We start from the raw sequence: 55,886 nt of genomic DNA on the forward strand, positions 1-55,886 counted from the left end.
AGAAGGTGTATCCGCTGGAGAGCAGATGCCGGGCAAGAGAGCCGTCGCGGGCGATGTCGATCCCCGCTACCAGAATGCGCGAGGGCGAGGAGGAGAACATCGGGTTGACCGTGCCCGAGCGTACGGCCAGCTCCCACGCCAGTAGCAGTCCGAGGATGACCGCAGCGCCGGTGCCATAGTCGAGAAACCAGCGCCACACACGTCGTCCAGGCGGCAGGCGGATGGCAGGCGTGGCGCTCATAGCCGGCCCCTCCCGCGGGCAGTTTCCTGGATGAGTTCCCAGATCCGCGTCTCCAGGCGGGTGAAGGCGGGAAGTGCCTTCACATTGGCCGGGCGCGGCCGGGGCAGCTCGACGACGATCTCGGCGAGGATGCGGGCCGGCCTGTCGGAGAAGACGAGGATGCGGTCGGACAGCAGAATGGCCTCGTCGATCTGGTGGGTGACCATCAGCACCGTCTTGCGCGTTGTCTCCCAGATGCCGAGCAACTCCTTCTGCATGGTCTCGCGGGTGATGGCGTCCAGCGCGCCGAAGGGCTCGTCGAGCAGCAGGATGTCGGGATCGCAGACCAGTGCGCGGGCGAGGTTGACGCGCTGCTGCATGCCGCCCGACAGCGCCGCCGGGTAGAAATGCTCCACGCCGCCGAGCTGCACGAGATCGATATAGGCCGCCGCCCGCCGATGTGCTTCGCGCTTCGGTATGCCCTGCAGCTCCAGCCCGTAGATCACGTTGCCGAGCACGGTACGCCAGGGCAGCAGCGAGGGGCGCTGGAACACCACCGCGCGGTCCGGCCCAGGTCGGGTGATCGGCACGCCACCTGCCACCAGCGTGCCGCCGCTGATCGCGGTGAGGCCGGCGACTGCGTTGAGGAAGCTCGACTTGCCGCAGCCACTGAGGCCGACGATGGAGACGAACTCGCCTTTGGCGACCGTCAGGTCGATCTGCGAGACCGCCGGCGTCACCTCGCCGGTGCTGGAGTTGGTATAGGCGATGGAGACGCCGGTGGCAGCGAGCGCCCCATTGCTGCGCGACGCGCCGGCCGGTGCCGGCTCGCCGCCCTGCCGCTGGAACGGCAAGGCGTGCGACGTACCGGCGACGGGCGGCCGATACAACCCGCTCGCTCCGGCCGTAGCCGCGGCGGGAACCGCGAAGTCGAGGCGGGCTTTCAGCGATCGGAACATGAAGGAACTCCTGTCTCGCGCTCAGGCCACCCGCGCGCGATCCTGTCCATGCGTCCAGCGCGGCAGGCCTGCCGCCTGCGTGCCGGCGATGCGGCCGCTGATCACGATCTCGCTGAGATTTCCGCCCAGCAGATAGAGGTGGGCGAAGAAGGAGCCGAGCTCGCCGGCGGCGAACAGGCGCGGGATCGGCTCGCCATAGGGGTCGACCACACGCTGATGCTCGTCATGTTCGGGGCCGCCCTGGGTATTGGTGAGCAGCGGCCAGACCGGCACGACGTAGAAGGGCGGCGTCCCGATGGGGAACAGCGTGCCGGCCGGTCGTCTATGGTCGTCGTCGGAGCCGGAGCGGACGATCTCGTCCCAGCGCGCCAGCGTCGCCTTGAGCACGGCAGGCTCCCAGCCTTGCGCGGCAGCGAGCTCCTCCACCGTGTCGTAGCGTTTGATCCAGCCGCGCGCGACCTCGGCGGAATTGTCCTCGCTCCACACATAGCGATGCTCGGGATGCGAGGTGAGCGGATTGGCGATCCGCCCCAGCTTGCGCCCTTCCTCATCGAAGACGAGATAGGCGGGAATGCGGGTATAGCCGGGCACATCGGCATCGTAGAGGCCGAGCGGGCGGGCGGCGGTGTCCTGCGTCGCGGGGTGCAACTCGTTCATGAACCGCTTGCCGAACGTGTCGAGGATGATCCACGAAATGGGGCGGTTCGGATTGCGGGCCCCTCCGGGTGCGATGCGGAAGGCGGTGTCGTAGTCGTCGAATTTGAAGCCGTAGGAACCGTGGAAATGCCACATGTGCCAGAGGGCGGCGCCGACCTTCTGCGCCATGAGAATGCCGTCGCCGGTATTGCCGGGATTGCCCATGGCATAGACCGGCAGCGCCTCGAAATACTCCCGCTTCAGCTTCTCGTTGAACTCGAAGCCCCCGGAGGCCAGCACCACCGCGCGATTGGCGCGCACCGCCACCTTGCGGCCCTCGATTTCCGCCCATACGCCGATTACCTCGCCGTCGGCGGTGATCAGCGAGCGCACCGGCGCGCCAGTGTGGACCGGGATGTTGCGCGCGAGCACATTGTCGAGCAGCACCTTGAAGAAGCGCTGCCCGGCGAGGTTCTTGCCGGTATAGGTCCAGTCATAGCCGGCGAAGCCGGAAATATCGGTGACGGTGAGCGAATAGAGCGTGTCGGCGCCCGGGAAGGGATAGATGCCCTCATGCGTGTCGGCGCGCTCGCCGATCTCGGCGCCGTTGACCTGCGCGAGGCCGCGCAGATAGTCCGGCAGCTCGACAAGCCCCTGGGCGAAGGCGTCGATCAGGCGGTCTGACACCCGGCCGCCCTGTGTCTCGGTCAGATAGGAGACGGCCTTGCCGTGATCGCGCGCCGCCTTGATGCCGCCGCCGGCGAGGATGGTGATGCCGCCGACATGCGGCATCTTCTCCAGAACCAGCACCGAGCTGCCGGCGTCATGCGCGTTGATGGCCGAAACCAGGCCGGCCCCGCCGGCGCCGACGACGACCACGTCGGCATCGAGCGCCCATTCGATGTTGCGGGTCATGCTCAGCTCGCCGGACGGGTGAAGCGGGGATCGACGATCTTGTCTATGTCGGGTGTGTAGTCCTTGGAGATGTCACCGACCTGCTGGACGATCTTGATGGCGTTCAAGAGCCCTTCGGTATCGACGGCCTGTGTTTCGTCCCAGCCGGGGATCTGCTCGTCATAGATCTTGTTGAGCAGCTTTTCGTCGAGATTGAGCAGTTTCTTCGAATAGGAAACCAGCTCGGCGCGGTTGTCCTTGGCGTATTGGATCGCCTCCCGGCTCGCTTCGAAGAATTTGCGGATCGTCTCCGGGCTCGCGGCGATGAATTTGTCGGATGCGAAGACGTAGCTGTGCTGGTAGCGGCCGTAGTAATCCGCCGCCTTGGCGAGGATGTGCCCATCGCCATCGTTCACCAGCTTGGTGATGTTGGGCTCCTGCAGCACCGCCGCAGCAATCTGGCCAGACTTGAAGGCGACGTAGCCATTGCCGCCGCTGCCATAGGCGATTTCCTGCACATCGGCGGCTTCGAGCTTCTTAGCCGTGAGGATGAAGCGCAGCGCCTGCGACTGGCCGCCACCCACCGAGGAGACGCCGATCTGCTTGCCCTTCAGGTCCTCGACGCTCTTGACCTCGTTCTGGCCGACCAGGACGAATTCCTGTCCCTTCACCGCCGGAGAACCGACTACCTTGATCGGGATGCCGCGGCTGATGCCGACGAGGATCGGCGTGCCGAGTGTGCCGATATCGAGCTGGCCGCTGGCAGCGGCGGCGATCACCTCCGGCCCGCCTTTCTGGAACACGATCGGCTGCAGGTCGATGCCGTGCTTCTTGTAGATGCCCTTCTCGGCGCCGAGGAAGAAATAGACCGTCGAGGCCGAGGGGCTGAGGATGCCGAAGCGTACGGGAACCGTCGTGGCTTCCTGCGCGTGACCGGTGGCCGCCGACAGGCTCGCGCCTAGGGCGGCTGCCAGCAGGACGATGGCGGCCGATGTCAGCGCGTGGCGCCGCAGCCGCGAGCGGAGGGAGGCACCGGAAAGGCCAGGGAAGGGGGACATGGAGGTGATCTCGCTGTGTTTCCGGCGATCCGGGTCAGATGTATTTGCGGAGCGACAGGTCGTGCAGCTTGGTGCGGACCTTGTCGTCGGGGTCGGGCTTGCGCTGGAAGCGCAGCAGGACGCCGGGGTCGTCGTCACTGCCGCCCGGCCGGGCGCGGTTCCAGCCCAGCGCGCGCTGGTAGCTGCCGAGAAGGCCCGAACGGACGATCTCGTCCTTGTCGACGGGATCGGGGACGCCACGGGGCGACACATAAAGCGCGTCGACCGGGCAATGCAGTTCGCAGGACATGCAGGTATGGCAATCTTCCTGCCTGGCGATCGCTGGAATACCGCTCTCCGTCGCCTCGAACACATTGGTCGGGCAGATGGCGATGCAGCGATCGCACTTGATGCAGAGTTCGTCGACGACGAGTTCGATCATGATGCCAGCGCCCGCTGTTCGGTATGAAGGGACGGTGACGCCGGTTGCCGTTCGACCCAGATGCGGTCGAGGCCCCCGGAGATGAGGTGATGGGTCTGCGAGGGGTCGAGATCGGGGAAGTCGCTGCGCCGGTGCAGGCCACGGGTTTCGGTGCGCTCCAGCGCACTCAGATTGATCCAGCGCGCTGTCGCCAGCATCGCCGCCGTTTCTCGGGCGCGCAGGAGGTCCCGCGGCGTTGGCCCACCATCTCCGGCCGACGGGGGCGCAAGGCCGTCGCGCACGGCGTTCCACTCGCTCCCGAACCGCTTCAGCGAGGCTTCGAGATAAGGGCCGAACCGCCAGTAATTGCGGTCGAAAGGCAACATCTCCGCCTGGATGCCGGCGAGCAACTCCTGCGGAATCAGCGCCGGATCGGCCGTGTGGCGGGGCCGCAGGCCGGCCTCGCCAAGCGGTTCTGTCCGTCGCCCGGCGACATTGCCGATCCGGCGCGCGAAGGTGACCGCGGATCGTCCTGCCCATGAGCCGGAGGCGAAGGCCCAGGCGGCGGCAGGGCCGCCACCGGGAGGGCCTGCACCCGTGACCTTCTCGCGGGTGGCGAGGTCGCCGGCAACGAAGAGGCCGGGCACGTCGCTCGACAGGTCGTCGTCGATGAGAACGCCGCCGGCGGCGCGAATGGTACCCTCGCTGCGGAAGTCGATGCGGAACTTCTGGGTGAACGGATCGATGCCGAGTCGTTCCAGATGCAGGATGATGTGTGCGTGCGTCTTGCGCACCATCGCCCGCGTGTCTTCGTCCTTCGCCTTGTCGAGAATGGCCCAGGCGGCGCCGGTCTGGAGGATCGCGTCGACCGTCTGGCGCCCGCGGGTGATCGGCTTGCCGTTGTTGTCGTAGAGCGAGCCGTAATCGAGATGGGCGCCCCGGCTCAGCACGCCGTCGAAGGCGGTCGGCGCATACTGGCTGGAGAATTCCATGCCGGAGAAACGTACCCCGGCTTCGGCCGCCATGAGATAGCCGTCACCGGTATTGCCCTTCACGCCCGCGACGTCGGAGAGGAACGAGGTGCCGCCGGTCGCCAGCACCACCGCGCCGGCATCGACGCGCCACGCCTCGCCCGACTGACGGTTGATGCCCTGCGCGCCGGCCACCGTGCCATTGCTGGCCAGCAACTCGAGCGCCGGGCTGTGATCGAGGATGCGTACCTGCAGCTTTTGCAGCCGCCGGCGCAGGAAGATCAACACGTCCGGCCCGCGCAGGCGGCCGCGATATTCCTTGCCTTCCTCGTTGCGTGGCCATTTGTAGCCCCAGCGGGCCATGGCCTCGAGATTGGCGTAGCTCTGGTCGAAGGTACGCTCGATCCAAAGCTTGTCCGCGAGATCGAAGGCGAGAGGCAGGCGCGCTTCGACGGTGCCCTCGCGGTGAACGGGATCGTCCGGCTTGATGTAGTAGATGCCGGTATTGGCGCTGCTGAAAGGCCCGGAGGTACCGACATAGCCCTTCTCGGCGATCACCACCCGCGCGCCGGCTTCGGCGGCGCTGATCGCCGCCCACATGCCGGCCGGCCCTCCACCGATGACCAGCACGTCTGCGTCGAGGCGAATCTGCGAAGTTGCCATAGCCGCGCTCTAAATTTATATAAATACGATAGATAATATAATTTATTGGCGTCAACTCCTTCATTGGTAAAATGTCAGGATACAGATTGGACCCTCGAAAACCCTTGGCACGGCACGGCCGGGCCATCGTGCCGGGCCGCGCGCCGCGTCTCAGGCCTTCCCTCCGGTTCGGTCTCGGCGCGCCATGCGGGACCGAGCTGCGGGAACCTCCCAAACGGGGAGTGATCGCAGCTCGTCAGTACCTGCCGTCGGAACGATGGGCTGCCATTGTGCTAGCTCTCGATAAGGAAGGCGGTATCCACCGGCACCTGCAGCGCGGTAACGAGGGCGTTGGTCTGCGCCGCCATGCCGATGATCGCGGTCAGATGGTGATGCTGCGCGTCGGTCATGCCCTTCGCCCGCGCGGCGGCGGTGTGCGAGTGAATGCAATAGGAGCAGCCATTGGCGGTCGAGACGGCGATGTAGATCAGCTCGCGGGTCAGAGGATCGAGGGGGCCATCTGCCAGCATCACCGCCTTGAGGCTGTCCCATGTCCGCGCCAGCGCCGCCGGATCGTTGGCGAGCGCCCGCCAGAAATTGTTGATGAAGTCGGACCTGCGCGTCGCGCGGATATCGTCAAACACCGCCTTCACGGCGGGATGCCCTTCCACCTCGGCGTCGCTCCATAGCCGAACCGTCGTCATGCCTTCGCCTCCTCTTTCCTCGCGCCGCGCGCTTCCCGCCTGGCGCCTTCCCTTGTACCGCCGCGATCCGCGGGCTGCCGGCCCGACATGGTTGCGGCGTGCGTGTCTCACCATGCCGAGCCTATGAACGGAACCTACCCATGCCTGACCCAGGGCGGACAACGCCGGCCACATCCAGCCGGCCCTTCATTCTCTACGCCGCCGGACAGGCCGTCTCCTCCACCGGCAGCTGGATGCAGCGCATGGCGATCGGCTGGCTGGCCTGGGAACTGACCCAGTCGGTCGCCTGGATCGGTGCCATCGCGCTCACCGAGCTGGTGGCGGCGCTATGGGTGGCGCCGCTTGCCGGCGTCATTACCGACCGCAGCAACCCCTACCGGCTGAATCTCCTTTTCCAGTGCTGCGGCATGGTGGTGACGCTGACGTTGTTCGCCGTCACCGTGACCGGGGCGATGACCATCGAGCTACTCTGGCTGCTGGCGCTGGCGGATGCCAGCTGGCAGGGGCTGAGCCAGCCGGCCCGAGCCGTCGCCATCGGGTTCCTAGCCGACCGTCGACACATGGCGCGGGCCGTGGCGGCCAATTCCATCGCCTTCAACATTGCGCGTGCTGCTGGTCCGGCGCTCGGGGGCTTCGTCATCGTCCATGCCGGAACGGCGGTAGTGTTCCTCGTCGACGGCGCCAGCTTCGCGGTGCTGATCCTCGTTCTCGCTCGCCTGCGCGCCGCTCTCGACCGCCCCGGCGCCGCCAGTGGTCGCAGTGTGCTGCAGGATTTCGTCGGCGGTTATCGCTATATCGCCCGCACCCCGGCGGTCGCCACGGTCTTCCTGCTTGCCATGGCGTTCTCGGTGCTCGGCCGGCCCTTCACCGAGCTGTTCCCTGCCATCGCCGGCGACATGCTGGGCGGTGGGCCGGGCGTGCTTTCGACGCTGATGAGCCTGCAGGGCGTCGGCGCCCTCGTCGGTGGCAGCTGGATGCTGCGTCGGCGCTCCACCGACCGACTGGTAACCGTGACCTATCTCGCCGGCATCGGCATGGCCGGCGCGCTCGTCGCCTTCTGCCTCGTCGGGGATCGGACGGCGGCATTCGTCCTGGTCGCCCTGGCCGGCCTCTGCCATGTGATGTGCAATATCGGCATGCAGTCGCTGGCGCAGCTGTTCTCCGACTCCATGTTCCGTGGCCGTACCATGGCGCTCTACGGCTTGATTTTCCGTACCGGTCCAGCCGCCAGCGCCGCGCTCATTGGCATCGCCGCCGGCTGGCTCGGCCTGCCGCTGCTGATCGGCATCGCCGCGGCGCTGTGCGCGGCCAGCCTCGTGGCTATCGGTCTCGTCCGGCGCCATGCCTTCGCCGACGGACCGGCCGAGGCCGGGCAGAAGGCATGACGGGGGTGAAGGGCCGCGTCTGGCGAGGGCGGCCGGCTCAGGCGGCGTGCCGGTGGAGGTGAAGCAGATCGAGGATGTCCTGCTTCACTTCCACGAAGGCGCGCTCCGTCCGTTGGCGTGGCCGTGCACCGGCAATGTCGAAGATCTGCCGCACCCGCCCGGGGCGCGGGTCCATGACCACCACGCGGTTGGAGAGGAACACCGCTTCCTCGACATCGTGCGTCACCATCACCATGGCGATGCCTTCGTGCTCCCACAGGCGCAGCAATTCCTCCTGGAGATAGCCGCGCGTGAGCGAATCGAGAGCGCCGAGCGGCTCGTCGAGCAGCAGCAGGCGCGGGCGCGGCGCCAGCGCCCGGGCGATGGCGGCGCGCTGCGACATGCCGCCGGAAAGCTGGTGCGGCAAGGCTTTCTCGAAGCCGGAGAGGCCGACGAGGCGGATCAGTTCGGCGACGCGGGTGCGCTTTTCCTCCGCGGCGCCGGCCACGCTGTTGAGGCTGAGCAGCACATTGGCCTCCACGCTCAACCAGGGCAGCAGGCGATGATCCTGGAAGACGATGCCGCGGGTAAGGCTGGGCTTCGTCACCTTCTGGCCATCCACCGCCACGGTGCCGCTGTCGGGCACGTCGAGCCCGGCGATGAGGCGCAGAAGGGTCGACTTGCCGCAGCCGCTTGGTCCGACGAGGCTGATGAACTCGCCCGGCCGCACGGCAAGCGAGACATCCGCCAGCGCCTGCACCGTGCCGCCATCGACGGCGAAGGTCTTCGACACGTTGCGGATGTCGATGTCGCTGCGATGCGAGGCAGCGACCGGAGCGGCATGCGGGGCGTCTAGTGTCTGGACCATGGCAGGGCCCTCCGTGAAAGCAGCACAACGGCGCGGTCGAGCGCCAGCCCGACCACTGCCAGCGAGACGACGCCGACGATCACCCGGTCCATCCGGGCAAATTCGCGGGCGGCGGCGAGATAGGCGCCGAGCCCGTCGCCCATGCCGTTGATGTAGCCGGTGCCGATCAGGTACTCGGCGCCGAAGGTGCCGAGCCAGGCGATGTTGAGCGACAGTTCCAGGCCGGCGAGCAATGCCGGGGTGGCTGCCGGCAGCACGATACGGCGCAGCGTGGTGAGCCGGTCGAGCTCCAGCACGCGGCCGATCTCGCGATAGGGAACGGGCACGTTGCGGCAGCCGGCTTCCGCCGCCAGCGCCATGGGGAAGAAGGCGCCGAGTGCGATCAGCGTGATCTTCATCAATTCGCCGTTGCCGAACCAGGCGCTGAGCAGCGGAATCCAGGCGAAGAGCGCAATCTGCCGGGCGCTGTTGATCGTCGGGTCGCCGATGCGCCGGGCGATGCCGGAGAGGCCGAGCAACGTGCCGACGAGGAACCCGGCGGAAATGCCGATGGCCGAACCGATCAGTGCCCGCAGCAGTGTCGCGGCCAGGGCGAAGGGCACCGCGCCCGAGGCAAAATCCTCGATGGCGGTGTGCAGCACGATCTGCGGCGGGCTGAACAGCTCGGGGTTGACGAGACCGGCGGCGCTGACCGCCGCCCATATCGCGATCAACGCGATCGGCAGCAAGGCCCCGCGCCAGAGGCGGCCGAGACGGGTGAGGGCCGGACGCACAGGAGAAGACGTTTGGGCGGGGGACGACGTGGGGGCGGCGGTGCTCATCGCCTCACCGTGCGCTATGGAACGACCAGCGAGTGGTCCGGTTCTGCAGCTTCAGCAGCCCATGGTCGAGCGCCCAGCCCACGAGGCCGATGACGATCATCGTGGCGAAGACCACGTCGAGCTGGAACGACTTACGCCCCCACATCATGAGGTAGCCAATGCCGGCCGCCGAGGCGAGCATTTCGACGAGGATGAGCGCTTTCCATCCTTTGGATAGCGAGAGGCGGAAGCCGGTGGCGATGGCCGGCAGCACCGCCGGCAGCACGATATGGCGTAGCCGGGCGCGACGATCGAGCTCCAGTGCCCGTGCGACGTCGTCATATTTTGCCGGCATCGAGCGGATGGCTTCGAACACCCCGACCATCAGCGGCAGGAAGGCGGTCTTGGCGATCAGGACGATCTTCAGCGTCTCTCCGATGCCCAGCATCAGCATGAAGAAGGGCAGCCAGCCAAGCGAGGGTACCAGGAAGAAGGCGCGTACGGTCGGGGCGGCATAGGTTTCCAGTGTCCGCGACAGGCCGAACGCGACACCGACGACCAGTCCGGCAAGGCCGCCAAGCAGTACGCCGGTCATCACCCGCGCGAGACTGACCGCGAGTTCGTGTGCGAGCTGGCCGGACGCGGCGAGCTCCAGACCGGTCTGCCAGACAAGGCTTGGCGCCGGCAGGATCTGCGGCGCCAGCCATTCCTGGTGGACCGCTACCGACCAGATAAGCACCAGCACCGCCGGCAACGACAAGCCGAGCAGGACGGTGACGGCGAAGCTGCCGCCGCGCCGCCAGGCACGCGAGACGGCGCGCGGGGCATCCCAGCTGGTGATGTCGGGCGCCAGGTCACCCGGCACCAAACCCTGGGAACGCTGGATTCCGATATCGGACATGGCTGCTCTCCTCACGGTGGCGGGGTGAAATCAAAGAAAGGCGCGCAATTCGAAGGTGGGGTCGTTCTCGGCGCCGGCCGCCTTGCCCCGCTTCCAGCCGAGGGCGCGGGCATAGCTGCCAAACAGCCCGCGCGCGGTGATTTCCGCTTCGGCGATGCCGGTCGGCGCTTCGGCATTCGGATGGACGAACAGTGCGTCGGCGGGACAGTAGATCTCGCAGAGAAAGCACGTCTGGCAGTCCTGTTGCCGGGCGATCACCGGCACCTTGCCCGGCCCACCGTCGAACACATTGGCCGGGCAGGCCTTCACGCAGATGTCGCAGGCGATGCAGCGCGCCGCGGATACGACCTCGATCATGACCGCGCCACCTGCAGCGGCGCGGCATGGATCGCGCGATCGAGAGCCACGCCGATTTCGTCGAGGCCGAAGGTGCGGACGCGATGGGCGAAGTTCGGATCGGACTCCGGAGCGTCGCTGCGTCGGTGAAGGCCACGGCTTTCATTGCGAAACACGGCGCCGGCGAGCGCCCAGCGCGAGGAGGCGAGCAGTGCACCGGCTTCGCGGGTGCGAATGGCGGCGGCGCCTTCGCCCGCAAGGTAGGCCCGGGCGTCGCGCCAAAGCCCGTCCAGCCGGCTCAGGCTGCATCGTAGCTTCGGGCCGGTGCGGAAAAAGTTGCGGTCGATGGAAAGCATCTCCTCGCGCACGGCCGCGACGACATCGATACTCGCTTCCGCTTCGGGACGGGCACTGTGAGCGACCAGCCCGATGCCGCCGAGCCGACGAAGCTTTCCCGCCACGTCTCGCCTCGAACTCAACGCTGTGCGGGCCGCCGCCGCACCCGCCCAGCGGCCGGAGGCGATGGCCCAGGACGCGTTGGGACCGCCGCCGCCGGAGACCGCGCCGGCGATATCCTCACGGCTTGCGGCATCGCCGGCGGCGTAGAGGCCGGGAATGCCGGTCCAGCCGCCCTCGTCGACAAGGCGGATCCCGCCAACGCCGCGCACCGTGCCTTCACCGCGCAACGTGATCTCGAAGCGCTGCGTGAACGGATTGAGGCCGATGCGGTCAAACGGCAGGAAACAGTTCGGCTGGCCGCGCCGCAGCCAGTCCTGAATCTCCGGCCCTGCCTTGTCGAGGCTGGCAAAGACGGGGCCGCGCAGCAGCCCTTTCGCCACCGCGACGTGCCGGTCGCCGGCGCTCATGTCGAGCGGTTCGCCATCGACATCGAAGAAGCTCGCCCAGCGATAGGGAAGGCCCTTGTTGAGCGAGGTGCCGGCGGGCGCGACGCCATACTGGCCGCAGAATTCCATGCCGGAGAGGCTGGCACCCGCCTCGGCGGCCATGAGATAGCCGTCGCCCGTCAGACCGGTGGCGCCGAGCATACGTTCGCCGAAGGCGCAGCCCCCGGTCGCCAGCACCACCGCGCCGGCCGTCACCTGCCAGGGACGGTGCTGCTGCCGATCCCAACCCGCAGCGCCGACGATGGCGTCATCCGCGCCGAGTAGCTCCAGCGCCGGATGATGGTCCAGCACGGTGACGCCTCGCTTCAGGGCGAGGCGGCGCATGTGGCGCATGTAGTCGGGGCCGCGCAGATTGGCGATGTAGAGTTCGCCATCGGACTGGCGCGGAAAGGGATAGCCGTCGTTCCCAAGCGTGCGCAGCGCCTCATGGGCGGTATCGAGCATGCGCAGCATGACATGCGGATCGGCGAGCCCGAACGCGCGGGCGGCGCGCCGCTCCACCTGGGCGGCGCGGGCCTCGCCCGGTGGCACGCACCACGTGCCGGTGTTCGATGGTGCCGTGGCGCCGCTGGTGCCGAAATAGCCCTTGTCGGCCAATACCACTCGACGGCCATTCTCGGCCGCCGTCACCGCCGCCCATGCGCCCGCGGGGCCACCACCGAGGACGAGGACATCGGCTTCTAGGTTGAGCGGCGCGGTCCGGTCAGCCGACTTCCGGCGAAGTGAGGTCTGCGGCATGTGGCGACTGTTCCAGTAGCGGGGAAGGCGCGTCCGGCCCTTGAGCCGAACGCGCCTTGCTTCTCTGTTTCGGCGATCAGCTCTGCGGCTCGCCCTTGGCGTTGCGCGCCGTCCAGGCCTTCTCAACGCCGAGTTCCTTGATGGCGGCGTTCAGATAGGTCGGGTCGATCCACTGGTTGACGTCGAACGACGTCTTGATGAGCTTGTTCTCCAGGGCGAAGGTCACGCCGTTGGTGATGTTGGTCTTGTAGAAGTCGTCCAGCAGCGGGCTCAGCCGGTCGGCGAGCTTGTCGCCCGCGAAGTCGTTGGCGAGTGCCTCGCGCGGCACGCCGGTCAGCGCCCAGATGTCGAGCACGGCGTCGCGGTTCTTCTCGTCGGAAGCGAAGGCGGCGGCTTCGACGAAGGCCTTCACCACTCGCTTGGTGGTTTCGGGATATTTGCTGGCGAAGGCCTCGGTGACGATGAAGGAGCCGAACAGGCTGCCGGGCGCCGGGCTGCCCTTGGTGGAGTACACGGTCTTCACCGTGCCCTTCTCGACCAGCGGCAGCAGATTGTTGCCGCCGAGCACGGCATCGACGTCGCCGGTGGTGACTGCGGCGACCTGATCAGCCGACTGCAGGTCGAAGATGGTGACGTCCTTTTCTGTCAGGCCGCCTTGCGCGAGGACGCGATTGAGCGCCAGCTCGTTGATGGTGCCGCGCGAGACGGCGATCTTCTTACCCTTCAGATCGGCGATCTTCTCGACGCCGCGGTCGGGACGGGCGACGAGATAGGAGGGGTTGGTGCCGTAGGACGCCAGCACCTTGGTCTTCAGTCCGGCGCCACGGCCGACGATGTTCGGCAGGCCGCCATAATTGGCGAAATCGGCCTGTCCGTTCGCCAGCGCCTCGTTGATGGCGGGACCGGTGCCGCGCGGAAACTGCCACTCGATCTTCACGCCGTCCTTGGCGAATTCCTTTTCGAGATATTCCTTGGCGCGCACCACGCCGATGACCGCCGAGCCATAGGGCTTGCCCGCCGCATTCCCCTGGCCGGCGAGGCGAATGACATCGGGCGGCGTTTCCGCGCGTGCCGGTATGGCAACGAAGGCGGCGAGCGCAGCGGCGGCGATCAGAAGGCGGCGGCCGAATGTCCGGGAGATGGGGTGCGACATGGCAAGATTCCGATGAGATGGAAGCCCGGCGCGTAGCGGCACGAACGCGTCTACGGACCAGATGGGCATCCCATCGTGCCGCGAAATCGATGAATGTCAATAAATTCTATAAATTAAATATACCATAGGACCGAGCGTGACTCCCGAGCGTGTCGCCGGCGGCATTCGCCCGCTGTCTCTCTGGTCGGGGCCAAGCGCCACGATGGCGAGCTACCGGTGTCGTGCGGCCGTTCGGCCCCGAGCTGGCGATGTGTCGTGCATCCGCTTCCACACGCGGCGAAATTGGCGGCTGGAGGCGAACCCCGCCCTTTCGGCGATGCTTTCCATGTCGAGCCGCGAGCCGATGATCAATTCGCGGGCCAGGGCGATTCTCACGCGATTCACGTAATCGGTGACGCTCATACCCGCATGTTCGTTGAACAGTCGCGACAGGTTGCGGGGGCTCGCTCCGGCGCTTCGTGCGATCTCCTCCACCGACCAGTTTCGAGTGGGATCGGAGGTGATGCCGTCTTGCGCGCGATGAATGGCCGGATGGATGTGGTTGCGACCTTCGAGCCACGGCGACAGTTGCGGATCGGCGCCGCCGCGCCGGAGATAGACGACGAGGTAGCGGGCGACGGCAAGAGCCGTCGCGGGTCCAGCTTCCTGTGCGATGACATGCAGCATGAGGTCGATGCCGGCGGTGATCCCGGCGCTGGTCAGCCGGTTACCATCCTCGACGAAGAGACGATTCTCGCATATGCGGGCTAACGGCGCGAGGCGCCTGAGCTCGGGTAGCGCGCCGTGATGGGTGGTGCAGTCATGGCCGTCGAGCAGACCGGCGCGTGCGGCCAGCAAGGCGCCGGAACAGATGGTGATGAGCCGGACGGATTTGCCGACGGAGCGCGCCAGCCACGTCGTGATCGCCTCCTCCAACTCACGGTCTTCCAACCGAGGCGGGTGGCTTTCGCCAAGCGGCAGGTCGACGGCTCCGGCGACAATGACCAGCGCATCGTCCGGAAGGCCGTCGGGCAGGGGAACGATGCCCGACAGGCCAAGCCCTATGGAGCTGCCGATAGCGGCCGCTGGTCCGATATAGGTGACGTCGAAGCGCACATCCGCCTGTTGCAGATTGGCCTTGCGGAGCGCTTCCATCGGACCGGCAATGTCTAGGAGCAGCGCGCGCGGAGGCACGACCACGAAAACCGGGATCGCTCTCGACGCCGGCTCGCTGGTCATGCCGCGTTTCGCTCGGCCGTGGAGGCGAGGGCTTCCTCCACCGTGGCAATGCGGGCAAAGCGCCCGGCCAGGACCAGTTCGGTTCGCGCGCGAATCTCGGCGGCGCTCCATTCGCGCCCCGTGGTATCGGTCATCGGGAAGGTCAGTGTGGCCTCGCCCACATAGTCGACGCCGTAGCCGAGATCAGAAGCGTGACGGGTCGTGGTCTCGCAGCATTGTTCGGTACGGATGCCGGAGACGATGATCCGGCGAATGCCGTTCCTGGTCAGCCACACGTCGAGACCGGAGCCGATCAGCGCGCTGTGGCGCCGCTTCCGGAAGATGGCGTCGGCGTCGAGGCGCAGCGGTGCGAGGGCGGTCAGTAAACCAGATGCCTCGGAAAATGGGCCGGTTTCTTCGACATGGAAGATCTGCACCACCGGGATCCCCACGGCTGTCGCGCCATCGATGAGCGTCTGCTGGCGTTCGATGTAGGTCGGCAGGCCATCCTCGCGGAAATAGGGGCGGTGGCGAAACGATTCCTGCGCGTCGATCACGAGCAAAGCGGTCTGATCGGACATTCCTGTTGTCTCCATCATCGATCACATGGAGGCATAATGGCTTGGTTTTCATTATTGAAAACGGCGCTTTCGGACAATCGCCGGACAGTTCGCGCCATACCGATACTGCACCCGGGCAGGGGTTGGAGTAGCCGCGCCATCGGTGGGCTGCTGCCGGGCCGGGAGCATCGTTTCCGCTGCGGAGTTCGCGTCGAAGGAGTTGTGGTCCAGGGCAATGAAGATGATACCCAATATCCGCCGAGGGAGGCGGGCCGCCTCAGATATTGTACATCAGATCGGGGTGCCGGATCTGGCCATACGACACCATTTCTTCCAGGGTCATCGCGTCGAGGACATCGGACATCGCGTCACGAACTTTCGACATGACGAGACGAACCTCGCAGCGTTCGAGATTCTGACAGTCCTGGTAGGCTTCATAGGAGCTTTTGCTTGCGCAATTCAATGGCGCGAGCGGGCCGGCGAGCGTGCCTATGATGAAGCCGACACGGATCTGCTGGGGTGTCTGAGCGAGTGAATAGCCACTGCCCGGCCCCTTCTTGGCGCGCAGCAACCCGGCGTTGCGAAGCTCGAGAAGAATGGTGTCGAGAAACTTCTTCGGAATGTTCTCGGCCGTCGCGATTTCATTGCCCAGTGCCGTCTTGCCGGGCTCCGAGGTCTCCGGCCTCAGCCTGTCGCGTGGCATCGTGTTCCAGCAATATGCCTTGCTGCCTTGGCGCACCGCGCTGGCCAATATCGAGTTTTCGCTGGAAGCGGCCGGAGGGCTGTCCCGCCGCGAGCGGCGCGGCAAGGCGCAGGCGGCGCTGGAACTGGTCGGCCTCAAGGGGTTCGAGGACCGGTTCCCGCACGAATTGTCGGGCGGCATGAAGCAGCGCGTGGCGATCGCCCGCAGCCTCGTCTACGAGCCGGACATCCTCCTGATGGACGAGCCCTTCGGCGCGCTCGACGCCCAGACGCGCGAACTGCTGCAGCAGGAACTGCTGTCGCTCTGGCAGCGCACCCGGACCACCGTCGTCTTCATCACCCATTCCATCGATGAGGCGGTCTATCTCGGCCAGCGGGTGGCGGTGATGACCTCGCGGCCGGGGCGCATCAAGGCGATGGTCGATGTCGACCTGCCGCGCGCCGATCTCGACGCCGACATCCGCTCGCATCCCGACTTCGCCCGCTACCGGCACGAGATCTGGGATCTCATGCGCAGCGAGATCGCCCGCGCCCGCGCGCCCGTGGCCCCGACATTCTGGTCCGACCCGACGCCTCCGCGCGAGCGTCCGCAGACCGCCTCCTCCAACTGAAAGCACCAACGATGCGCTTCACCCAAAGCCGCCGCCTCTTCCTCGCGGCGAGCGCCACGGCACTGCTCACGGCGTCGGCCGCCCTCTCCATCGCGCCGGCCAGAGCGGCGGACGGGCTCGAAACCAAGGTGATCCGCTATCAGTCGTCGACGGGCGCGGACATCAGCCCGCTGGAGCTCGCCGATGCGCTCGGCTATCTCGCGCCGATCACGCTGGAGCGGGTCGGCGACGTGCAGGGCGGGCCGGCCAATCTGCAGGCAGCGGCCACCGGCCAGGTCGACATCGCCTCGGCGTTCAACGGCGCGGTGCTCAACATCGTCGCCGCCGGCGCGCCGCTGACCTCGGTGGTGAGCTGGCGCGGCACCAACGAGCTGACCTCGCCCGGCCTCTACGCGCTCGACGACGGCAAGATCAACAATGCCCGCGACCTGATCGGCAAGAAGATCGGCGTGAACACGCTCGGCGCCAACCAGGAGGCGGTGAGCAGCATCTATCTCGCCAAGGGCGGCCTCTCCCCGGAGGAAGCCAAGGAGCGCCAGCACGGAGGCCTGCATGGAGACGTCGAGGGCGGACATGATCTCATCGCACAGAAGGAGCCGTGGCCGGGCGGCGAGGGCGCAGGCGAGCGCAACCCTCTGGCGCTCGCCGCCGCTGATCTGTGCCGGATAGCGCCACGCCGGGGCCGTAGTGGTGAGTACGCCGGCTCCCGTGTGGCGCCCTGCGACCGCGTCCATGACAAGTCGAGCCCCAACATGCCGCGGGATGCCCATAGACCAAGACGGTATGTTGCCCCACGCTATCCCCGAGATCAGCTATCCCCTCGAAAAGCCGCTCTGAAACCAGCTACGGAGTGCCGCAATGTCAGGGCGCTGCTCCAGTCCTGTGGCGCATGCGAAATGATAGGCATCGCCGGCAAGCGTCTGCGAGAACGGCGCTTCCAGTAGCCTCGCGCCGAGAGCATCGGCGACCAGGACCCGACTGACGAGGACAACGCCGTGGCCGGCAATGGCTGCCTGCACCGCCAGCATGCTATCGGGAAACCGGGGCCCAGCAGCTGTATCTATTCCTGTTAGCCCGGCTTTGGCGCACCAGCGTGACCAATCCGGTTTCGGTTTCGGGCGGCTTCGTCCATCGATGTGGATCAACGTGGCATCCAGCAGATCATCCGGAGACGATAGGCCGAGACCGGGGCGGCAGACGGGTATCAGTTCATCGACGCAAAGTTGCACGCTGACGACGCCGGGGAATGGACCGCGTCCATAACGTATGGCGGTTTCGATGCCGCCGGGCACAAGTTGCTCCACGGCATTCGATGTATGAAGCCGGATATCGACAGCCGGCAGCGCCTGACGAAGCATTCCCATCCGCGGCACCAGCCAGTGGCTCAGGAATGCGACCGTGGAGGTCAAGGTGACAGTGGACGGCGCCGTGTCCGCTCGCAATGTGGTGACGGCCTTCTGGATTTCCCCGAACCCCGCGGCTGTCGCCTCGTACAGGATTTTGCCGGAAGGGGTCAGCGTCACCGCTCTGGGCGTCCGGTCCAGGACTCGAAAACCCAAATGGTCCTCAAGTTGTCTGATCTGATGACTGATGGCCGTCGGCGTGACCAGAAGCTCTTCGGCCGCAGCCTTGAAACTCGCCCGGCGGGCGACAGCCTCGAATGCGCGCAGCGAAGATAGCGGCGGCAGGTGCGAGAGGGCCATGATGAACTCAATTCACCTTCAAGGTGAGATGTTTGATTTTTTCTCCGAGACATGAAGCGATTATGGTGTCCGGACGTCAAGACATCATGAGATTTTCTCATTTTAGGAAGTCAGGCAACAATGGTTGAGCTGGTCGCCGGCATCATCGACGTCTTTGCGGAATCGCCATTGACGGGCAACTCGCTTGCCGTGGTGCAAGGCGCCGATGTTCTGACTGACAAGCAGATGCAGCAGATCGCCGGTGAGTTCAATCAGGCCGAGACGACGTTCATCCTTTCCAGCACCCTCGCAGACCGGAAATTGCGTTCGTTCACGGCAAGCGGAGCGGAAGTCTTCGGTGCCGGTCACAATGCGCTTGGGGCGTGGCTCTGGCTCGGTGAACGTGGCGATCTCGGTCCGCTCGCGAACGCTCAGACATTTTCCCAGGAGATCGGCTCGGATGTCCTTCCCATCGAGCTCGTGTCGATCAATGGCCGCGTCCATGGTCGGATGCGCCAGGGACCATTGCGATTGTTGGAGCCGTTAGAAAATTTGGGGCCGTTGGCGACTGCACTTGGCCTCGATGACGGCGATATACTGCTTGGGCCGAAACCGCGTCCTGCGGACACGGGCGCCGCACATCTTTTGGTGCGAGTTCGTGATGCCGGGACGGTCGACAAGGCAACTCCCGACGCAGCGAAGTTGCTCGCAGTTCTGAGCCAAACGCCCGCGGAAGGTTGTTATATCTACGCTTTCGACCCCGATGCGCCCGAGACCGCTTACGCCCGTTTCTTCAATCCAACGGTGGGCCTTTGGGAGGACGCGGCGACCGGGACAGCAGCCGGTCCGCTTGCAGGCTATCTCGGAGCAGTCGGACTTCTGAGCGATGACCGTATCGAGATTGAGCAAGGCACAAAATTGGGACGCCGCAGTATTCTCCGAGTCCGCCTCACGCCCGAACCGGAAATCTTCGGAGCGGGTGTCGTTGTCTTGAACGGAATTATTCGACTTTAGTTTTAGATGCAGAGTGGAAGTCTTCATAAGGCACATTTGTGAAAGCAGGCCGACCACGAGCAGCAGGGCGAACATCTGCCGGATGCGTGCAACGTGCCTCTGGAAGAAGCCAAGCCGCCGCACCGGCCCGCCCGCCGAAGATCATGCCTGCCATGGACAGGACCGTGCCGAGCGCGAATGCACCAACCATGTCTGCTCTCTGGCGAGACGCCAAGGTCCGGTACGGGAGCTCAGGAAGCAAGGCGGCCTTATCGTGCCGTCCCCGTCGTCAAGAGGCGCGTCCTCTTCCTCAAAGGCGGAGCCTAGGTAGATGACGGACCGCGCCCGGCGAAGGGAGTGGACGCGCAGGTCGCGGGGCCGAGCGTGCGAGGTCAGCCCCTGCGCGGCACAGGTGGCGGGTCGGCAAAGAGCGTCTTGGCCATGAAGGCGACGAAGGCCGCGATCTTGGGCGAGGTATGGCGGCTCGCCGGCCAGAGGATGTGGAAGGCGCCGACATCGGCGATGTACGCGTCGAGCACGCTGACCAGCGTTCCCCGCTCCAGCTGCCGGCGCACGGCGAACAGCGGTAGGCAGGCGAGGCCGAAGCCTTCCTCAGCCAGGTAGATTTGCGGTTCCAGCGTGCTGGCAACGCTGGTGACGGGCAGTTCGATCGCGAGTTCGCCTCCGTCCCGCCGCAACGGCCAACGCTCCAGCTTTCCTGTCGAGGGGAAACGGTGATGGTGGCAAGCGTGCTGCGCCAGATCCTCCGGGTTGAGCGGCGTACCCCTGGCGGCGAGATAGTCCGGAGACGCGACGATACGGTGCGAGAAAGTGCCGAGCTTGCGCATCATCAGGCGGGAATCCTGCGCCTCGCCTGTGCGGATCACGGCATCGAAGCCCTCGTCGATCACGTCGACCAGCCTGTCGGTGAAGTCGAGATCGAGCTCGATCTCGGGGTATGCACGCATGAAGGCCATCACCGCCGGCATCATCAGCATGCCGATCAAGGGCAGGCTCACCCGCAGCTTGCCGCGCGGCACCTCATGTGTCTGCGAAAGTTCCAGCTCGGCGGCCTCGATCTCGCAGACGATCTTGCGACAGCGGTCGCGGAACAGGCTGCCCTCGGGGGTCAGCGTGATCGAGCGGGTCGAGCGGTGAAACAGCCTGACACCGAGCCGTTCCTCCAGCCGCGCCACTGCCTTGCCGATCGCCGAAGCCGAAACACCGAGCTGGCGCCCGGCCGCCACGAAGCTGCGCGTCTCGGCAGCCTGCAGGAAGGCACTGAGCCCCGCCATCTTGTCGATCATCGTCATGCCTCCGATTGCGGATCATTAAGTCCTTAAAGAACGGAACTCCAGAGTATTTCTCCGCCGCGCACGAGCGCCTAGCGTTCGTCTCGTTCGAACCGAGGGTTGGCGGGAAACATGACGACCGAGACGATTGCTTGCACTGATACGGCACCCGGCTCGCACGCCGCCGCAACGTTGCCGATTTCGGGCCTGCTGGCGCTGGCGACGGCGGCCTTCATCACCATACTGACCGAGGCGCTCCCGGCCGGACTCCTGCCGCAGATGAGCGCTGGTCTCGATGTATCGCCCGCGCTCGTCGGCCAGCTCGTCACCGCCTATGCGGTCGGCTCGCTCCTGGCGGCGATCCCACTGACGGCCGCGACGCAAGGCTTACGTCGGCGCCCGCTGCTGCTCTGCGCGATCGCGGGCTTCGCCGTAGCGAATACGGTGACGGCGCTGTCGACGGACTACACGCTGACGCTCGTCGCCCGCTTCATCGCTGGTGTCTCGGCTGGGCTGCTCTGGGCCCTGGTCGCGGGCTATGCCGCACGCATGGCGCCGGAGCATCTCAAGGGCCGTGCTATTGCGATCGCCATGGTGGGCACACCGCTGGCGCTGTCCCTCGGCATTCCAGCCGGAACCTTCATCGGCGCCGTGCTGGGTTGGCGAATGACCTTCCTCGGCATGAGCTTCATGACGCTGTTGCTGATCGGATGGGTGCTTTGGCAGGTGCCGGGTTTCGCCGGTCAACCCGCCGAACGGCGGGCCGGGTTTCGTCAGGTCTTCCGGCTGCCGGGCGTGCGACCTATCCTCCTGGTGACGCTGCTCTTCGTGCTGGCGCACAACATCCTCTACACCTACATCGCGCCGTTCCTCGCCTCCGCGGGCCTGACGCAGCGCGTCGATCTCGTCCTCTTCGCCTTCGGCGCAGCCGCGCTCGGCAGTATCGCGCTGACCGGCCTGCTGATCGACCGGCATCTGCGCAGGCTGGTTCTCGCGAGCGCGGCCCTGTTCCTTGGCGCCAGTCTCTCGCTCGGTCTCTGGAGTGCCGAGCCGGGCCCGGCTCTCATCGCCGTCGCGGTCTGGGGCCTCGCTTTCGGCGGCGCCGCGACCCTGTTCCAGACGGCGCTCGCCGAGGCCGCTGGCGACGCCGCCGATCTGGCGCAATCGATGCTGGTCACCGCCTGGAACATGGCCATTGCCGGTGGCGGGCTGATCGGGGGGGTGCTGCTCGACACACTCGGCGTCGCGGCTTTCCCGTGGGTGCTGATCGCGCTGCTGGTCCCGGTGTTCCTCATCGCCCACGCGGAGCGACGCCACGGCTTTCCGTCGGCCTGATCGATCCGCCGTTCCATCGACCATCATGAAGGAAACACCCATGCACGCGCTCACGCCGAGCCCTGTCTCCAGCCCCACCTCCGTGCACGCGATGGAAGCGCGTCTCGACGCGGCCATCGCGCAGGCGATCGCCCGCAAGCGCATCGTCGGTACCGTCGTGCTGGTCGCTCGCGATGGCGATGTCATCTATCGACGCGCCCTGGGCATGGCGGACCGCGAGATGAACCGACCGATGCGGGAGGATGCCTTGTTCCGGCTGGCCTCGGTCTCGAAGCTCTTCGTGTCGGTCGCAGCCATGGCGCTCCTGGCGCAAGGGCGGCTTTCGCTCGACGAACCGATCACGACATGGCTGCCCACTTTCCGCCCTACGTTGCCGGGCGGCGAGCTCACGACAATCACGCCCCGGCATCTGCTGTCTCACACCGCCGGTCTGGGCTATGGCTTCCTGGAGTCGGAGGACGGCCCTTATCATCGCGCCGGCGTCTCCGACGGCATGGACAGGGTTGGTATCTCGCTCGACGAGAACCTCCGCCGCCTGGCTTCCGTCCCGCTGCTGTTCGCGCCCGGCACGGCCTGGACCTATTCGTTGTCGATCGATGTGCTCGGCGCGGTCGTGGCTTCGGCGTTCGGCGCGCCGTTGCCGGATGCTGTTCGTGCGCTGATCACCCGGCCACTCGGTCTCGGCGATACGGGCTTCAGTGTTTGTGACTCTGCAAGGCTCGCGGCGGCCTATGTCGATGATCAGCCAGAACCGCGCCGCATGCGCGAGCCCGATCGCATCCCGATGCTGGAAGGACTTGCCGATATCATCATGGACCCGGCAAGGGCCTTCGACGCGGATGCCTTCCCGTCCGGCGGCGCCGGCATGATCGGTACGGTCGAAGATACCCTGCGCCTGCTGGAGACGCTGCGCAGCGGAGGCGGCTCGCTGTTGCCGCCGGATTTGGTCGCGGAAATGGCACACGTCCAGACCGGCAGCCTTCCCATCGTCGGCTGGCCAGGCTGGGGTTACGGCCTCGGATTTTCGATCCTGAAGGATGCAGCCGAGGCTGACACCCCGGAAACTCCTGGCACTTGGCGATGGGGCGGTGCCTATGGCCATTCCTGGTTCGTCGATCCCACAGCGAAACTCAGCGTCGTCGCGTTCACCAATACGGCACTCGAGGGCATGTCCGGCGGCGGGCGCTTTCCGCAGGAGATCTGCCGGGCAGTCTATGGCCCATGATGTTCTTAACCCGCCGGCCGCCACCTAAGGTGTGCGGACAAATCGCTGTCGCAGTCGGCCGCCCTCGGTCCAGAGTGTCGGCTTTCGGGCGGACGCCCAGCGTCCGTTCTTGGCGCGAAGCTGAACGTCCAGCACAAGCTAAACAGTAGCCGTCTTGTCGCGACGTAGCCGGACGGTCAGCATCAACAGTCCTGCAATCAGAAACGAGGCGGCGAGCGCTGTGGCGGTCGTGATGAACTGGCCGCCGCTCATATCCAGCAGGATCCCGCCCAGGCGTGGGCCCAAAAAGCCGCCGAGATTGCCCACAGCGTTGATGAGACCTGCTGCGGCGCCCGCTGCCGCCACAGGCACCGCCCGCGACGCCGCCGCCCAGAATGGCCCTTCGTAGGATAGCGCACCGCCCATAGCTACGCAGATGAAGAAGACCGAAAGAATGACGAAAGACTGTCCGATCATGACTGAGGCAACGAGGCTGAAGGCGGCCAGAACGAGCGACATTAGCACATGACGCTGGTAGCGCCGATTGCGGTCAACCCACCAGCCATTCGCCCACATGAACACGATTGCCGTGCAGTAAGGCAGCGCGGCGATCAGTCCCACCGCGCCAAAACCCGCTTCCGTAAGGGTCTTCAGCAAGGACGGCAGCCACATGTTCAGGCCGTAAAATCCCACCTGAATAAAAAATGACACCGCAACCAGCAGCAACACGGAAGGCTCACTGAAGATGCGACGGAACGACGAGGCTTCCGGCTCGCCGACAGCATCTGCGGCTAGCGATTTCTCGATGAAGTCGCGTTCGGCGGGCGAGCACCACGACGCGTCGCGAGGTCTGTCGGCGACCATCAGCCACCAGACGGGCGTGGCGATGAGGAAGGGCAGCGCGCCTTCCACGAGCAGCATCGTGCGCCAATTGCTGTGCTCCACGATGAAGCCGGACAGCGGCTGGGTGATGATCGAGGCGATCGCCAGGTTCGTCATCCAGAAGCTGTAAGCCCGCGCCCGTTCGGACATTGGAAACCAGTTGTTGATGAGAACCAGCGTGGCCGGCCAGACGCCGCCCTCAGCTACGCCCAGGACGAAGCGGGCAAGGACTAGTTCGTCGAAGCTGCTGGCAAGGCCACACCAGATCGCGGCGCATCCCCAGAGCAGGATCATGATGCCCACAGCCTTTTTGGGGCTCCAATGTGTGGCGAGCAGGCCGCCAGGAATCTGGAACAGCGTGTAGCCGATGAAGAAGATGCCAGCCGCGAAGCCTTGGTCCGCTTTGCTTACGGCGAATTCCTGGCCGATACCGGCGAATGCGTAGCTGATGTTCGTTCGGTCCATGAACGAGATGATGTAAACCACCATCGCCGCCGGGATGAGCCGCTTCCAGCGCATTCCACCGACCGTCGCTCTCGTCGCCGCGTCCATGCCGTCCCCCCGGACTTTCATTCGACCATCAACAGGTGTTTTGTTGGTATCTGCAAGACGCAGCCTGCGCAGGAAATGCTACGCCAGCTTATTTACTCTGTGACGGGGCTCAATCTGCGTCACAGACGGCTCTCGATCCCAGCAGCGTGCTGGCCCGCATCAGCGCCGGCGCCGAGAACCCTTCCGTGAAACGCTTATAGATCGGTGCCAGCAGCGGGCGCACCTCCGGCTCCCGGCCCTGTCTAAGCCAACGCTCTGAAAGGCCCACCGCCGCGCATAACTCCCAGTACAGCGCCTGCTCCTGCCGCGAGAGATCGATCGCGCGCAGGAAGACCTGCTCCGCGGCTGGGTCGTCGGGATGGCGCAGAGCGAGGAGCCGGCCATAGATGCATTGCAACTCGGGAACATACTCCAAATAGTCGGTCTGCTCCGCGCAACTCACCGCCGCTTCGACTTCTGCGAGACCTTCCTCTGTATGGCCCGCAGCGGTCAGCGCCTCGCCGAAATAGCCGCGAAACGGCATCAGGAAGGACTGATAGCCGGTGGCCTCAAGCTGGGCCAGGCCTGAGCGCAGCGCCACGACACCGGCGGCGGGCTCGCCCCGCATGGCGAGGGCACGCCCCTTCGCACACAGCGCCACGGCGCGGAAGGTTGAGAGCGCGTAGCGGTCCGCCTGCTCCTGAATGGTCGCGATATGACGTTCAGCCCGATCGAGCGCACCGATCTCGGGAAATAGCAGGCAGGCCGGTCGAGCCAGCGCCAGGCACAGCGCGACCGGCTGCCCGACAAGCCGGGCCTCTTCCATCGACCGCTCGGCCGCTCGTATCGCCGCATCGATGAGGCCGCGTGCAAGCAGGCAGGACGACAGATGCCCGTGGGCGGACGCGATCTCGTTGATACCCAGCGATGGTACCTTGCTACGCCGTGGCGCCAGCGAATGATCGTGGATGGCGCGCTCGAGCAGGCGCGAGGATTCGGCATATTCCGCCAGATAAAGCAGAGACATGCCGACCATGAGGTCTGCCGTGCGCGCTGGCGCCGGGTCGGTTTCGCTGCGTGCTAGGTCAGCATAGCGTCGGCTGAGTTGCAATGCCTTATGCAGGTCCAGTGAGCGCAGATTGATCTGCCAGAGGCTGTGCACCGCGCGTTTCTGGTACTCGACATCCCCGGTAACCTCCGCAAGAGCAAGCGCCTGCGCCAGATTGGTGTAGGTTGCGGGCGTCATGCCCTCGGTGAACATGAGGGACTGGCCGAGAGCACAGCGCAGGACCATTTCCTGTTCGGCAGTCACCGCGCTATTGAGATTGGCCACGGCCCTGGCGGTCCAGTCGCTGCACTCGCCCAGCAGCGGCGCGGCCAGCCAGAAGGCGACGGCGGCGGCGGTAAGGGCGACGCCGAGGGTCGTGTCGCCCGAGGTGGAGAACGCCCAGGACAGCGCCGCACGCAGATTGTCGATCTCGCGGGCGTAACGGGGCAGTTCCTCGGCGCTGATATCCGGATCGGAATTGAAGGTGGCGAAGAAGTCACGGAAGTACTCCGCCTGCCGGCGCGCTGTAGCGTGTCCGTCGCCGCTGCTGGCGAGCTTGTCCATCGCGTAGGCACGCACGGTCTCAAGCAGACGCCAGCGCTCGTCCGCCGTGCTGCGATCAAAGGTGACGATCGACTTTTCGACGAGGCTCGACAGGCAGTCCGCGACCTCGGTCGGGGAATGATCGCACATCACCGCGCACGCCGCCTCGAACGTGAAACCGCCGGGAAAGACCGCCAGCCGATGCAGCAGCCGACGTTCGACCTCCGGCAGCAGAGCGTAGCTCCAGTCGAAAACCGCGCGCAGCGTCCGATGGCGTGGCAATGCCGTGCGGCGTCCGGTGGTGAGCAGCGCGAAGCGGTTTTCCAGCCCGTCGGCGACGCGGGAGAGCCCTAAGGAGGTGGAACGGGCTGCGGCGAACTCGATCGCCAGCGGCAGCCCGTCGAGGCGACGGCAAATGCCGGCTATGGAGCGCAAATTCTGCCCGTCGCGCAGGCCGGCCACATGCGGCGCCTCGGCCAGCCCGAGGAACATCTGCACGGCGCTATTGCTCAGTATCTCGTCCGGCAGCGCGGATTCCTGCTGGGGAACATCGAGAGGCGGCACACGATAGACGTATTCGCCGTTGATCCTCAGGGTCTCGCGGCTGGTCGCGACGATGACGGCGTTCGGCGCCAACCGGACGACGGCTTCTGCCAGCTGCGCCGCCGAGCCGATAAGATGCTCGCAATTGTCCAGCACGAGGAGAAGGCGGTCGTGGCCGATGGCGCGTGCCACACCTTCCGCCGACATCGGGCGGCCATTGGCCTTAAGGCCGATGGCCTCGCCCACGGCGACCGGCACCAGGTTCGGATCGGCCAGCGAGGCCAGCTCCACGAGCCAGACGCCGGCGTCAAATCGGACGAGAAGGCTGCGCGCCAGTTCCACGGCCAGCGCGGTCTTGCCGATGCCGCCCGGCCCGGTGAGGGTGACGATCCTATAGGCGGAGCACGCCTCCTGCAGGAATGCGAAGGAGGCCGCCCGCCCCACAAGGTCGTTCGCGGCGGCGGGCAGATTTGTCGAAGCCATGCTGCGCGGCAGGGAAGGCGGGGGCGGCGGCGCGCTGGTCGTGTGCACGCTCCATTCGCCGACCAGCCGGAAGCCGCGCCCGGAGATTGTCTTCAGCATGGCCCGGTACGAACCGAGCGCCTTGCGGATCGCTGATATGTGGACGTCGATGGCAGTTTCGCCGACGGTCGCGCCGGACCAGACGATGTCGAGCAGTTCGCCCCGCGTGACGACTTCGTTGGCGGCTTGGACCAGCACCGCGAGGATATCGAAGGCCCGGCCGCCGATCGGCACGGCCCCGCGGCGAACGCGCACCTGTCGCAGCAGCAAATCGATTTCGCATTCCTCGGAACGGTAGATCGGCTGGCGGTCCGCCGATGTCAGATCGGAGGGCGGCTGCCGAGGGCGCGCCGGATCGGCGTTGATCGCCGCGGACAACAGAACCCAGTCGCCGAGCAGCCGATAGCCTTTGCCCGATATGGTTCTCAACAAGGCCCGGTTCACGCCGAGCGCCTTGCGGATCGCGGAAATCTGCACCTGAAGGGCCGTGTCGCCGACCACGACCTTGGGCCACACGCGCGACATCAGCTCCGATTTCGCGACCGTGGCTCCCGAGGCTTCGATCAATATCTGCGAGATTTCGAACGCGCGACGGCTTATGGCGAGCACCGATCCGTTCACCCGCAACTCGCGGTGCCGGACGTCCATTTCCAGCCGATCTGGCGGGTTTTCGAACGACAGCAGGTTGGCGCCGATCTGTCGTTCGGCACCCATGCGCAGTTCCTCCCTCCGTGGCTCTCGCGACATCACAAAGCGCTGTCGCTACGTCGCGCGACGGCTTTGAACTTAAGCAATTTCAGGATTGTTAAGGTGGGCCCATATCGGCGTCAATTGCCGTGCCCCGCCGAAAGCCCACCTGCCAAAGGTTGCGGGCCAATCGCACGGTCGGCCATGCCAAAAGCAATCTTAAAGATCTTTATGGTCGGGCCTAAGGACAGCTGATGCCCTGGTGACTACAGTCTGGTCAAAGGTGTTCAAGGTTGAATGGGGCGGTGATCCGGGCGCACAAAGTGTCGACTGTGAGCATATCTATCCAACGTTGAAGATAACATCTGCACGGGACACGTAAAGCAGCACGACTCTCCTTTCGTGCCCAACACGCTTTCAAAAATCCGATGGGCGCGCCTCCGCTCTAATAATCCCGAACTATTGACCGGACACGCGCGATGGCCGCGGCCCCTGGAGAGCCATTGATGAAACACGCGATACTGGGAGTGTTCCTCGCCATGACTGCCGCCTTCCCCGCCCCGGCTCAGAACCGCGGCGACGCCAAGCCGGTCTCCATCGTCCTCGTGCACGGTGCCTTCGTCGACGCTTCGGGCTGGAAGTCGGTCTACGACATCCTCGCGAACGATGGTTATGAGGTTCTGGTGGTCCAGAACCCGACGGTTACGCTCGAAGGCGATGTCGAGGCCACCCGGCAGGTCATTGCACGGGCGACGAAGCCGGTGGTGCTGGTCGGCCATTCCTATGGCGGCGCCGTCATCAGCGAGGCCGGTAGCGACCCGAAGGTCCGCACGCTCGCCTATATCGCCGCCTTCGCGCCGGAGGTCGGGGAATCGGTGTTCGATCTCGCCACACGTCCAACCCCCGGCGAGGCCGGAGCGCCGTTACTGCCGCCAAGCGACGGCTTCATTCTGGTGGATCCTGCGAAGTTCCCGACCGCATTCGCGCAGGATGTCGATATTTCGATCACTGGCTTCATGTCAGTGGCTCAGGTCCCGTGGGGACTGGGTGCGATCGAGCCCAAGCTCACCCGCGCAGCCTGGAAGGACAAGCCTGTCCACTACATGCTCACGACGCAGGATCACATGGTTCCGCCGACCATCCAGCGCTTTATGGCGACACGGGCCAAGGCAAAGCTGGTCGAGTTGCAAAGCAGCCATGCCGCGATGCTGTCGCACCCGAAGGAAGTCGCCTCCTTCATCGAAAAAGCCGCTGTCGAAAACTAGCCGGGGCTGGGGAAGGTAACGATGATCAGGATGGTCCTCGCTCTAGCGCCGCTAGTGCTCAGCCTAATGGGCGCCCCCGATGCCTTCGCGCAGCAGAGCCCGGTTTCGGTGGCCGGGTGGCCGATGCCCGTCGTGCACTATCGGTACGAAACGATCGACGGGGTGAAGGTCTTCTATCGCGAGGCCGGCCCCGCCGATGGTCCAGTGGTGCTTCTGTTGCACGGCTTTCCGACGTCGTCGCATATGTTCCGCAATCTGATCCCGCTGCTAGCCGACAAGTATCGCGTCATCGCGCCGGACTATCCCGGATACGGCCAGAGCGACGCCCCCGAACATACGCGCTTCGATTATTCCTTCGCTCATTTCGCCGAGATGATCGATACGCTCGTGCAGCGCCTGGGTGCGCAGCGCTATGCCCTGTACCTCATGGATTACGGCGCGCCGGTCGGCTATCGCCTCGCCCTCAGGCATCCCGAGCGCGTAAGTGCTCTGATCGTCCAGAACGGCAACGCCTATGAGGAGGGGCTTCGGGAGTTCTGGAACCCGATCAAGGCGTACTGGGCCGAGAACACGCCGGCGAAGCGCCAGGCGCTGTCAGGTCTGCTGACGCTGGAGACCACCAAGTTCCAATACACCGACGGCATGGGCGATGTCTCCCGCATCAGCCCGGACAACTGGGTGCACGACCAGGCGCTGCTCGACCGGCCGGGCAACAGCGAGATCCAGTTGGACCTGTTCTACGACTACCGCACCAACGTGCCGCTCTACCCGCAATTCCAGGAATTCTTCCGGCAGCGCAAGCCGCCGACGATCATCGTCTGGGGCAAGAACGACAAGATCTTCCCGGCCGAGGGCTCCCATCCCTATCTGCGCGACCTGCCGGACGCCGAATTCCATCTGCTCGACAGCGGCCATTTCGCGCTCGAGGACAGGCTGGCGGAAATGGCCCCGCTCATCCGCGACTTTCTAGACCGCAAGGCGGGATCGCCGTGACCCACGCGCCCTGCGAGTGCCGGCACCCGCAGGGCGAGGCACGCAGGAACGGCCCGCAGCGATCATTCCCGGAGCGACGTCGATGAAGCCGAATTACGCGCCCCATTCCGCCGCACTCTATGCGGATACGCCGACGCCAATGCTGCCGAAGACCGAGATGACGCTCGACCTGCGGCGCGCGGCGCTGGTGGTGATCGATCCGCAGGTCGACGTCATGAGCCCCAGTGGGCGGGCCTGGGGCGCGGTCGGCGAGAGCGTCACCGAAAACAATCTGGTGCCGAACCTCGTCGCGCTTTTCACCGCCGCCAAGAAGGCGGGAATAACCGTCGCGGTCTCGCCGCACTATTATTACTGCTGGGACCATGGCTGGCGCTGGCAGGCGCCGCTCGAGAAGTTCCAGCACGACACCGGTGCGTTCGATCGCAAGGGGCCCTACACCGTTGAGGGCTTCCGCGGCTCCGGCGCGGACTTCATGGAGGAATTCAAGCCCTTCATCGAGGACGGCAAGACCATCATCTGCTCGCCGCACAAACTCTACGGGCCGCAGGCGAACGACCTGAAGCTGCAACTCGGCAAGCAGGGCATTGGCCAGGTCATCCTCGCCGGGATGCTCGCCAATATGTGCGTCGAATCCCACATGCGCGACCTGCTCGAAGCGGGCTTCGAGGTTGCCGTCGTGCGTGATGCCGTGGCCGCGCCGAAGCTTCCCGATGGCGACGGCTACCTCGCCGCGCTCATCAATTTCCGCTTCATGGCCAACGGCATCTGGACCACGGACGAGACGGTCGAAAAGCTGCTCACGGATCGGCAGGGGTAGGCAGGGCATGCCGCGTTCCTTCACCACTCTGGTCCTGTCGGATGCGAAGCGGATGCTTGCCGCGGGCGAGGCCCGGGCGGCGAGCTTCGGCGTCGCCTACAACATCGCCGTGGTCGACGCCGGCGGCGCGCTCGTCGCTTTCACGCGACAGGACGGCGCGCTGATCGGCAGTATCGACCTCGCCATCGGTAAAGCCATGACGGCGCGTCTGTTCGACAAGCGCACCGTGGACCTGGCGCGGATGGCGCAGCCCGGTGCCCCACTCTTCGGCATCCAGCAGAGCAATGGCGGCAAGGTCGTCATCTTCGGCGGTGGCCTGCCGGTCCTGATCGACGGCGAGATCGTCGGCGCGGTCGGTGCCAGCGCGGGAACGGTCGAGCAGGACATCGCCGTGGCCGCGGCCGCGGCGGCGGCGGCGGAAATCACCAGACCTGACAACAGTGAGGAAGGACGAGGACCATGAAGGCTGCGCGCATTCTCGAATACAACAAGGCGCTGGTCCTTGAGGACGTTCCCACCCCCGACATCCAGGCGGACGAGGTGCTGGTCAAGGTCGCGGCCTGCGGCATGTGCCGGTCCGACGTGCTGCTGGTCGACGGGTTCTTCCAGAGCTATGCCGACATCCCGCCGCCGGTCATTCCGGGCCACGAGATCACCGGGACGATCGAGAAGATCGGCAGCGTCATCCCCAAGGCCGCCGGCCTGCAGGAAGGCGACCATGTGGTGGTCGCGCCGGGATGGGGCGATGGCGTCTGTCGCCATTGCCAGGTCGGCAACACACATATCTGCCCGAATGTGCGCTGGCCGGGCTTCGGCACCTATGGCGGCTTCGGCGAGTACATCCCGGTTCCCGCCCGCTACGTCATCAAGGTGGCGAAGCACCTGAAGTTCGAGGAACTGGCGCCGCTGACCGATGCCGGGCTGACGCCCTATCGCGCGCTCAAGAAGATTCGCGATGCCGGCGGGCTCGGGCCCGACCGCGTGGTCGGCGTGTTCGGGGTGGGCGGCCTCGGCGCCTATGCGGTGCAGTACGCCAAGCTGCTCGGTGCCGGCGCGACCGTCGTCGCCTTCGCCCGCAGCGAGGAAAAGCTCGCCATCGCCAAGAAATACGGCGCCGACCACACCATCGCGGTCAAGGGCAAGACCGCCGCCGATGTGGGCACGGAGCTGAAGGAGGCCACCGGGCAGAACAAGCTCGACGCGATCATCGACTGCGTCGGCGCGGTGGAGATGGTGCAGATGGGCTTCGCCCTGCTCGGGATCAGCGGCCACTACGCCGATGTCGGCTTCGTCGGCGACCGCATCGATGTCCCGCTGTTCCCGCGCGTATCGGGCGAACAGACGTTCCATGGTTCGTTCTGGGGCAACAACGCCGACCTCAGCGAAGTCATGGCGCTCGCCACCGAAGGCAAGATCCAGCACACGATCAAGACCATCGCCTTCGAGCAGATCAACGAATACCTCGACCTGCTGCGCGACAACAAGGTTGTCGGCCGGACCGTGGTGAAGTTCTGACGGCCTGAAAAGGCCCCGCGATATCCAAAGGAGAAAACCGTGACTCAGCATGTCCTGTTCATCGTCACCAACGCGTCCGTGATCGGCCCGCACAACCGCAAGACCGGCTTCTTCTTCGCCGAGGTCGCCCATCCTTTCGACGTGCTCGACAAGGCTGGCATCGCCATCGAGTTCGCCTCACCGGCCGGTGGATGGACGCCTTATGACGCCTATGACGAGACCGACCCCGCCCAGAAAGAATTCATCGAGAGCAAGGCGTTCCGCCGGCTGAACCACAGCCGCAAGCTGTCCGAGGTGGATGCCGCCGATTACGACGCCATCCTGGTGCCCGGAGGGCTCGGCCCGATGGTCGACATCGCGCGCAATGCCGATGTGCAGAAGGCCGTCGTGCGCGCCTGGAGCACCGGCAAGATCGTGACCGCCGTCTGCCACGGCCCGTGCTCGCTGCTCGGCGTGGACCTCGGCGACTGCACGCCCTTCGTGCGCGGCAAGAAGCTCACCGCCTTCTCGATGAAGGAAGAATACGACTACGCCCGCGACGACGTGCCCTACGAGCTCGAGGAAGCGCTCCGCGCGGAGGGCGCCGACTACTCGTCCACCGACAACTGGCAGCCCAAGGTCGTCGTCGATGGCCGCCTCATCACCGGCCAGAACCCCGCCTCGGCCGGCCCGCTGGCGAAGGAACTGCTCGCCGCGCTGAAGCGGTAAGCCAGACGCGAGCGGAACCCTTTTCGCAGGCGCGGCGCCCGCTCCCTCAAGGGCGCCGCGCCTGACCATCTCCTTGGAGGCTTCGCATGACGCACCCCGCCAAGATCACCGCCCTGCTGACCGCCCACCCCGGCAAGGCCGCTGAACTCCTGGCCCTGCTGGTCGGCCTCGCGCCGCAGTGCCGGGCCGAACCCGGCAATCTTCGCTGGGACGTCTGGCGCGACGCCTCGAACGAGGACCGCTTCGTGCTCGACGAACTCTACCGCGACGCCGCCGCGCTGGAGGCCCATCGCAGTTCGCCGCATTACGCGGCCTACCTCGCCAAGGTTCCCGAACTGGCCGAGCGGATGGCGGTGGTCTCGCAGCCGGTCGAGGTCCGCTAGCCCTCCGGGCGTTCCGACCCCTGCAGCTCATCTGCTTGATAAGGAGGACGGCATGATCGAGGTCGTGCAAGCTTTCGACCGCGCGCCCATCGCGGAACTGCCGACCGACGATGCGTCGGCGCTTGAAGCAAAGCTTTCGACCGCGCACGCCCGGTTTCAGGACCGGGCCGGCTGGCTGCAGCCGCATCAGCGGATGTCGGTGCTGCACAGGCTCGCCGGCCTCGTCGAACAGCAGCGCGAAGCTTTCGCAATGCGGATCTCCCGCGAAGGCGGCAAGCCCTATACGGACGCGCTGGTCGAGACCGACCGCGCCATTGACGGCATCCGCAACGCCGCCGACCTGCTGCGCGCGCGGGGCGGCGTCGAGATCCCCATGGGCCTGTCCACTGCCAGCGAGCACCGCCGCGCCTGGACCATCAAGGAGCCGATCGGCGTGGTGGCGGCGATCTCCGCCTTCAACCATCCGCTCAACCTCATCGTGCACCAGATCGCGCCCGCCATCGCCACCGGCTGCCCGGTCATCGTCAAGCCGGCCATGGCGACGCCGCTCTCGTGCCTTGAACTCGTCAGGCTGGTCCATGAGGCCGGCATGCCCGAGGGCTGGGTGCAGACGCTACTTCCCGAAAGCCGCGCGCTTTCCGAAGCCTTCGCGACCGATCCGCGCGTCGCCTTTCTGAGCTTCATCGGTTCGGCAAAGGTCGGCTGGCGCCTGCGGTCCATCCTGGCGCCCGGAACCCGCTGTGCGCTCGAGCATGGCGGCGTCGCGCCCGTCATCGTCGACCGCAGCGCCGATCTGGACGCGCTCATCGAGCCGATGACCAAGGGCGGCTATTATCATGCCGGCCAGGTGTGTGTTTCCGTCCAGCGCATCTATGTGCATGCCGCGCTCAAGCAAGATTTTATCGAGCGCTTTGCTGCGCGGTTGAAACAGTTGCGGGTCGGCGATCCGACACGCGCCGACACCGACGTTGGCCCGCTGATCAAGCCCGAGGAAGCGCAACGGGTAGAGAGCTGGATCGACGAGGCGGTCACCGCGGGTGCCCATCGGATCGGCGGCGGACGCCTCAGCGAGACGACACTCAGGCCGACGATTCTGGTCGATCCGCCACGTGACGCGAAAGTCTCGGCGCATGAGATCTTCGGGCCCGTCACCTGCGTGTATGGCTACAACGAAATCGACGAAGCCCTTGCGGCCGCTAATTACCTTCCTGTCGCCTTCCAGGCGAGCATCTTCACGCGCGAGCTTGAGATCGCTTTCGATGCCGCCGAGCGCTTGGACGCCTCTACAGTAATGGTCAACGATCACAGCGCGTTCCGCACCGATTGGATGCCGTTCGCCGGACGCCGCCAATCCGGCTACGGAGTCGGCGGCATTCCCTACACCGCCCACGAGATGACCTCGGAAAAGATGATCGTTTTCAAGCGGCACGAGCGCCTTGGATGAGCCGTGTCGTCTGGAGGGACCTCGCCTGGATTCGCTATCGACCAGTTGGGAATTGATTTGAGAAAGAAGTGTCAACTTCGAGGCGCACTTGGGGGGAGGCCAATATCCGCTTTCTGCGCTTCCGCAAATGTCCGCGAATAGCGCGCTACGGCGGTAGCCATTTGGGATGCGGATACACCGCATCCCAATATCCTCAGAGGGCGACGATGATTTTGCCGATCTGGCCTGCTGCTGGCTTCGTGGGCATCGAGATCAAGGTGTCCCACGTTAACGCCGTTTGACAGCCGAGAGCGTCTACCATTGCAGGCACTCGACATTCGGCTAGCTGAAGCATCGCCCAAGGTCGAGGAGCAGGAGAAACTGGTTTGATCTCGGGCCCATCGATGCGGAAAGAAGCCAATTTGCCTCTGGGACCAACCAACGCGCCGCGCTTCCCAACCTATCTCCGCTTATCCCACGTATAAAATGGGCCCCGAAGTGGGGCCGAGGTCTCGTTTCCGATAAAATATGATATATTTCAATCAATTATAAAAAGATTTGGCGGAGACGGAGGGATTCGAACCCTCGAGACCCTTGTAGGGGTCTGCTCATTTAGCAAACGAGTGCCTTCAGCCTCTCGGCCACGTCTCCTGTCGGCCGAGCCTGCCCACCTGAACGGCGAAGCACACCTTGCGACGGCGACCTGTCTAGGTATCGCGGCCGGTCTGGTCAAGGCCCAACCGCGTTATCAAGGGCCGTGTCCCGCGCTTCGCGTGAAAAAGCCCGGCGGATCGCCGCGGGCGACAGCATCGCTGCCGCCCGCCTATTGCAGCCCGACCAGCCGCTTCATCCGCAGCGCCATGCAGATCACCAGCGCGCAGCCGATCGGGAACACCAGTTCGTTCACCGCCGCGCCGATGAGCCGGGCGGTGGGAATCGTCGCGCCGGTCTGCGCCGCCCGCCACAGATTCAGCCCCGTCATCGCGGCGGCGGCCGCCAGCCCGACCACGGCGCCGAGCAGCAGATAGCTGCGGATGCCGGTGACCTCGCGCTGCGACAGATAGCCGAGCAGCGCGCCCAGCGCGGCATATTCGGCGCCCCTGATGGCGCAGACCAGATAGAAGAACCCGTCGATCCCCGCCGGGGTGAGACCCAGCGCCGCCTGCACGGTGCGCTGCGCGCCCTTGGCGAGGCCCCAGGCCACCGGGCCGGACAGCAGCCCCAGCACGCCCATCACCAGCGAGCGGTCGCGCCCGGCCACCGTGCCCACCGCAAGGCCGATGCAGACCAGGATGGCCCAGCTCACCCCCTGCGCGAAATCGGCCAGCACCGCCACGCCCGGCCAGCCGGCGCCGAAGCCGAGAGCGAGCACGATGGTCATGAGCTGCACGGCAATGCCGAGCAGCACCGCCATCCAGGCGACCCGCACGGCGCGCTGCACCGCCTCGGCGGCGATGGAGCCGGCGATTCCCTCGGCATAGTCGTCTGAGATCGCGGCTGGCCCGCCGCCGATCGGATCCATATCCGTCATCGCACGCCCGCCATCGCACACTCGTCAGCGCCCCGCCCCGGGTCACGCTGCGTCATGGCGCCGAATTTAGCGCATCCCGCCGGGAAACGGAACGAATCTCGCGAGGCGCGGGCGGCCCGCGCCGGCGACAGGTCGTGGCGAGAAAAGCCTCAGCGGGCGCGCTGGCCGAACAGCACCTTCTGCGCGTCCTTGTCCGTGGCGAGATCCACCTTGTTGCGGTCCTCGGCGTTGACCGACAGCCCGCGCTTCACCGCCGGGCGGGCCAGCATGCGCGCCAGCCAGGCCTTGAGGTTGGGGAATTCCTCGATGTTCTGCCCCTGCCGTTCCCACAGCTTCGACCAGCCGATGCAGGCCATGTCGGCGATGGAATAGTCGCCGGCGAGGAAATCGCGGTCGGCGAGACGGCGGTTCATCACCCCGTAGAGACGGTGCGTCTCGTTGGTGTAGCGGTCGATGGCGTAGGGGAGCTTTTCCGGCGCGTAGATACGGAAATGGTGCGTCTGGCCGGCCATCGGCCCCAGCCCGCCCATCTGCCAGAACAGCCACTGGTCGACCTCGACCCGCCCGCGCTCGTCGGCAGGGTAGAACAGGCCGGTCTTGCGGCCGAGATACTGCAGGATGGCCCCCGATTCGAACATCGAGATCGGCGCGCCGTCCGGTCCCTGCGGGTCGGTGATGGCCGGGATCTTGTTGTTGGGCGAGATGGCGAGGAACTCGGGCTTGAACTGCTCGCCCTTGGCGATGTTCACCGGGATGACCTCATAGGGCAACCCGCACTCTTCCAGCATGATGCTGATCTTCCAGCCGTTCGGGGTCGGCCAGTAATAGAGCTTGATCGGGTTCGTCTGAAGTTCGGCCATGGGCGCGCGGCCCTCCACAGTCCCGCCCCCTTTTGGGCGTTTCGCCAACAGAACTAGGGCCGCGCGCGACGGCTGGCAAGCGGGCGCGCGGCGGCGGGGCCGCCCGGTCGCGAAGGCCGGCGCTTTCGGCGTTTGATTGCGCAACCGCCGGTCGTCGATCGACGCATCTGCCGCTACGGCACGAATTGGGATGCCTCGACGTAAGTATTCGCTGATTACATTCATGTAATGACACGAATTCTTCCATGGGCGGTCGAAGTTGCGACATGGGCGGGGAGTTATCCTGTCTGCCGTTCGCCGCTCCCGGCGGACGCCATGGAGGATCAGCCCATGATGACATCCAGACTCTTTACCGGAATCGCCACAGCCGCCTTCGTCGTCACCTCCGCCGCGGCATTCGCCGCCAGCCCGGCGCCGACGGCTCCCACGGCCAGTCCGGCCGCCGCCGCGACCGACGCCGCCCAGCCGGTGGCGAAACCCGCCAAGCTGGCGCAGCAGACCAAGCTGAAGAATTGCGAGAAGCAGTGGAGCGCCGGCGAGAAGGGCGGCAAGCTCAACGACATGACGCGCAAGGCGTTCCTGTCGAGCTGCGTCAAGGGCGCTTGACGCCCCTTGCACCGACACAGCGGCGGGAACGATGCGCCCCTTCCGGGCGGCGTTTCCGCCGTCGGCCGCGAAGGCTCACAGCTCCAGCTTGAAGCCGTCGAGCCGTTTCTCGAAGCCGGCGCGCTCGTAGAAGCGATGCGCATCGGCCCGCTTCTTGTGCGACACCAGCTGCAGCGAGACGGCGCCGCGCCGGCGCGCCTCGTCCTTGGCGAACATCATCATCGCCGAGCCGATGCCGAGTCCGCGCGCCTCGGGATGCACCTGCACCGCCTCGGCGATGGCGATGAGCGTGCCGTGGCGGGTCAGCGCCCGCATCAGCATCAGCTGGAAGGTGCCGAGCACACGCCCCTGCGCCCGCGCGACATAGAGCGTGGCGCGCGGATCGGCGGCGATGGCCTCGAAGGCCCGCTCATAGTCGGGAAAGTCCGCCGGGTCGGCGCTGTCGCGGGCGCCGAACATCGTCTCGCGCGAGAGGATGTCGACGATGGCCGGCAGGTCCTCCCGCCGCGCCTCCTCGATGATCACCGCGCCGTCGGCCTCGCCGCCGACGCCGCTGTCCGCATGCCCGCTCGTGCTCATCGCCGCCCGCCGCGCTCAGATGCCGAGCTTGCCCTTGAGCAGGTCGTTCACCGCCTGCGGATTGGCCTTGCCGCCGGTCTGCTTCATCACCTGGCCGACGAACCAGCCGAGCATGGTCGGCTTGGCGATCACCTGCGCGACCTTGTCGGGGTTGGCGGCGATGATGGCGTCGACCGCGGCCTCGATGGCACCGGTGTCGGTCACCTGCTTCATGCCGCGCGCCTCGACGATGGCACGCGGATCGCCGTCCTTCTCCTCGCCGATGATGATCACCAGCACATCCTTGGCGATCTTGCCGGAGATGGTCTGGTCGGCGATCAGGTCGACGAGGCCGGCGATCTGCGCCGGGGTGATGTGGGTCTCGGACACCGAAAGCCCGGCCGAGTTGGCGAAGGCCGAGACGTCGCCCATGATCCAGTTGGCCACCGCCTTGGCGTCGCGCTTGGCGCCGCCATGGGCGACGGCCGCCTCGTAATAGTCGGCGGTCGCCTTCTCGGCCACCAGCACGTCGGCGTCATAGGCGGACAGCCCGTAATCGGCGACGAAGCGCGCCTTCTTCTCGTCCGGCAGCTCCGGCAGGTGCGCCGCGAGGTCGTCGACGAAGCCCTGGGAGAACTCCAGCGGCAAGAGGTCCGGGTCGGGGAAGTAGCGGTAGTCGTGCGCCTCTTCCTTGGAACGCATGGAACGGGTCTCGCCCTTATTGGGGTCGAACAGCCGCGTCTCCTGGTCGATGGTACCGCCATCCTCGATGATGCCGATCTGCCGGCGCGCCTCGACCTCGACCGCCTGGCCGATGAAGCGGATCGAGTTGACGTTCTTGATCTCGCAGCGCGTGCCGAAATCCTCGCCCGGCTTGCGCACGGAGACGTTGACGTCGGCGCGCAGGTTTCCCTTCTCCATGTCGCCATCGCAGGTGCCGAGATAGCGCAGGATGGTGCGCAGCTTGGTCACATAGGCCTTGGCTTCCTCGGAAGAGCGCAGGTCCGGCTTGGAGACGATCTCCATCAGCGCCACGCCCGAGCGGTTGAGGTCGACCAGCGACTGGGTGGGCGACAGGTCGTGGATCGACTTGCCGGCGTCCTGCTCCAGATGCAGGCGCTCGATGCCGACCTCGATCTGACCGTCCGCCGTGTCGACCAGCACCACGCCCTCGCCGACGATCGGGCTCTTGTACTGGCTGATCTGGTAGCCCTGCGGCAGGTCCGGGTAGAAATAGTTCTTGCGGTCGAACACCGACTTGCAGTGGATCTCGGCCTTCAGCCCCAGCCCGGTTCGCACCGCCTGCTTGACGCATTCCTCGTTGATCACCGGCAGCATGCCGGGCATCGCCGCATCGACCAGCGAGACATGCGAGTTGGGCTCGCCGCCGAATTCGGTCGAGGCGCCGGAGAACAGCTTGGAATTGGAGGTCACCTGCGCATGGATCTCCATGCCGATGACGACTTCCCAGTCGCCGGTCGCGCCCTTGATCAGCTTCTTCGGGTCGGCAGGGCGGCTATGCATGTTCATGGTGGCCTCGTCGGGACGGCGGGTGTCGGGAGCCTGACTACTCCCATGAGGGTGGCGATGGCAACCGGAACGGCCGGCCCGGAGAGAGCGGAGCCGGCCGGGGCGATCTACGGAGCCGGCGGCCGATCCGCGCCGTCCGCGTCGAGCACATGCGCGGCGCCGTCAATGTCCAGCCGGACGCGGTCGCCGAGGGCCGGCGGGGCGAGGCTGGAGGTGCGGATGGCGACCGGCGGCAGCGAGGTGCCCTCCAGCGCCACCGTCACCGTGCAGACCGCGCCGCCGAACTCGATGTCGACCACCCGGCCGGTGCCGTCCTCATCCGCCGGGACGATGCGGATCTGCTCCGGCCGCAGCATGATCTCGACGCGCCCCTGCCGCTCGGCGCGGATCGGCACCGCTCCCAGCGCGCAGTCGGCATGGCCGTCGCGGGCGTGCGCCGGCAGCAGCACGGCGTCGCCGAGGAACAGCGCGGTCTCGCGATCGCGCGGCTGCAGATAGAGCGTGCGCGGCGCGCCCGTCTGCACGAGGCGCCCGCCGCGCAGCACCGCCACCTGGTCGGCGAAGGACAGCGCCTCGGTCTGGTCGTGGGTGACGAGGATGGCGGTGATGCCGGCCGCCTGCAGCACCCGCGCCACCGCCTTGCGCATGTTCTCGCGCAGGCCGGTGTCGAGCGCGGAGAACGGCTCGTCGAGCAGGATCAGCCGCGGCTTGCGACCGAGAGCGCGGGCGAGCGCGACGCGCTGCTGCTGGCCGCCCGACAGCTGGTGTGGCCGGCGCTCCAGCATGGCGCGGTCGAGTTCCACCATGTCGATCAGGCCGGCGATCTGCGTCTCGCGGTCCGGCGTGCCGCGCGGTATGCCGAAGCCGATATTCTCGGCGACGCTGAGATGCGGGAACAGCGCGCCGTCCTGCGCGACGATGCCGATGCCGCGCCGGTGCGCCGGTACATGCGCCGGGCCGTCGGCCATTATCGTGCCGTCGAGCTCGATGCGGCCGGCGTCCGGCGCCTCGAAGCCGGCGACGAGACGCAGCAGCGTGGTCTTGCCGGAGCCGGACGGGCCGACCACCGCCGTGCGCCGGCCGGCCTCGACGCGCAGCGACACGTCGTCGAGCGCGGTGGTGTGGCCGTAGCTCTTGCCGAGGCCGTCTATGGTGAGCAGGGTCATTGGCCGGCCACCCGCGTCGATTGGGCATGAAGGAGCAGGGTGAGCGGCAGCGACAGCGCCACCATCATCACCGCATAGGGCGCGGCGGCGACATAGTCGATCTCGCTGGTGAGCGACCAGAAGCGGGTCGACAGCGTCTCGACGCCGTTCGGCGCCAGCATCAGCGTGGCGGTCAGCTCATTGGTGATGCCGAGCGCCACGAGGGCGAGACTCGCGGCGACGCCGGGCGCGGCGAGCCGCAGCGTCACCTGCCGCACCGCCTGCGCCGGGGTACGGCCGAGCGCCTGGGCGGCGCGCTCCAGCTCCACCGGCGCCTGGGCGATGCTGGCGTGCAGCCCGACCATGGCGCGCGGCAGGAACAGCAGCACATAGGCGGCGAGCAGCGTCGCATAGGTCTGGTAGAGCGGCAGGAAATACCGGACGGTGAGGCTGACCAGCGCCAGCGCCACCACCACGCCGGGCAGCGAGCCGACATAATAGTGGCAGGCTTCCAGCACCCGCTGGACCCGGCCCGGCGCGCGCACCGACAGCCAGGCCATCGGCGCGGCGGCCAGCGTGGCGAGCGCGCCGCCGGCGAGCGCCAGCGCCATGGTCTGTGCGAAGGTGACCAGCACCTCGGCCGGCCAGATCGCGATGCCGCCGAGTACGATCCAGCGGGCCAGCGTCCATAGCGGCACGCCGAGGGTGAGCAACGCTAGCGCCGCCGGCAGGATGAGCGCCGGCAGCCGCCAGCGCCCGAGCGCCCGCCGTGTTGCCGGCCGCGCCGCGCCGGCGCCGACCCGGGCGTAGCGCTCGCCGCCGCGCAGCAGCGCTTCCAGCGCGATGAGAAGCAGGCAGCAGACGATCAGCACCCCGCCCAGCATGTTGGCGGCCGGGCTGTTATAGGCGGACTGGAACTGGTCGACGATCGCGGTGGCGAAGGTGTCGAACCGGATCATCACATAGAGCCCGTATTCCGACAGCAGATGCAGGCCGATCAGCAGCGAGCCGCCGCAGATGGCGATGCGCAGCTGCGGCAGGATGGCGCGGAAGAACACCCGCCACGGGCCGAGCCCAAGCGAGGCGGCGGCGTCCTCGATCGCCGGGTCGAGCCGGCGCAGCGTCGCCGCCACCGGAAGATAGAGGAACGGGAAATAGGCGATCACCGAGACGAAGGTGGCGCTCCACAGGCCGTGCATGCCGGGGGCGAGGCTGATCCAGGCATAGGAGTGCACGAAGGCCGGCACCGCCAGCGGGGCGACCGCCAGCCACGACCACAGCCGTGCGAAAGGCAGGTCGGTGCGCTCGATCAGCCAGGCGAGCGCCACCGCCACCACGATGGAGATCGGCACGCTGGTGGCCTCCAGCAGCGCGGTGTTGACCAGCAGCTCGCCGACGCGCGGGCGGAACACCAGCTCGCGCACCGTGTCCCAGCCGACCTCCCAGGTGGTGGCAACGACGAAGCCGAGCGGCACCAGGCTCGCCAGCGCCACCAGCGCCGCCGCCAGATGTACCAGCGGATGGCGGGCGAGGAGGGCGGGCAGGCGCGGCGCGCGCAGCATCGCTCCCGTCGCGGCGAGGCCGTCGACCGGGGGAAGCGAGGCGAAGGAGCCGTCGTCGTGCCGCACGCTGGTGCCTATCCCGTGAGGAGGGCCGCCGCCCCGGCGAGGGGCGGCCGCCGGCTCAGATCAATCCGGCGGCGGTCATCATCTCGGTCACCTTCCGGCTGTTGAGCCGCGAGGGATCGATCGTGGGCGCCTGCAGATCGGACAGCGGGACCAGCTTGGGATTGGAGGCGGCATCCTTGCCGACGGCATATTCGTAGGAGGTGCCGTTCTTGAGGATGTCCTGCCCGGCCTTGCCGGTGATGAAGGCGAGCAGCGCCTGCGCTTCCTTCGGGTGCTGGCTCGACTTCAGCACGCCCCCGCCGGAGAGGCTGACGAAGGCGCCGGGATCCTGGTGGCGGAAATAGTGCAGGGCGACGTTGTTGCTGTTCTCGCCGGTCTTCGCCTGATCGCCGAACCAGTAATAGTGATAGATGATGGCGCCCTCGATCTCGCCGACATTCACCGCCTTCATGGCGATGCTGTTGCCCTTGTAGGGCAGGGCGTTCGCCTTGAGCGCCTTCAGCCAGGCGAGGGTCGCTTCCTCGCCCTTCATGTCCAGCATGGCGCTGACGATGGCCTGGAAATCCGCCCCGGCCGGCGCGGCGCCCCAGCGGCCCTTCCAGGCTGGATCGGCCAGATCCATGATCGATTTGGGCAGCTTGTCCTCGCTCAGCTTGGTCTTGTCATAGGCGAAGACGGTGGCGCGGGCGGCGATGCCGATCCAGCGCCCGTCGGAGGGACGGAACGCTGCCGGCACCTGATCGAGCGTCGCCTTGTCGACCGGCGCGAACAGGCCGGCGCTATCCGCCAGCGTCATGGCGGGCGAGTTCTCGGTGAGGAACACGTCGGCGGGGGAGGCGGCTCCTTCGGCGATCAGCTGGTTGGCGAGCTGCATGTCGCCGCCCTGGCGCATGGTGACCGGGATGCCGGTCGCCTTGGTGAAGGCGTCGGTCCATTCGCGCCCGAGGCTCTCATGCTGGGCATTGTAGACGACGATGCCCTCGGAGGCGCCGCCGGTCTGGGCCGCCGCCGGGGCGGAGAGTCCGAGCAGCAGGGCGAACGCGGCAAGGCCAGCCAGTCGATGAACGGACATTTTCATGCAACCTCCAGAACACGGGCGACGATGCCGTCCGTTGAAGGGAGCTATAGAATTCCGACAGCAGCCTTTCAACGTGCCTGTGTAGTCAAGTCGCGGGGAAAACGAATATGTGACTCTTATTGGAATGCTTCTAAAGAAATGGAAGTTCTATACCGGGATATGCTTCAATATCCGTCATCAATATTTACGTTACGTCATCTTCGGTGGGCGTAGACAGGCGCGAGGCGCCCGTTCGGTTGCCGCCCCGCGCCATGAGGAGCGGGGCGGGGAGGGGTTCACCAGGCGGCGGTGCGGACTGGGGTGAGGTTCTCGAAGCCGTCCGGCGTCACCACGATCATGTCCTCGATGCAGATCGCGCCGATATCGGGGGGGATGATCATCGGCTCGACATAGAAGCACATGCCGGCCTCGAGGATGGTCGGCTCGGAGGCGGCGAAGGTCGGCGTCTCCACCAGATCGAGACCGTAGCCGTGGCAGATCGACCAGTCCCACGGCGCGAAGCCGGCGCCGGCGATCAGCTCGCGCATCGCGGCGACGATGTCGCGGTCGGCGACGCCGGGGCGGATCATCGCCTTGCCGGCGTCGAGCGCGCGCCGGCAGGTCTCGACCATGGCGGCGACCTCGGCCGCCGGCTGGCCGGCGACCACGTTGCGCGACATGTCGGACTGGTAGCCGCCCAGCTTGCAGCCGAGGTCGATGACGACGAGCTGGTCGGGCAGGATCCTGCGGTCCGGCCGCGGCGGCATGTTCTTCAGCGCGCCGCGCTTGCCGGAGCCGACGAAGCAGCCGAACGTCATCTGTTCGGCGCCGGCGGCCATGCAGCCGCGATGCGCCGCCGCCGCCACCTCCGATTCGGTGGCGCCCGGGACCGCCGCCGCCATGGCGGCCTCCATGCCAGCGGCGGTAATGGCGCCGAGCCGGCGCAACAGCGCGATCTCCGCCGGCGACTTGATGACCCGCTGCGCCTTCATCAGCCCGCCATCGTCGACGAGGCGATGGCCCTCCAGCGCCGCGTCGAGGCCGACGCGCAGTGCGTAGGGCAGGCGGTCGAAGCCGGCGACGCCGATGTGCCGGCCCGGCGGCCAGCCCGCCGTGAGGCCGGCGACGGCGGCGATCACCTCGGCATAGTCCAGCCCGACGGCGCGCACGTCGCGCAGCCAGGTGGTCTGGATGTTCGAATGCATCGGCTCGCCATGCGCCACCGCGCTGGTGACGAGCACCGGGTCGCCCTCGCGCCCGACCAGCACCAGCGAGCCGCCGATCCAGGTGGGCGGCATGTAGAAGCCGCTGAGATAGCGGACATTGCTGCCGTTCGCGCCCTCCTCCCAGACCAGCAGCGCGTCGAGATCCAGCGCCTCAAGGCGCGTCTGCACCGAGCGGATGCGGGAGCGGAATTCGCTCTCGTCGAAATCAAGTTCAAGGACCGCGCTGCGCTCCTCCCAGCCATATGGATTCCTTGATTTCATTTTATGTATTCCTTGTATTGTTGAATTTTATCGTATTTATACTTATAACTACTTGATATTGTCTCGATGTTCATTGTAATGAGGGTGACATCGAGAGGCTGAATGGGAGTGCCGAGCATGGATGACGACAAGGAGGTCGCCCCCGGACCGCAGGCGGGTCCGATCCCGCATGGCCGGGCGAGGGCGGTGGAAGCCGTGGTGAGCGCGACGCGGGCGCGGCTGGCCGCCGGATTGCCGCGTCCCGCCTTCGGCAGCGAGCCGGCCGATTTCCTCGCGGTGCTGCGGCAGGGAGAGCGGCGATGACCGGGGGCGTCTCGCCGCGCTGGCTGCCGGTACGGGTGGTCGCCACACGGATCGCGGAAGGGTCGGTGCGGGCCACCGCTTTGGTCGAGGAGTTCACCGACGCCGAGCGTCGGCTGCGCCATCTCAACGCCTTCGTGCGCCATGATGGCGAGGAGGCCGGCGCGGCGGTGGAGGCTGCGCCCGAAGGCCCACTCGGCGGTGTGGCGCTGGCGCACAAGGACATGTTCCACCGCGACGGTCGCGTCACCACCTGCGGCTCGCGCCTGTTCGCCGACGTCGTGGCGGAGGGAACCGCCACCGTGCTGCAACGGCTCGACGTGGCGGGCGCGCTCGATCTCGGCACGCTGCACATGGCGGAGTTCGCCCATAACAGTACCGGCCACAACGCCTTTCTCGGCCCGGCGCGCAATCCGTGGAATCCGGCGCACATCACCGGCGGCTCGTCCTCCGGGCCGGGCGTGGCGGTCGCGGCGGGGCTGGCGCATGGCGCGCTCGGTTCGGATACCGGCGGCTCGATCCGGCTGCCGGCGCATTTCTGCGGCGTGACCGGGCTGAAGCCGACCAGCGGGCTGGTCTCCCGCGCGGGTGCCATGCCGCTGTCCTTCAGCCTCGACACCATCGGCCCGATGGCGCGCTCCGCCGAGGACGTCGCCGCGCTGCTCGCGCCGCTGGTGGGCGCCGATCGGCGCGACCCGACCGCCGAGCCGGCGCCGGGCGCCGATTATGTCACAGCCTGCGCCGCGCCCGTCGGCGGGCTGCGGGTGGGGCTGCCGACGGCCTTCTACACCGACGGCCTGTCGCCCGATGTCGCTGGTGCGCTGGAGGCCTGCGTGCGGGTGCTGGAGCGGCTCGGCGTCGAGTTGCGGCCGGTCGAGCTGCCGGACCAGGACGGGCTGAGCGCCGCGCAACTGGTGCTGGTCGCCAGCGAGGCGGCGAGCCAGCATCGCGAGCGCCTGTTCACCGACGCGCCCTATGATCCGCAGATCCGCAACCGCCTGCTGAACGGCCTCGGCTATTCGGCGCAGGACTATCTCCAGGCGCTGCGCGGACGCGGGGCGGCGCTCGCCGCCCATCTCGCCGCCATCGACGGTCTCGACGCGGTGCTGACGCCGGTCGCGCCCTTCGACGCGCCGACGCTGGCGGAGACCGATATCGGCGGCGGCCCCGATGCCGAGGCGCTGATCCAGTCGATCAGCCGCTTCATGCGGCCGGCCAATTATCTCGGCGTGCCGGCGCTGGCCTTCCCGGCCGGCTTTTCCCGGCGCGGCCTGCCGGTCGGGCTGCAACTGGTGGGGCGTCCCTTCGGCGAGCCGGCGCTGCTGGCGCTGGTGGCGGCCTATCAGCGGCAGACCGAGCATCACCGCCAGATGCCGCCGGGCGTCTGAGGCCCCCGTGAGCGGCGCGGGACCGGCGTCGCTCACGGCAACACCGTCGCCAGCGCCGCGGCGGCGCGGTCGACGTCGTCGCGCGCAGTGTGCAGGTGGAAGGACAGGCGCAGCCGCCCGTCGCTGGCGGCGACCAGCAATCCTTCCTCTGCCAGCCGGGCGGCGACCGCTCCGGCCTCGGCGCAGGGGATCGCGACGCTGGAGCCGGCATGGCCGGCCGTCCTCGGCGTCCAGAGCGGGATGCCGCGCGCGGCGAGCAGCGCCTTCAGCCGGCCGGCGAGGGCGAGCGCGTGCGTCTCGACCGTGCGCAATGGCAGGGCGTCGACCCGGTCCAGCGCCGCCTTGAGCGCGTAGAGCGACCCGAAATTCGGGTTGCCGGCCTCGATCGCCGCCATGCCGTCGCGCGGCGCCCAGTCGAGCCCGCCATCGGCGACCCGGTAGCGCGCCGCCGAGTTCCAGCCCGGCGCGACGACGGGACAGCGGCCGAGCCGCTCCTCGTTCCAGTAGAGGAAGCCCGCCCCGTGCAGGCCGAGCAGGAATTTATGGGTGCAGGCGACGAGGATGTCGCAGCACTCGACGGGAATCTCCACCACTCCCGCCGCATGCGAGACATCGACCAGCAGCGCGGCGCCGGCCGCCCGGCAGGCGGCGGCGAGCGGGGCGAGGTCGAGCCGCCGGCCGGTGAGGAAGCTGACATGGCTGACGCACACCGCCCGGGTGCGCGGGCCGATGGCGGCGATCAGCCGCTGCTCGGCTCCTTCGCCGGCGGGCACGAAGCGCAGCACGCCGGCTTCGGCCGGCTGGCCGGCGAAGGCGAGCGGCAGCGAGGGAAACTCGTCGTCGAGCATGACGATTTCGCCCGGCGTCGTCATCAGGGCGCGGGCGGCGAGGTCCATGGCGTGGCTGACGCTTGCCGTGAAGGCGAGCCGTCGCTCGGCATGCGGCAGGCCGAGGCGGCGGCCGAGCGCCGCGCGGGCGGCTTCCACCCGCTCCTCCATGCGCCGCCGGCCCGGCCCGCCGCCGCTCTTGTCGGCAGCGTAGTCGGCGAGCGCTTCGAGCGCCGCGCGGAGGACCGGAGCCTCGCCGCCGGCATAGAGATGGCTGACGCCGTCGGGCAGGCCGACGAATTCGCTGCGCGGCAGCAGCGGGGCAGTGGGGGCGTCCGGCAGGGCGCCGGTGTCGGTGGTGGTGTCGGTGGTGGTGATGTCTTCGGCGGACATGATCGTCAGCTCGCAAGGTTCAGGAAGGCGCGGCTGCGCGGATCCTGCGGGGCGGCGAAGAAAGCGGCGGCCGGCGTGTCCTCGACGATGACGCCGCGCTGCATGAACACCACCCGGTCGGCGACCTCGCGGGCAAAACCCATCTCGTGGGTGACGATGATCATGGTGACGCGCTCGTCGGCGGCGAGGGCGCGCATCACCGCCAGCACCTCGGCGACCTTTTCCGGGTCGAGCGAGGCGGTCACCTCGTCGAACAGCAGCACGCGCGGCTTCAGCGCCAGCGCCCGCACGATGGCGACACGCTGCTGCTGGCCGCCGGACAGCTGCCGGGGGTAGCGGTCGGCGAGATCGGCGAGCCCGACGCTGTCGAGCAGCGCCATCGCCGCTCGTCGTGCCTCCGCCGGCGACTGGCCGAGCACATGGATGGGCGCTTCGATCACGTTCTCCAGCGCGGTCAGGTGCTGGAACAGGTTGAAGTGCTGGAACACCATGCCGACGGGACGGCGCAGCTCGCGCGCCTCGGGCGGATCGTCGGGGATCAGCCGGCCGGCGAAGCGGCGATAGGGCAGCTGGCGGCCGAACAGCTCGATCTCGCCGGCGTCCGGTCTTTCGAGGCCGGCGATGAGGCGCAGCACGGTGGTCTTGCCCGAGCCCGAGCCGCCGATCAGCGCCAGCCGCTGGCCCTCCGGCACGTCGAGCGAGAAGCCGGACAGGATGGTGGTGCCGCCGAACGTCTTGCGGATGCCGGTGAGCTTGAGGGCGTCGAGCGGCGGGGTGAAGCGCAGGGCGTCAGGAGCGGTCGGCAAGACGCACCTCCACGCGGCGCAGGATGAGGGCGGCGATCAGGCTGAAGGCGAGGAAGATCAGCCCGACCAGCGTCAGCGGCTCGTAATAGCGGTAGGTCTGGCTCGCCTCCTGCAACGCGGTGCCGAGCAGCTCGTGCACGCCGATGACGGCGAGCAGCGGCGTCTCCTTGAACATGGCGATCAGGTAGTTGCCGAGCGCCGGCACCACCGGCGGCAGCGCCTGCGGCAGCACGATGTGCCGCCAGATGCGGTAGGCCGGCAGGCTGAGCGCGCGCCCCGCCTCCCATTGCCCGCGCGGCACCGCCTCGATGCCGGCGCGGTACACTTCCGCCGTGTAGGTGGCGTAGTGCAGGCCGAGCGCGACGATGCCGCAGGCGACGGTGGGGATGCGCACGCCGTAGAGCGGCAGCACGTAGTAGATGAAGAAGATCTGGATCAGCAGCGGCGTTGAGCGCACGAACTCGACGAACATCGAGGCCGGCCGGCGGAGGACGGCATGCGGCGAGCGCCGCAGCAGCGCGAGGGCGAGGCCGAGTACCAGCGCCAGCGCCATGCCACCCAGCGTCGCGCCGAGCGTGACCAGCGAGGCCTCGAGCAGGATCGGCAGCAACTCGCCGGCATAGTCGAGCTGGAACATCATCGCGCGCCCGCCACGGTTGCGCCCGTGCCATAGCGGCGCTCCAGCGCCCGCACCGCAAGGGTCAGCGTGTAGGCGATGGCGAAGTAGATCAGCAGCAGCAGCACATAGACCATGGTCACCCGGCCGGTGGTCTGCGCCAGCGCGTTGCCGACGAAGGCGAGGTCGGAAATGGTGATCAGCGAGAGGAGCGAGGTCGCCTTGACCAGCTCGACCAGCTGGTTGCCGAAGGGCGGCAGCATGGCCGGCAGCGCCTGCGGCAGCAGCACCCGGCGCAGCACCTGGCTCGGCGGCATGTGCAGCACCAGCGCCGCCTCGATCTGCCCGCGCGGCACGGCGAGCAGTGCGCCGCGCACGATCTCCGAGCCATAGGAGCCGAAATTCAGCGCCAGCGTGGCGACGCCGGTGGTCCAGGGCGACAGCTCGATGCCGATCAGCGGCAGCACGTAGAACATGAAGAACAGCTGCACCAGCAGCGAGGTGCCGCGGAACAGTTCGACATAGACGACCGCCGCCGCCGCCACCGCCTTGACGTGCGACAGCCGGGCGAGGCCGGCGATCAGCGCCAGCAGCGCCGCGACCGGCGCGGTCAGCAGCGTGATGGCGACGGTGGTCACCGCCCCGTCGAGGAGGCGGGGGACGAGGGCGATGACGGTGGTGAACAGTGTTTCCATGGTCCGATGTCGTTGGCTCCCGTCCGGCCGGGGCGGGCCGGACGGGAGGTCGTCGCGATCCGAGGACGGATGCCGTGCCTCAGGCCTTGCAGAGCTCGGCCGAGGTGGGGGTCGAGGCGACCGGGGAGAGCGCCTCCGGCAGGCCGTACTTCTTGTTGATCGCGGCAAGCTGGCCCGAGGCGATCAGCTTGGCGAGGCCGGCGTCATAGGCCTCGCGCAGCGCATTGTCCTCCTTGCGGAAGCCCATGGCGGCGTAGTCGATCGCCGGCTTGCCGTCGACGATCGGGTCGACGAAGTCCTTGACGATCTCCAGGCCGGAATCCGTCATGGTCTGCAGCGTCGGGTAGATGATGACCAGCGAGCAGAAGGCGACGTCGGCGCGCCCACCCTGCACGGCGGCCAGCAGCGGCGCGGTGTCGGGCAGCACCACCCACTGCGATTCCGGCACGCCGGCGGCCTTGGCATAGGCCTCCTCGACGCCGCCGCGCAGCACCGCCATCTTGATGGCCGGGTTCTTCTTGACGTCGTCGAGGCTCTTGATGCCGAGCGGGTTGCCGGCCTTCACCACCATGGTCTCGCGGCTCATCGAATCCGGGTTGCCATAGGCCAGCACCTCGCAGCGCTTCGGGCGGATGTAGAGCCCGGTGCAGATCACGTCGAAGCGCTTGGCCAGCAGGCCGGGGATGAGGGCGCTGAACTCGGCGACCACCGGCTCGACCTTGGTGATGCCGCTGCCCTCGAGCGCCGCCTTCAGCACGTCGGGCGACTGGCCGGTGAGCACGCCCTTGTCGTCGAGGAAGGCGTAGGGGAGCTGGTTGGACAGGCCGACCTTGATGGTGGCGGGCAGGGCGGCGGCTTCGGCGCGCGGGGCGGTGAGCAGGCTGCCGAGCCCGGTGCCGATGAGGCCGGCGCCGGCACCCAGCTTGAGAAGGCCGCGGCGGTCGATGGAAAACGTCATGGAAGGCTCCTCTGTCGGAAGGTTGCTTTTTGAATTGGTGCCGTACGGCACTCTCTTTCTCGGCGGCGGTCAGCCGGCGATCTCGTCATGGCGCTGGGCCAGGGTCTGCAACGCCAGCTGGCGACCGGCGAGGATGTGGTCTTCCATCGCCTTGCGGCTGGCGGCCGGATCGCGCGCGCGCAGCGCCTCGACGATGCCGACGTGATGGCCATAGGTGAAGCCGATGGCGGTGATCCGGCGCGAGGCCCGCAGCAGGCGCTCGACATCGGCGGCCAGCAGCTGGTTGCGGCTGCCGCGGGCGATGATCAGGTGGAAGTCGAGGCTGTGCGCCATGTCCGTGCGCTGGCCGCTGTCGTCGAGCGACGAGGTGCGGCAGCAATCGTGCTCGCAGAGGTCGGCCAGCAGATCGAGCTCGGCGACGGTGAGGTGCAGCGCCGCCCGCTCGGCGGCGGCACCCTCCAGGATGACGCGCAGGTCGAAGGTGTCGAGCACGTCCCGCAGGCTCAGCCCGCGCACCACATAGCCGCGGCGCGGGAACAGCTGAACCAGCCCTTCCTGGCACAGCAGCGCCAGCGCCTCGCGCACCGGGGTCTTGCTCACCGACAGCCGGGTCGCGACCTCCTTCTCCAGCAGGATCTCGCCGACCGGAATCTTCTGGTCGAGAATGTCGCTGCGCAGCGTTTCGAGCACCATGGTGCGCAGATCGGGGCGGGCCATCTGAGATCCTTAAGATATATCTCCAGTATGTTTCTTGGAGGCGCGGGCCGAAGGCAAGGCCAAAAAAGCGTCAGCCGGTGGGGCAAAATTGGTCAGCGAAACGACGCGGCCACGCCCGATGCGGGCGCTCACAGGCGCCGCACCGGGCATGGCCGTGGGTCGACATCGGTGGTGCGGCGCGCCCTTGCGCGCCGGCGGTCAGCGGATCAGCGGCACGTAATGGTGCGGCTGGCGCATCGCCACCAGATCCTTGCGGCGTACCACATTGGTCGGGTAGGGCGTGTCGAGGTTGGAGGTATCGACGTCGGTGGCGACCACCCCTTCGCCTTCGCCGAGAATCACCTCGCGGCGCGGGAACTCGAAGGTATCCGGCCCGAACACGCCGCTCTTGCCGTGATAGCCGGCAGCGGTATCGAGCACGTTGGCGAAGGCGAGATGCACATTGTTCTCGCCGGCGCGGGCGCGCATCAGGTGCCAGTGGTGCGGGTCGGCGCCGGTGGGGATCGGGTAGTTCTGCGCCACCTTGGAGCCGGCATGCGGCGCGGTGAGGCTGCCGCGCAGCGCCGCCGGGCAGGCGACGAGGTCGCAGCCGCGCAGCGCCAGCACGCGCCCGGCCTCGGGGAAGGCGGCGTCGTGGCCGATCAGCAGGCCGACGCGTCCGAAAGCGGTGTCGAACACGCCCCACTCCTCGCCCGGCGTCGCCCAATTGTGGTCGGAGGCGTCGAGATGGGTCTTGCGGTAGCTGCCGATCACCCCCTGCGGCCCGACCAGCACGGCGCTGTTGTACAAGGCGCCGTCCGCCTCCTCGGCGAGGCCGGCGACGAGATGCAGGCCGTGGCGCGCGGCGATGGCGACCAGCCGGGCGACCGCCGGCCCGTCGAGCCGCTCGGCGGCGGGGGCGTCGAGCCCGGTGACCGCGCGCTCGGGAAACACCACCAGCTCGGCGCCCTGCTCGCGTGCCGCCTGTCCCGCGAGCTCGTCGATGCGGGCGAGATTGGCGCCGACGTCACCGGTTGGCGCGAACTGCGCGACGGCGACGCGCGAGCGCCGGCCCGGCGGCAGCGGCCGGTGGCCATACAGCTTGAAGAAGTCGAGCGGGTTCCAGCTATGGGTGTGGGTCGGCAGCTCCATGTAGAGCTCCGGCCGGCGCTGCTCGAACACCTTCTCGCCGAGCATGCGCCGCTCGCGGGCGCGTTCGAGGTCGAGCTCGGCATAGGCGACGCCGTCGCCGGAATCGATCACCGCCTCGATGGCGCCGTCCGGGCCGATGACGCAGCTGCCGCCGGAGAACTGCACCGTGCGCTCCAGCCCCCAGCGGTTGGCCTCGATCAGGTAGCAGCTGTTCTCCACCGCGCGGGTGATCCAGTAGGGCGCCGGCGTGCGCTCGGCCAGCCAGTTGGAGATGTGGCAGATGATGTCGGCGCCGCCGAGCCCGGCGAGCCGTGCGGTCTCGACGAAATGGATGTCCATGCACACGAGCATGGCGATGCGGCCGATCGGGGTGTCGAACACCTGATGACCGAGATCGCCCGGCGCCGACCATTTCGGCTCGGAGATGTAGGGATGCGTCTTGCGGTGGGTGCCGACCACGCCCTGCGGGCCGATCAGCACGGCGGCGTTGTAGTAGAGGTTGGTCTGTGCATCGACCTCGGGCATGCCGACGACGATGTAGCAGCCGTGCTGGCGTGCCACCGCGGCGAAGCGCTCGGTAGTGGCGCCCGGCACCGGCTCGACGAAGGGGGCGACCTCGTCGCGGTCGAACCAGCAATAGCCGGTGGTGCCCATTTCCGGCGTCACGATCAGTTTCGCGCCGGCCTGCGCGGCTTCGCCGACCAGATCGAGAAGGCGGGCGATGTTGCGCTCCTTCTCGAACATCGTCGGCTCGAACTGGACGGTGGCGACCTTCAGCGGGGTGGTCATCGGCTCTCTCCGGGCAAGAAAGGGGCGTCCGGCGCCCCGCTGTCGCGGAGCGCCGTTGGTCGGGCGGTGGCGGGTGGATCGGCTCAGCCGAGATACGACTTCAGGATGGAGGCGCCCATCGTGTATTTGGGGTCCACCATGTTGCCGAGGCGCACGCGGCCGCACTGGGTCAGCAGCATGTAGGCCTCGATCTCGTCGAAGCCGAAATCGGCGGCCATCCAGCGGATCAGGTCGCGATAGGCCATGCGGGTGGCGTCCTCCATCGGGCGGGTGGAGCCGATCGACATGATGAAGTCCTTGGTCTCCAGCCGCGGCGTGCCGATGGTCCAGCCCTTGATCAGGTCGATCTGCACCGTGGTGACGGTCGGGTGCTCCAGCGCCACGCCGCACAATTCGCCGTCGCCCTGGGTGGCGTGGCAGTCGCCGAGATAGAGCAGGCCGCCCTTGGTGTTCACCGGCAGGTAGATCACCGCGTCGACGCCGACATCGGGCAGGTCCATGTTGCCGCCGTAATAGTCCGGCTGCAGCGAGGTGATCGCCTCGATCTCCGGCGAAGTGCCGATGGTGCCGATGAACGGCACATAGGGCAGGGTGAGCTTGTCGCTCCACTTCGTGCCGGTCTCGGCGTCGACATGAAGCTTCTTGACCTTGATCGGCAGCGGCGCGTTCAGCATCGCCGTGTCCTTGGTCGGTACCAGCCCGCCGAAATCCGGCATGATCAGGGTGGTGCCGACCGGCTGCTCGCCGCGCGGGACGATGCTCTTGATGTAGACCGCCAGCGTGTCGCCCTTTTCCGCGCCCTCGACGAAGATCGGGCCGTTCTGCGGGTTCAGGTAGGGGAAGTTCAGGATCTCGAGCGGGTTGTCGGTCTCGTGCTTGATCTTGCCTTCGAAGGCGTCGTGCGTCTCGGCGGCGACCACCGCGCCGGGCTGGACCTTCAGCACCGGCGCGACATAGGGGCCGTACACATAGTGGTAGGTGCCCTGCTCCGCCTCGGTGAGGGTGTGGAACGCGCCTTCCTTGCCCTTGGCAAGGCCCTTGCGCGCCATGATGGAGTTTTCGAGCCAGGACATGCTGTTCTCCTTGAAAGTGGCTGTCTCGGTTAGACGGCGAGATGGCGGCGCATGGCCTCGCCGTCGGCGAGCTCCTCGCGCCCGAGCGCGGCGACGATGCGGCCCTTGTCCATGACGTAGCAGCGCTGGGCCATTGCCCGGATCATGTCGATGTTCTGCTCGACGAGGACGACGGTGACGCCGGTATCCTTGTTGAGCTGGACCATGATGCGGGCGATGTCCTGCACGATGTTCGGCTGGATGCCTTCCGACGGCTCGTCGAGCAGGATCAGCGACGGGTTGGCGACCAGCACGCGGCCGATGGCGAGCTGCTGCTGCTGGCCGCCGGACATGGTGCCGGCGCGCTGGCTCCAGCGCTCCTCCAGGATCGGGAAATAGCCGAGCACCCGCTTGCGGTCGGCCTCGGAGACGCCGCCGGACCGGAGGCCGCCTACCGCGATGTTCTCGCCGACGGTGAGGCGCGGGAACACGTCGCGGCCCTGCGGCACGTAGCCGATGCCGAGCCGCGCCCGCTTGAAGGCGGTGAGCCCTTCCACCGGGCTGCCCTGATAGACGATGGAGCCGTCCATGGTCGGGACGAGGCCGATCAGGCTCTTCATCAGCGTCGACTTGCCGACGCCGTTGCGGCCGATCACCGCGACGATTTCGCCCTCGCGCACCTCGAGGTCGAGGCCCTGCAGCACCGGCTTGCCGCCATAGCCGGCCCTGAGGCCGAGGGTGGAGAGCATGACTTCCTTACGCATGGAGCCCTCCCGGCTGCTGATGGGCGGTCGCATGGGCCGTCGTCTGCCCGAGATAGATCGCGG

The 55,886-nt window shown here is 67.1% G+C and carries 54 protein-coding genes, 1 tRNA gene and 2 pseudogenes (2 of these 57 only partly in view); 17 read left to right on the top strand and 40 right to left on the bottom strand.

Annotated elements, in window-relative coordinates; translation table 11 throughout:
* The 7 genes from KHC28_RS16190 to KHC28_RS16220 form a co-directional block, all read right to left on the bottom strand.
* Positions 1-241 carry the start of an ABC transporter permease gene (locus tag KHC28_RS16190; RefSeq protein WP_214009389.1) on the bottom strand. It extends 563 nt beyond the left edge of the window, so only the first 241 of its 804 coding nucleotides appear in the window; its start codon is at positions 239-241; the stop codon falls past the left edge of the window.
* Positions 238-1,179 (bottom strand): ABC transporter ATP-binding protein, encoded by a 942-nt coding sequence (locus tag KHC28_RS16195; RefSeq protein ID WP_214009390.1) that lies wholly within the window; start codon positions 1,177-1,179, stop codon positions 238-240. The genes KHC28_RS16190 and KHC28_RS16195 overlap by 4 nt, the downstream gene beginning before the upstream one ends.
* Before the next feature lie 21 nt (positions 1,180-1,200).
* The gene (locus tag KHC28_RS16200; RefSeq protein WP_214009391.1) at positions 1,201-2,730 is read right to left on the bottom strand and encodes an FAD-dependent oxidoreductase; all 1,530 of its coding nucleotides are present in this window, start codon (positions 2,728-2,730) and stop codon (positions 1,201-1,203) included.
* 2 nt (positions 2,731-2,732) lie between these two features.
* A complete protein-coding gene (locus KHC28_RS16205; protein WP_214009392.1) occupies positions 2,733-3,767 on the bottom strand; it encodes an ABC transporter substrate-binding protein in 1,035 nt (344 codons plus the stop codon).
* Positions 3,768-3,801: 34 nt separating this feature from the next.
* Positions 3,802-4,188, bottom strand: a complete 387-nt coding sequence (locus KHC28_RS16210; protein ID WP_214009393.1) for a 4Fe-4S dicluster domain-containing protein — start codon at positions 4,186-4,188, stop codon at positions 3,802-3,804.
* Positions 4,185-5,801, bottom strand: coding sequence for an FAD-dependent oxidoreductase (locus KHC28_RS16215; RefSeq protein WP_214009394.1), 1,617 nt, complete (start codon positions 5,799-5,801; stop codon positions 4,185-4,187). The genes KHC28_RS16210 and KHC28_RS16215 overlap by 4 nt, the downstream gene beginning before the upstream one ends.
* A gap of 272 nt (positions 5,802-6,073) precedes the next feature.
* On the bottom strand, positions 6,074-6,484 hold the full coding sequence (locus KHC28_RS16220; protein WP_214009395.1) for a carboxymuconolactone decarboxylase family protein: 411 nt from the start codon (positions 6,482-6,484) through the stop codon (positions 6,074-6,076).
* A gap of 140 nt (positions 6,485-6,624) precedes the next feature.
* On the opposite strand from KHC28_RS16220, the gene KHC28_RS16225 reads away from it, so the two are divergent.
* On the top strand, positions 6,625-7,869 hold the full coding sequence (locus KHC28_RS16225; protein ID WP_214009396.1) for an MFS transporter: 1,245 nt from the start codon (positions 6,625-6,627) through the stop codon (positions 7,867-7,869).
* Positions 7,870-7,906: 37 nt separating this feature from the next.
* Here the strand turns inward: KHC28_RS16225 and KHC28_RS16230 are convergent, their stop codons facing one another.
* From KHC28_RS16230 to KHC28_RS16270, 9 genes are all read right to left on the bottom strand, one after another.
* Complete coding sequence (locus KHC28_RS16230; RefSeq protein WP_214009397.1) at positions 7,907-8,716, bottom strand: ABC transporter ATP-binding protein; 810 nt, start codon at positions 8,714-8,716, stop codon at positions 7,907-7,909.
* Positions 8,701-9,537, bottom strand: coding sequence for an ABC transporter permease (locus KHC28_RS16235; protein WP_214009398.1), 837 nt, complete (start codon positions 9,535-9,537; stop codon positions 8,701-8,703). Before KHC28_RS16235 ends, KHC28_RS16230 begins: the two co-directional genes overlap by 16 nt.
* Positions 9,538-9,541: 4 nt before the next feature.
* Entirely contained in the window at positions 9,542-10,417 is an 876-nt protein-coding gene (locus tag KHC28_RS16240) for an ABC transporter permease (RefSeq protein WP_214009399.1), read from the bottom strand.
* Positions 10,418-10,447: 30 nt separating this feature from the next.
* Entirely contained in the window at positions 10,448-10,774 is a 327-nt protein-coding gene (locus KHC28_RS16245; protein WP_214009400.1) for a 4Fe-4S dicluster domain-containing protein, read from the bottom strand.
* A complete protein-coding gene (locus KHC28_RS16250; RefSeq protein WP_214009401.1) occupies positions 10,771-12,396 on the bottom strand; it encodes an FAD-dependent oxidoreductase in 1,626 nt (541 codons plus the stop codon). The genes KHC28_RS16245 and KHC28_RS16250 overlap by 4 nt, the downstream gene beginning before the upstream one ends.
* A gap of 76 nt (positions 12,397-12,472) precedes the next feature.
* Positions 12,473-13,549: an ABC transporter substrate-binding protein gene (locus tag KHC28_RS16255; RefSeq protein ID WP_214009402.1), complete on the bottom strand. Its 1,077-nt coding sequence runs from the start codon at positions 13,547-13,549 to the stop codon at positions 12,473-12,475.
* A gap of 210 nt (positions 13,550-13,759) precedes the next feature.
* Entirely contained in the window at positions 13,760-14,767 is a 1,008-nt protein-coding gene (locus tag KHC28_RS16260; protein WP_214009403.1) for a GlxA family transcriptional regulator, read from the bottom strand.
* Positions 14,764-15,327 carry an isochorismatase family protein gene (locus KHC28_RS16265; RefSeq protein WP_214009404.1) on the bottom strand — a complete coding sequence of 188 codons (564 nt, stop codon included), beginning with the start codon at positions 15,325-15,327 and terminating at the stop codon, positions 14,764-14,766. Before KHC28_RS16265 ends, KHC28_RS16260 begins: the two co-directional genes overlap by 4 nt.
* Positions 15,328-15,583: 256 nt before the next feature.
* Positions 15,584-16,009 carry an RrF2 family transcriptional regulator gene (locus KHC28_RS16270; protein ID WP_214009405.1) on the bottom strand — a complete coding sequence of 142 codons (426 nt, stop codon included), beginning with the start codon at positions 16,007-16,009 and terminating at the stop codon, positions 15,584-15,586.
* A 1-nt stretch (position 16,010) separates the two neighbouring features.
* Between KHC28_RS16270 and KHC28_RS27460 the strand changes: the two genes are divergently transcribed.
* On the top strand, positions 16,011-16,619 hold the full coding sequence (locus KHC28_RS27460; protein ID WP_376772726.1) for an ABC transporter ATP-binding protein: 609 nt from the start codon (positions 16,011-16,013) through the stop codon (positions 16,617-16,619).
* An 11-nt stretch (positions 16,620-16,630) separates the two neighbouring features.
* Positions 16,631-17,089, top strand: a pseudogene (locus tag KHC28_RS27465) (ABC transporter substrate-binding protein); the annotation flags it as partial.
* 150 nt (positions 17,090-17,239) lie between these two features.
* On the opposite strand, the pseudogene KHC28_RS28015 reads toward KHC28_RS27465, so the two are convergent.
* Positions 17,240-17,389 (bottom strand): annotated as a pseudogene (locus tag KHC28_RS28015) (ABC transporter ATP-binding protein); the annotation flags it as partial.
* 42 nt (positions 17,390-17,431) lie between these two features.
* Entirely contained in the window at positions 17,432-18,322 is an 891-nt protein-coding gene (locus KHC28_RS16280; protein ID WP_214009407.1) for a LysR substrate-binding domain-containing protein, read from the bottom strand.
* 120 nt (positions 18,323-18,442) lie between these two features.
* On the opposite strand from KHC28_RS16280, the gene KHC28_RS16285 reads away from it, so the two are divergent.
* Positions 18,443-19,315 carry a PhzF family protein gene (locus KHC28_RS16285; protein WP_214009408.1) on the top strand — a complete coding sequence of 291 codons (873 nt, stop codon included), beginning with the start codon at positions 18,443-18,445 and terminating at the stop codon, positions 19,313-19,315.
* Between the two features lie 371 nt (positions 19,316-19,686).
* Here the strand turns inward: KHC28_RS16285 and KHC28_RS16290 are convergent, their stop codons facing one another.
* Positions 19,687-20,598 carry a LysR family transcriptional regulator gene (locus tag KHC28_RS16290; RefSeq protein ID WP_214009938.1) on the bottom strand — a complete coding sequence of 304 codons (912 nt, stop codon included), beginning with the start codon at positions 20,596-20,598 and terminating at the stop codon, positions 19,687-19,689.
* 120 nt (positions 20,599-20,718) lie between these two features.
* Here KHC28_RS16290 and KHC28_RS16295 point away from each other — a divergent pair, with 120 nt between their 5' ends.
* Positions 20,719-21,921 carry an MFS transporter gene (locus KHC28_RS16295; RefSeq protein WP_214009409.1) on the top strand — a complete coding sequence of 401 codons (1,203 nt, stop codon included), beginning with the start codon at positions 20,719-20,721 and terminating at the stop codon, positions 21,919-21,921.
* A 40-nt stretch (positions 21,922-21,961) separates the two neighbouring features.
* Entirely contained in the window at positions 21,962-23,146 is a 1,185-nt protein-coding gene (locus KHC28_RS16300) for a serine hydrolase domain-containing protein (RefSeq protein ID WP_214009410.1), read from the top strand.
* A 138-nt stretch (positions 23,147-23,284) separates the two neighbouring features.
* Here KHC28_RS16300 and KHC28_RS16305 read toward each other — a convergent pair whose 3' ends face one another.
* A complete protein-coding gene (locus tag KHC28_RS16305; protein WP_214009411.1) occupies positions 23,285-24,559 on the bottom strand; it encodes an MFS transporter in 1,275 nt (424 codons plus the stop codon).
* A 109-nt stretch (positions 24,560-24,668) separates the two neighbouring features.
* Complete coding sequence (locus KHC28_RS16310) at positions 24,669-27,908, bottom strand: ATP-binding protein (RefSeq protein ID WP_214009412.1); 3,240 nt, start codon at positions 27,906-27,908, stop codon at positions 24,669-24,671.
* Between the two features lie 479 nt (positions 27,909-28,387).
* On the opposite strand from KHC28_RS16310, the gene KHC28_RS16315 reads away from it, so the two are divergent.
* The 8 genes from KHC28_RS16315 (at position 28,388) to KHC28_RS16350 (ending at position 35,006) form a co-directional block, all read left to right on the top strand.
* Positions 28,388-29,146 (top strand): alpha/beta hydrolase, encoded by a 759-nt coding sequence (locus tag KHC28_RS16315; protein WP_214009413.1) that lies wholly within the window; start codon positions 28,388-28,390, stop codon positions 29,144-29,146.
* A gap of 123 nt (positions 29,147-29,269) precedes the next feature.
* Complete coding sequence (locus KHC28_RS16320) at positions 29,270-30,139, top strand: alpha/beta fold hydrolase (RefSeq protein ID WP_376772759.1); 870 nt, start codon at positions 29,270-29,272, stop codon at positions 30,137-30,139.
* A gap of 82 nt (positions 30,140-30,221) precedes the next feature.
* Entirely contained in the window at positions 30,222-30,956 is a 735-nt protein-coding gene (locus KHC28_RS16325; RefSeq protein ID WP_214009415.1) for an isochorismatase family protein, read from the top strand.
* Between the two features lie 7 nt (positions 30,957-30,963).
* Positions 30,964-31,419, top strand: a complete 456-nt coding sequence (locus KHC28_RS16330; protein ID WP_214009416.1) for a GlcG/HbpS family heme-binding protein — start codon at positions 30,964-30,966, stop codon at positions 31,417-31,419.
* Positions 31,416-32,471, top strand: coding sequence for an NAD(P)-dependent alcohol dehydrogenase (locus tag KHC28_RS16335; protein WP_214009417.1), 1,056 nt, complete (start codon positions 31,416-31,418; stop codon positions 32,469-32,471). The genes KHC28_RS16330 and KHC28_RS16335 overlap by 4 nt, the downstream gene beginning before the upstream one ends.
* Positions 32,472-32,510: 39 nt before the next feature.
* The gene (locus KHC28_RS16340) at positions 32,511-33,179 is read left to right on the top strand and encodes a type 1 glutamine amidotransferase domain-containing protein (protein ID WP_214009418.1); all 669 of its coding nucleotides are present in this window, start codon (positions 32,511-32,513) and stop codon (positions 33,177-33,179) included.
* An 86-nt stretch (positions 33,180-33,265) separates the two neighbouring features.
* Entirely contained in the window at positions 33,266-33,562 is a 297-nt protein-coding gene (locus KHC28_RS16345; RefSeq protein WP_214009419.1) for a putative quinol monooxygenase, read from the top strand.
* Positions 33,563-33,614: 52 nt separating this feature from the next.
* Positions 33,615-35,006 carry an aldehyde dehydrogenase family protein gene (locus KHC28_RS16350; protein ID WP_214009420.1) on the top strand — a complete coding sequence of 464 codons (1,392 nt, stop codon included), beginning with the start codon at positions 33,615-33,617 and terminating at the stop codon, positions 35,004-35,006.
* A 538-nt stretch (positions 35,007-35,544) separates the two neighbouring features.
* Here the strand turns inward: KHC28_RS16350 and KHC28_RS16355 are convergent.
* The 3 genes from KHC28_RS16355 to KHC28_RS16365 all read right to left on the bottom strand — a co-directional run bounded on the left by KHC28_RS16355 (position 35,545) and on the right by KHC28_RS16365 (position 37,376).
* Positions 35,545-35,636: transfer RNA gene (locus KHC28_RS16355), tRNA-Ser, on the bottom strand.
* A 172-nt stretch (positions 35,637-35,808) separates the two neighbouring features.
* On the bottom strand, positions 35,809-36,516 hold the full coding sequence (locus KHC28_RS16360; protein WP_214009421.1) for a hypothetical protein: 708 nt from the start codon (positions 36,514-36,516) through the stop codon (positions 35,809-35,811).
* A gap of 149 nt (positions 36,517-36,665) precedes the next feature.
* Positions 36,666-37,376 (bottom strand): glutathione S-transferase family protein, encoded by a 711-nt coding sequence (locus KHC28_RS16365; protein ID WP_214009422.1) that lies wholly within the window; start codon positions 37,374-37,376, stop codon positions 36,666-36,668.
* A 330-nt stretch (positions 37,377-37,706) separates the two neighbouring features.
* Between KHC28_RS16365 and KHC28_RS16370 the strand changes: the two genes are divergently transcribed.
* A complete protein-coding gene (locus tag KHC28_RS16370) occupies positions 37,707-37,982 on the top strand; it encodes a hypothetical protein (protein WP_214009423.1) in 276 nt (91 codons plus the stop codon).
* Between the two features lie 75 nt (positions 37,983-38,057).
* Here KHC28_RS16370 and KHC28_RS16375 read toward each other — a convergent pair whose 3' ends face one another.
* The 6 genes from KHC28_RS16375 to KHC28_RS16400 form a co-directional block, all read right to left on the bottom strand.
* Positions 38,058-38,561, bottom strand: coding sequence for a GNAT family N-acetyltransferase (locus KHC28_RS16375; RefSeq protein WP_214009424.1), 504 nt, complete (start codon positions 38,559-38,561; stop codon positions 38,058-38,060).
* 15 nt (positions 38,562-38,576) lie between these two features.
* Positions 38,577-40,070: an Asp-tRNA(Asn)/Glu-tRNA(Gln) amidotransferase subunit GatB gene (gatB, locus tag KHC28_RS16380; RefSeq protein WP_214009425.1), complete on the bottom strand. Its 1,494-nt coding sequence runs from the start codon at positions 40,068-40,070 to the stop codon at positions 38,577-38,579.
* A 107-nt stretch (positions 40,071-40,177) separates the two neighbouring features.
* On the bottom strand, positions 40,178-41,236 hold the full coding sequence (locus KHC28_RS16385; protein WP_214009426.1) for an ABC transporter ATP-binding protein: 1,059 nt from the start codon (positions 41,234-41,236) through the stop codon (positions 40,178-40,180).
* The gene (locus tag KHC28_RS16390) at positions 41,233-42,777 is read right to left on the bottom strand and encodes an ABC transporter permease (protein ID WP_214009939.1); all 1,545 of its coding nucleotides are present in this window, start codon (positions 42,775-42,777) and stop codon (positions 41,233-41,235) included. The genes KHC28_RS16385 and KHC28_RS16390 overlap by 4 nt, the downstream gene beginning before the upstream one ends.
* Positions 42,778-42,898: 121 nt before the next feature.
* Positions 42,899-43,921 (bottom strand): iron ABC transporter substrate-binding protein, encoded by a 1,023-nt coding sequence (locus KHC28_RS16395; protein WP_214009427.1) that lies wholly within the window; start codon positions 43,919-43,921, stop codon positions 42,899-42,901.
* A 275-nt stretch (positions 43,922-44,196) separates the two neighbouring features.
* Complete coding sequence (locus tag KHC28_RS16400) at positions 44,197-45,387, bottom strand: M24 family metallopeptidase (RefSeq protein WP_214009428.1); 1,191 nt, start codon at positions 45,385-45,387, stop codon at positions 44,197-44,199.
* A gap of 117 nt (positions 45,388-45,504) precedes the next feature.
* Between KHC28_RS16400 and KHC28_RS16405 the strand changes: the two genes are divergently transcribed.
* Complete coding sequence (locus KHC28_RS16405) at positions 45,505-45,690, top strand: hypothetical protein (protein ID WP_214009429.1); 186 nt, start codon at positions 45,505-45,507, stop codon at positions 45,688-45,690.
* Complete coding sequence (locus KHC28_RS16410; protein WP_214009430.1) at positions 45,687-47,075, top strand: amidase; 1,389 nt, start codon at positions 45,687-45,689, stop codon at positions 47,073-47,075. The genes KHC28_RS16405 and KHC28_RS16410 overlap by 4 nt, the downstream gene beginning before the upstream one ends.
* A gap of 32 nt (positions 47,076-47,107) precedes the next feature.
* Here the strand turns inward: KHC28_RS16410 and KHC28_RS16415 are convergent, their stop codons facing one another.
* The 10 genes from KHC28_RS16415 to KHC28_RS16460 form a co-directional block, all read right to left on the bottom strand.
* Positions 47,108-48,295 (bottom strand): aminotransferase class V-fold PLP-dependent enzyme, encoded by a 1,188-nt coding sequence (locus KHC28_RS16415; RefSeq protein ID WP_214009431.1) that lies wholly within the window; start codon positions 48,293-48,295, stop codon positions 47,108-47,110.
* A 5-nt stretch (positions 48,296-48,300) separates the two neighbouring features.
* Positions 48,301-49,101 (bottom strand): amino acid ABC transporter ATP-binding protein, encoded by an 801-nt coding sequence (locus tag KHC28_RS16420; RefSeq protein WP_281419121.1) that lies wholly within the window; start codon positions 49,099-49,101, stop codon positions 48,301-48,303.
* Complete coding sequence (gene ehuD / locus KHC28_RS16425) at positions 49,085-49,741, bottom strand: ectoine/hydroxyectoine ABC transporter permease subunit EhuD (RefSeq protein WP_214009432.1); 657 nt, start codon at positions 49,739-49,741, stop codon at positions 49,085-49,087. Before ehuD ends, KHC28_RS16420 begins: the two co-directional genes overlap by 17 nt.
* The gene (ehuC, locus tag KHC28_RS16430) at positions 49,738-50,412 is read right to left on the bottom strand and encodes an ectoine/hydroxyectoine ABC transporter permease subunit EhuC (RefSeq protein ID WP_214009433.1); all 675 of its coding nucleotides are present in this window, start codon (positions 50,410-50,412) and stop codon (positions 49,738-49,740) included. Before ehuC ends, ehuD begins: the two co-directional genes overlap by 4 nt.
* 79 nt (positions 50,413-50,491) lie before the next feature.
* Positions 50,492-51,370, bottom strand: coding sequence for an ectoine/hydroxyectoine ABC transporter substrate-binding protein EhuB (ehuB, locus tag KHC28_RS16435; RefSeq protein WP_214009434.1), 879 nt, complete (start codon positions 51,368-51,370; stop codon positions 50,492-50,494).
* A gap of 69 nt (positions 51,371-51,439) precedes the next feature.
* The gene (locus KHC28_RS16440) at positions 51,440-52,087 is read right to left on the bottom strand and encodes a GntR family transcriptional regulator (protein WP_214009435.1); all 648 of its coding nucleotides are present in this window, start codon (positions 52,085-52,087) and stop codon (positions 51,440-51,442) included.
* Positions 52,088-52,285: 198 nt separating this feature from the next.
* Positions 52,286-54,007 carry a nitrilase-related carbon-nitrogen hydrolase gene (locus tag KHC28_RS16445; RefSeq protein WP_214009436.1) on the bottom strand — a complete coding sequence of 574 codons (1,722 nt, stop codon included), beginning with the start codon at positions 54,005-54,007 and terminating at the stop codon, positions 52,286-52,288.
* A gap of 83 nt (positions 54,008-54,090) precedes the next feature.
* Positions 54,091-55,080: an acetamidase/formamidase family protein gene (locus KHC28_RS16450; RefSeq protein ID WP_214009437.1), complete on the bottom strand. Its 990-nt coding sequence runs from the start codon at positions 55,078-55,080 to the stop codon at positions 54,091-54,093.
* Positions 55,081-55,109: 29 nt separating this feature from the next.
* Positions 55,110-55,823 (bottom strand): ABC transporter ATP-binding protein, encoded by a 714-nt coding sequence (locus KHC28_RS16455; RefSeq protein ID WP_214009438.1) that lies wholly within the window; start codon positions 55,821-55,823, stop codon positions 55,110-55,112.
* A protein-coding gene (locus KHC28_RS16460; RefSeq protein WP_214009439.1) for an ABC transporter ATP-binding protein crosses the window boundary here: on the bottom strand, positions 55,816-55,886 show its 3' portion. 685 nt of this gene lie beyond the right edge of the window; 71 of the gene's 756 nt are visible here — the last part of the coding sequence; its start codon lies off the right edge, out of view; its stop codon occupies positions 55,816-55,818. Before KHC28_RS16460 ends, KHC28_RS16455 begins: the two co-directional genes overlap by 8 nt.

The organism is Ancylobacter sonchi (genome assembly GCF_018390695.1).
GTDB lineage: Bacteria > Pseudomonadota > Alphaproteobacteria > Rhizobiales > Xanthobacteraceae > Ancylobacter > Ancylobacter sonchi.

Coding starts and splice junctions, on each gene's coding strand:
- KHC28_RS16195 (WP_214009390.1), bottom strand. CDS start 1,179: ATGTTCCGATCGCTGAAAGCCCGCCTCGACTTCGCGGTTCCCGCCGCG.
- KHC28_RS16200 (WP_214009391.1), bottom strand. CDS start 2,730: ATGACCCGCAACATCGAATGGGCGCTCGATGCCGACGTGGTCGTCGTC.
- KHC28_RS16205 (WP_214009392.1), bottom strand. CDS start 3,767: ATGTCCCCCTTCCCTGGCCTTTCCGGTGCCTCCCTCCGCTCGCGGCTG.
- KHC28_RS16210 (WP_214009393.1), bottom strand. CDS start 4,188: ATGATCGAACTCGTCGTCGACGAACTCTGCATCAAGTGCGATCGCTGC.
- KHC28_RS16215 (WP_214009394.1), bottom strand. CDS start 5,801: ATGGCAACTTCGCAGATTCGCCTCGACGCAGACGTGCTGGTCATCGGT.
- KHC28_RS16220 (WP_214009395.1), bottom strand. CDS start 6,484: ATGACGACGGTTCGGCTATGGAGCGACGCCGAGGTGGAAGGGCATCCC.
- KHC28_RS16225 (WP_214009396.1), top strand. CDS start 6,625: ATGCCTGACCCAGGGCGGACAACGCCGGCCACATCCAGCCGGCCCTTC.
- KHC28_RS16230 (WP_214009397.1), bottom strand. CDS start 8,716: ATGGTCCAGACACTAGACGCCCCGCATGCCGCTCCGGTCGCTGCCTCG.
- KHC28_RS16235 (WP_214009398.1), bottom strand. CDS start 9,537: ATGAGCACCGCCGCCCCCACGTCGTCCCCCGCCCAAACGTCTTCTCCT.
- KHC28_RS16240 (WP_214009399.1), bottom strand. CDS start 10,417: ATGTCCGATATCGGAATCCAGCGTTCCCAGGGTTTGGTGCCGGGTGAC.
- KHC28_RS16245 (WP_214009400.1), bottom strand. CDS start 10,774: ATGATCGAGGTCGTATCCGCGGCGCGCTGCATCGCCTGCGACATCTGC.
- KHC28_RS16250 (WP_214009401.1), bottom strand. CDS start 12,396: ATGCCGCAGACCTCACTTCGCCGGAAGTCGGCTGACCGGACCGCGCCG.
- KHC28_RS16255 (WP_214009402.1), bottom strand. CDS start 13,549: ATGTCGCACCCCATCTCCCGGACATTCGGCCGCCGCCTTCTGATCGCC.
- KHC28_RS16260 (WP_214009403.1), bottom strand. CDS start 14,767: ATGACCAGCGAGCCGGCGTCGAGAGCGATCCCGGTTTTCGTGGTCGTG.
- KHC28_RS16265 (WP_214009404.1), bottom strand. CDS start 15,327: ATGTCCGATCAGACCGCTTTGCTCGTGATCGACGCGCAGGAATCGTTT.
- KHC28_RS16270 (WP_214009405.1), bottom strand. CDS start 16,009: ATGCCACGCGACAGGCTGAGGCCGGAGACCTCGGAGCCCGGCAAGACG.
- KHC28_RS16280 (WP_214009407.1), bottom strand. CDS start 18,322: ATGGCCCTCTCGCACCTGCCGCCGCTATCTTCGCTGCGCGCATTCGAG.
- KHC28_RS16285 (WP_214009408.1), top strand. CDS start 18,443: ATGGTTGAGCTGGTCGCCGGCATCATCGACGTCTTTGCGGAATCGCCA.
- KHC28_RS16295 (WP_214009409.1), top strand. CDS start 20,719: ATGACGACCGAGACGATTGCTTGCACTGATACGGCACCCGGCTCGCAC.
- KHC28_RS16300 (WP_214009410.1), top strand. CDS start 21,962: ATGCACGCGCTCACGCCGAGCCCTGTCTCCAGCCCCACCTCCGTGCAC.
- KHC28_RS16305 (WP_214009411.1), bottom strand. CDS start 24,559: ATGGACGCGGCGACGAGAGCGACGGTCGGTGGAATGCGCTGGAAGCGG.
- KHC28_RS16310 (WP_214009412.1), bottom strand. CDS start 27,908: ATGGGTGCCGAACGACAGATCGGCGCCAACCTGCTGTCGTTCGAAAAC.
- KHC28_RS16315 (WP_214009413.1), top strand. CDS start 28,388: ATGAAACACGCGATACTGGGAGTGTTCCTCGCCATGACTGCCGCCTTC.
- KHC28_RS16320 (WP_376772759.1), top strand. CDS start 29,270: ATGCCCGTCGTGCACTATCGGTACGAAACGATCGACGGGGTGAAGGTC.
- KHC28_RS16325 (WP_214009415.1), top strand. CDS start 30,222: ATGAAGCCGAATTACGCGCCCCATTCCGCCGCACTCTATGCGGATACG.
- KHC28_RS16330 (WP_214009416.1), top strand. CDS start 30,964: ATGCCGCGTTCCTTCACCACTCTGGTCCTGTCGGATGCGAAGCGGATG.
- KHC28_RS16335 (WP_214009417.1), top strand. CDS start 31,416: ATGAAGGCTGCGCGCATTCTCGAATACAACAAGGCGCTGGTCCTTGAG.
- KHC28_RS16345 (WP_214009419.1), top strand. CDS start 33,266: ATGACGCACCCCGCCAAGATCACCGCCCTGCTGACCGCCCACCCCGGC.
- KHC28_RS16350 (WP_214009420.1), top strand. CDS start 33,615: ATGATCGAGGTCGTGCAAGCTTTCGACCGCGCGCCCATCGCGGAACTG.
- KHC28_RS16360 (WP_214009421.1), bottom strand. CDS start 36,516: ATGACGGATATGGATCCGATCGGCGGCGGGCCAGCCGCGATCTCAGAC.
- KHC28_RS16365 (WP_214009422.1), bottom strand. CDS start 37,376: ATGGCCGAACTTCAGACGAACCCGATCAAGCTCTATTACTGGCCGACC.
- KHC28_RS16370 (WP_214009423.1), top strand. CDS start 37,707: ATGATGACATCCAGACTCTTTACCGGAATCGCCACAGCCGCCTTCGTC.
- KHC28_RS16375 (WP_214009424.1), bottom strand. CDS start 38,561: ATGAGCACGAGCGGGCATGCGGACAGCGGCGTCGGCGGCGAGGCCGAC.
- gatB (WP_214009425.1), bottom strand. CDS start 40,070: ATGAACATGCATAGCCGCCCTGCCGACCCGAAGAAGCTGATCAAGGGC.
- KHC28_RS16385 (WP_214009426.1), bottom strand. CDS start 41,236: ATGACCCTGCTCACCATAGACGGCCTCGGCAAGAGCTACGGCCACACC.
- KHC28_RS16390 (WP_214009939.1), bottom strand. CDS start 42,777: ATGCTGCGCGCGCCGCGCCTGCCCGCCCTCCTCGCCCGCCATCCGCTG.
- KHC28_RS16395 (WP_214009427.1), bottom strand. CDS start 43,921: ATGAAAATGTCCGTTCATCGACTGGCTGGCCTTGCCGCGTTCGCCCTG.
- KHC28_RS16400 (WP_214009428.1), bottom strand. CDS start 45,387: ATGAAATCAAGGAATCCATATGGCTGGGAGGAGCGCAGCGCGGTCCTT.
- KHC28_RS16405 (WP_214009429.1), top strand. CDS start 45,505: ATGGATGACGACAAGGAGGTCGCCCCCGGACCGCAGGCGGGTCCGATC.
- KHC28_RS16410 (WP_214009430.1), top strand. CDS start 45,687: ATGACCGGGGGCGTCTCGCCGCGCTGGCTGCCGGTACGGGTGGTCGCC.
- KHC28_RS16415 (WP_214009431.1), bottom strand. CDS start 48,295: ATGTCCGCCGAAGACATCACCACCACCGACACCACCACCGACACCGGC.
- ehuD (WP_214009432.1), bottom strand. CDS start 49,741: ATGATGTTCCAGCTCGACTATGCCGGCGAGTTGCTGCCGATCCTGCTC.
- ehuC (WP_214009433.1), bottom strand. CDS start 50,412: ATGGAAACACTGTTCACCACCGTCATCGCCCTCGTCCCCCGCCTCCTC.
- ehuB (WP_214009434.1), bottom strand. CDS start 51,370: ATGACGTTTTCCATCGACCGCCGCGGCCTTCTCAAGCTGGGTGCCGGC.
- KHC28_RS16440 (WP_214009435.1), bottom strand. CDS start 52,087: ATGGCCCGCCCCGATCTGCGCACCATGGTGCTCGAAACGCTGCGCAGC.
- KHC28_RS16445 (WP_214009436.1), bottom strand. CDS start 54,007: ATGACCACCCCGCTGAAGGTCGCCACCGTCCAGTTCGAGCCGACGATG.
- KHC28_RS16450 (WP_214009437.1), bottom strand. CDS start 55,080: ATGTCCTGGCTCGAAAACTCCATCATGGCGCGCAAGGGCCTTGCCAAG.
- KHC28_RS16455 (WP_214009438.1), bottom strand. CDS start 55,823: ATGCGTAAGGAAGTCATGCTCTCCACCCTCGGCCTCAGGGCCGGCTAT.